This is a genomic window from Amycolatopsis eburnea (genome assembly GCF_003937945.1).
GTDB lineage: Bacteria > Actinomycetota > Actinomycetes > Mycobacteriales > Pseudonocardiaceae > Amycolatopsis > Amycolatopsis eburnea.
This window is the reverse complement of the sequence record NZ_RSEC01000061.1, coordinates 397,140-454,810: the sequence shown is the minus strand read 5'-3', so window position 1 is coordinate 454,810 and position 57,671 is coordinate 397,140. Positions and strand designations below refer to the sequence as shown.

The window sequence follows — 57,671 nt, the reverse complement described above, 5'->3', positions numbered from 1 at the left end:
CGTCGCGCACGGCCAGCGTCAGCCGACGGCCCAGCCCGTCCACGGTGACGTCGACCGACGACGACGTCGCCCCGGCGTGCCGCGCGACGTTCGCCAGCGCCTCGCGCAGCGACGCGATCAGGTCCGAGCGGACGGCGTCCGGCACCGCGGCGTCCAGCGGCCCGTCAAACCCGACGCGCGGCTCGAACCCCAGCGTGTCGCGGGCGTCCACCGCCACCCGCAGCAGCTCCGCGCGGAGGCTGCCGTGCGCCTGCGCGGGCGCCTGCAGCGAGAAGATGCTGTTGCGGATCTCGCGGATCGTGCCGTCGAGGTCCTGGGCGAACCCGGACACCCGCGCGGCGACCGCCGGGTCGGCGATCAGCCTGCTCACGCCCTCGAGGCCGAGCCCGGTCGCGAACAGCCGCTGGATCACCAGGTCGTGCAGGTCGCGGGCGATCCGGTCGCGGTCCTCGAACACCGCCAGCTGCTGGCGCGCCTCCTGCGCGCGGGAGAACTCGACGGCGAGCGCGGCGTGCCCGGCGAAGGTCTCGGCCAGCTGGACGTCGGAGTCGGTGAACGGCGACTTGTCGCGGAACTTCGCGACCACCAGCACCCCGAGCGTGTCCTCGCCGACGAGCAGCGGCACCGAGATGGCCGAGTCGAGGTCCTTGATCATCGCCGGCATCGGCCCGGCGCGGTCGCGCTGTTCTTCCTGGACGCGCTCGCCGTAGTCGCGCACGACGACGGGACGGCGGGTGGCGAACGCGACGCCGGTGGCGGTGCCCTCGGTGGGTACGGTCAGCCCGATCAGCCGGTCGGCGTCGTCCCCCGGCGGCTCGACGACGTCGAACACCAGCTGCCCCGGCCCGGCCGGGCGCGCGATCGCACCGGCTGTGCCGCCGGCGACGACGCGGGCGCGTTCGGCGATCAGCCTGAGCGTGGCGTGCAGGTCCTGCGAAGCGAGCAGGGCGCCGGTGACGTCGTAGGAGGCTTCGAGCCAGCGTTCGCGGCGGCGCATCTGGTCCACCAGCAGCGCCTTTTCGACCGCCATGCCGGTCGCCGCGGTGAGCGCGCCCAGCACTTCCCGTTCACGCCGGGTGAAGCCGCCGTCCCCGGGCTCGACCACGAGGGTCCCGAACACCCGCGACCCGGCGCGCACCGGCACCTCGACCGCGCCGGCGCCGGGCTCGCCGCCGTAGCGGGCGACGCCGTTCTCGGGCAGTTCCAGCCGCCCGCGCGGGGCCCCCATCAGCTCGCACGTGGCCGTGACCGCCCGCTCCAGCAGCGACGGCAGCTCCAGCTCGCGGGCGATGCCGCCCACCGCCGCGAGGATCGCCGGCATGCTGATCTCGTCCGTCACTTCCCGTCGACCCCGCTGGCTCCGCCCGATTCCCGGGCCACTCCCGGGCCGTCAAGGGTGCCACAGAAGACTGCCCGTGTCGGCCCAATCCGGTTCGTCCATCCGGTGGGTCGATCGGCGGAGCGGGTTCGTTACTGGGCGTGGCAGGCGAGCCGGTGGCCGCTGATCGATTCGGCCGGGATGCGCAGGAAGCGGTGCCCCGCCGGAACCGGGCAGGGGCACGAGCAGGTGAGGTCGACCGCCCCGGATTCGGTGGCCCGGCCGAGCAGGCTCACGTACCAGCCGGCACCGAGGTCGTCGGCGTATTCGTCGGCTTCGAACGCGACGACGGCGTCGCGCGCGCCCGCGTAGAGGGGACTGGTGGCGGGGACGGCGAACACCACGGCGTCGTCGACGACCGTGAAGCGGACGGGGCGGACCGCCGGCATGGCCCGGTGGGTGAAGATCACCCGGCCGAGGCTCGCCGTCCGCAGCAGCGCCAGGCATTGCTGCCGATCCAGCAGGAGCCCGAAGCCCACGTCGTCCACCATCGCGTCCCTGTGTTTCTCCTGTGAGATACCCGGCCACCAGCGTGATCGGTGCCGCGGGTAACCCGATAGGGCCGTTCGGCCCGGCCGCCGCGGCGCCGCCCCCGCGGCACACCGCGGCCGTGCGCACCAGGGCCGGAAGACCCGGGTCGCAGCGGACTCCCGGCCGGTGCGGCGGCGGCGAGCGGTGACTTAGCGTCGTGATCATCCGTGACGGCGAGCGTGGGGAAAGGGTGAGGCCGATGTCGCCGCAGTCCGCCGAGGGCGCGTCCGCTCCCCCGGCGACGTTCACCCTCGACCCGGCCCTCGTCCGGGCGGCGATCCAGGGCGACCGCGCCGCGGTGGCCGGCCTGCTGCGCGTCCTGCGCCCGCCGGTGTTCCGCTACTGCCTCGGCCGGCTCCGCACCTGGCAGGACGGCTCGTCGGACGCCGAGGACTGCGCGCAGGACGTGCTCCTGGCGATCGTCAACGCGCTGCCCGGCTACCGCTACGAGACCGACGGCTTCCTGGCGTTCGTCTTCGGCATCGCCTCGCACAAGGTCTCGGACTTCCACCGCCGCCGCGCGCGCGACCGCACGAGCCCGGTCGCCGAGCCGCCCGCCGACCGCGCGACCCCCGGCGACCCGACGAGCGAAGCGGCCGAACGCGCGGCCGCCCTCGACTGGTCGTCCGGCCTCCTCGACACGCTCCCGCCGCGCCAGCGCGAAATCCTGGTGCTGCGGATCATCCTCGGGCTGACGGCGGAGGAAACGGCCGCCGCGGTCGGCCTCGCCAGCGCGGGCGCGGTGCGCGTGGCCCAGCACCGGGCCCTGGCCACGCTGCGGCGCGGGCTGGTCGCGCAGAAGCGCGCCGCTTCTTGAGGAGCACGCGTGCGATCATGCGCGGGTGTCCCCGCTCCTGATCGTCGTCGGCGGCCTGCCCGCGACCGGCAAGACCACCATCGCCGCGGAACTGGCCCGCCACACCGGTTTCGCGTTCCTGCGTGTCGACACGATCGAGCAGGCGATCGTCCGCGCGTCGCCATTGGCGCAACCGCTCGGACCGGTCGGCTACGTGGTCGCCCAGGACGTCGCGGCCGACCTGCTCCGCACGGGCGTGAGCGTGATCGCCGAATGCGTGAACCCGCTCGCCGTCACCCGGGACGCCTGGCGGGCGGCCGGACTCGGCGCCGGCGCACGGGTGCTCGAAGCCGAGATCGTCTGCTCCGACCTCGCCGAACACCGGCGCCGCGCGGAAACCCGCGACGTCGGCATCCCCGGCCTGGTGCCGCCGACGTGGCAGGAGATCCTGGACCGCGAGTACGAGCCGTGGACGCGCGACCGCCTCGTCGTCGACACCGCGCGGCTGCCGGCCGGCGAGGCGGTCGCGGTCATCGAAGCGGCCGCACGGCCGTGTCACCGCTGACGTTCTCCAGCCGGCGGCCCGTGGTGCGCGGGCCGAGCACCGCGATGTCCACGGCGACCACGACGAGCGCGCCGGCGACGACGAGGAAGAGCGTGGTCGGGCCGTGCGCGGACAGCAGCGGGACCAGGACGAACGGCATCGCGCCGCTGGCCAGTCGCGACAGGGAGTAGGTGCCGCTGGACGCCGTCGAGCGCAACGCCGTCGGGAAGATTTCGGCCTGGTAGATGTGGAAGGCGTTCGAGAAGAGGTTGCTGGTCGCGGTGTAGAGGAAGCCGAACACCAGGATCAGCGCCATCGAGCCGGCGTAGCCGAACGCGATGCCGAACACCGCCATCGCCAGCACCGAACCGACCACGAGGTACTTGCGCTCGACGCGTTCGACGATCGGCAGCGACAACGCCGAGCCGACCGGGTAGCCGAGGTAGGTCAGGGCGGCGAACAGCAGCGATTGCGAGACGGCGTACCCCTTGGCGGCGAGGACGAGCGGCACCAGCGTGCCGAAGCCGTAGTAGCCGAGGGTCTGCAGGACGTGGAAGACGACCATCATCCAGGTCCGCCGCCGCAGGGCGGGCGCGAAGAGGTCGCGCACCGGCGCGGCGGCGCGCTTGCGGGTCTCGCCGCGGCGCGGGGCGGGCGTGTCGACGGTGGTGCCGCGGGCTTCGGCCTCCATGCCGGCCACGAGGTGCGCGGCCTCCTCCGTGCGGCCGACGGACTCCAGCCAGCGCGGTGACTCGGGCAGGCCGCGCCGCAGCAGGAAGACCGCGCCGGCGCCGAGCGCGCCGATCACGAACAGCCAGCGCCAGCCTTCGATGCCGAAGACCTCGTGGTCGGTCAGGCCACGGGCGAGGAAGCCGACGACCGGGAAGCCGCAGAAGGCGAGCGTGTAGGCCCAGGCGATGAAGCGGCCGCGCTTGCGGGCGGGCAGCAGGTCGGTCAGGTAGGTGTCGGCCAGCGGCGGCTCGGCGCCGAGGCCGATGCCCGCGAAGAACCGCGTCGCCAGCAGCATCAGCGCGCTGCCGCTGAACGCGCCCAGCAGCGAGAAGACCGAGTAGAGCCCGAGGTTCACCAGGAACGCGCCGCGCCGGCCGAACCGGTCGGCGAGCCGGCCGAGGAGCAGGGCGCCGACGAACATGCCGACGAACGTCGAGGCGAGCAGCGGCGGCAGGTCGGCCTTGGTCAGCTCGAACTCTTCGACGAGCACCGAGCTGAGCACGCCGGTGAGGAAGACCTCGTAGAAGTCGAAGAACAGCCCCAGCCCGACGGCGACGGTCGCCCGCCGGTGGGTCCGGGTGATGGGCAGCCGGTCGAGCCGGCCCGCGATCGTGCCGGTGTCCGGCGCGGCGTCGGGGAGGTGGGCCATCCGTCGTCTCCTTTGACTTCGCCACTATGTGGTTGGCGAACTCATAATGTGACGCAGGGCGGGCGGAGTCAAGGACTCACGGGACGGGGACAGGATGGGTCAGCCGGCGCCGGATCGCAGGCTGACGTGCGGATTCGGACAGGACGGGAGGTATCGCCGCCGGGCCCGGAGCTCGCTCGGCGGCGGCTCCGCTGACGTCTTGAATGAGTCATTCAGGTCTTCGGAGGTCCTGAATGACTCATTCAAGACACCGCCGCGAACCCGCCCGGCATGCCGCGGGGCCCGGAGGTCATGAACGACCCTTTCACCTCGTCCGGCGAGATGAACGACCCTTTCATGACATCGCGAGCGCGCGAGACCACCCGCCGCGGAGCCCTCAGAGAGCGGCGACCTGCTCCACCCCCGGCCGGTACCCCAGCCGTTCCGAGGCGCGCCGGGCCGCTTCCACCACCACCGGGGCCAGCCGCGGGACGTCGGCCGCCGTCATGCGCTGGGTCGGGGCGCCGATGCCGATGGCCGCGCTCACCTCGCCGTTCAAGCCGAACACCGGGGCGCTCAACGACGCCGCACCCAGGTCGCGTTCCTCGAAGCTCACCGCGTACCCCGCCGAGCGGATCTGGCCGAGCTGCTCGGTCAGCAGGTCGATGTCCACGACCGTGCGCGGGGTGAACCGCGCCAGGCCGTGGCCGATCGCGTCCTTGATCGCGAGCTTGTCCCAGGCCAGGAAGACCTTGCCCGCCGAGCCCGCGTGCAGCGGCATCACCATGCCGACCACGAACAGCCGGACCACCGGGTGCCGGGACTCCGCCAGGGAGATCACCGTGCGGTAGGCGCCGTCGCGGACGTACAGGCACGCCGTCTCGCCCGTTTCGTCGCGCAGCTGCTGCAGCACCGGCCGGGTCAGGCGGACCAGGTCGAGGCCGAACGTGCCCGGCGCCGCCCAGCGGACCAGGCCGAGGCCGACGCGGTAGGTGTCGTCGTAGCGGTCGAGGAACCCCTCGCGCACGAGGTTGTGCACCAGCCGCTGGCACGTGCTCGCCGGCAACCCGGTCGAACGGGTGATCTGCTGCAGCGTCAGCTCCGGGTCGTCGATCGTGAACGACTCGAGGATCTGCTTGAACTTGCGCAGCACCAGCACCGGCGTCGTCCCGCCGCCGCTGCGCTCTTCCTCTGCCATCGCCCCGCCCCGTGCCCGTGGTGTGCCGCACAGTCTAGCGACGCTCGGCCCCGTTGACTCCGCGACACACACCCGTATTCTGAGTTGGCAACTCATATCGTGGTTTGGAGTCGGGCATGAGTGAACAATCCGGGCCCCTGGCGGGCCTGCGGGTGGTCGAACTGGGCAACTTCATCGCCGCGCCCACCGCCGGGCGCCTGCTGGCCGACTTCGGGGCCGACGTCGTCAAGGTCGAGCGCCCCGGCACCGGCGACGAACTCCGGCGCTGGCGGCTGCACGGCGGCGACACCTCACTGCTCTTCCGCACGCTCGGCCGCAACAAGCGGTCGGTGACCGTGGACCTGCGCCGCCCCGAAGGCCAGGACATCGTCCGCGCGCTGGCCGCCCGCAGCGACGTCCTGCTCGAGAACTTCCGGCCCGGCACCCTGGAGCGCTGGGGCCTGGGTCCGGACAAGCTGCGCGCGCGCAACCCGCGGCTGGTCGTCGTCCGCGTCTCCGGCTACGGCCAGACCGGCCCGTACCGCGACCGCCCCGGCTTCGGCGGCGTCGCCGAGGCGATCGGCGGCCTGCGCGCGCTCACCGGCTACCCCGGCCAGGCCCCCACGCGCGCCGGGGTCAGCCTCGCCGACTCCGTCGCCGGGCTCTACGCGGTGATCGGCGCGCTCATGGGCCTGCTCCGCCGCGAACGCGAGCCGGGCGCCCGCCCCGGCGAGGTCGTCGACGTCGCCCTGTACGAAGCCGTCTACTCCCTGATGGAGTCCCTGCTCCCGGACTTCGACGCGCACGGCGTCGTGCGCGGGCCGGCGGGCTCCGCGCTCCCCGGCGTGGCGCCGTCCAACACCTACCGCTGCGCCGACGGCAAGTACATCGTCGTCAGCGGCAACGGCGACGCGATCTTCCGCCGCCTCATGCACGCCATCGGGCGCGCGGATCTCGCGGCCGACCCACGGCTGGCGGACAACGCCGGGCGCGTCCGCCACGCCGGGCTCCTCGACGACGCGATCGGCGCGTGGGCGGCGACGCTCACCCAGGAAGCCGCGGAGGCCGCACTGCTCGCCGCGTCCGTGCCGTGCGGGCCGATCCTCACCGCCGCGGACATCGCGAAGGATCCGCACTTCGAGGCCCGCGGCATGCACGAACGGCACCGCGTGCGCCTCGGCGAAGACCGCGAAGCCGAGGTCACCTTCCCGGGCATCGTGCCCAGCCTGACCGAACGGCCCGGCCGCACCCGCGCGCTCGGGCCGGATCTCGGCGCGCACACCGAAGCGGTGCTCGCCGAACTCGGCATCACCGGCGACGCCGTCGCCGGGCTTCGCGAGAACGGAGTGATCTGACGTGACCGAAGTCCTCATCACCGAGGTCGTGCTGCGCGACGGGCTGCAGGACGAGCCACTCACCGTGCCGTCGCACGAAAAGATCCGGCTCGCCCGCGGCCTGGTCGACGCCGGCGTGCGCGCGCTCGAAGTCGGCTCGTTCGTCTCCGCGCGCCGGGTACCGCAGATGGCGGACACCGGCGACGTGCTGCGCGCGCTCCTACCGGACACCCCCGCGCGCCTGCACACCCTCGTGTTCACCGAACGCGGGGCGCGGCAGGCGATCGACGCCGGCGCGCAGTCGGTGCGGCTGGTCGTCTCCGCGAGCGACGGGCACAGCACCGCGAACGCCGGGGTCCCCACGGCCGCGGCGCTCGACCGCCTCGCCGGCTGCGCCGAGGTGCTCACCGAAGCGGGGGTCGCGATCGAGGCGTCGGTCGCGACCGCGTTCGGCTGCCCGTTCGACGGCGACACCGCTCCGGACCGGACCGCCGACATCGCCGCGCGGCTCGGCCGGCTCGGCGCGCGCGTCGTCCACCTCGCGGACACCATCGGCGCCGCCCGGCCCGGCCAGGTGCGTTCGGTGGTCTCGGCGGTGCGCGACGAACTGCCGGACGTCCCGCTCGGCCTGCACCTGCACAACACGTACGGCCGCGCGGCGGCGAACGCGTGGGAAGGGCTCTCGCTCGGGATCCGGCGGTTCGACGCCGCGCTGGGCGGGATCGGCGGCTGCCCGTTCGCCCCGGGCGCGTCCGGCAACATCGCGACGGACGACCTCGTCGACTTCTTCCACGGCGAAGGAATCGCGACCGGAATCGACGTCGCCAAGCTCGCCGAGGTGCGCGATCAGGTCGCGCTCGCGGTCGGCCACCGGCTCGGTTCGGCATTGGCCGCCATTCCCGCGGTGCCCGCCACGCTGCGCTGATCCCGGGGTCGCGCAACGCTTTCCGGCCGGGCGCAGGCCTCGGGTCTCACCGGGGGATACGGCCGCCGGTTCAGTTCGGTTCAAACTTTTTTCGATGCTTGCCCGGTGTCAAAGGCGCGTGTAACTTCCATAACGGAACGATAACCAGCCGGGTGACGGCGCGGCCACGGGCAGGTGAGCGCGCACCCACTGATGTCGGGTCAGTGGACCAGCCGGAAGACCGTTCCTTGCCGACGCATTCCTGACGGGCACGAGCCTGGGCTCGTACCCGTTCAGTGTCGCGCGTTCCCGCCAGCCCGACACCCCGGAGGATTTCCCATGTCCCGCACCCAAGGACGGCACCGCCTGTCCCGCCGGACCAAGATCGCGACCGGCGGCCTCGCCCTCGCGATCGCGGTCGGCGGCATCGTCGTCGCGACGACCACCGGCAACACCGGTGAGGCCAGCGCCGACGAGGCCGATCCCGCCTTCTACATCGACATCCTGAAGGTGCAGCCGAACCAGTTCGACCCGCGACCGGTCTACGGCGCCGCGACGGGCACGTTCACCGTCGACTGCGGCCGCAACGAAAACCAGCACTTCAACCCCGACAACTTCATCGCCCAGCCCGGCGTCCGCAACGGCGCCCAGCACCTGCACGACTACGTCGGCAACCTCTCCACCAACGCCGACTCCACCAACAAGAGCCTCGTGAAGGCCGGCACCACCTGCCGCAACGGGGACAAGTCCGCGTACTTCTGGCCCGTCGTCCGGATCGACACCGGTGAAGAGGAGAAGAACGAACCCGCCAAGGCGCCCGACGGCGACCGGGCGCAGGCCGCCCAGGAGGCGAAGACCGTCCAGGTGGCCTGCCCGGACGTGGCGAGCAAGCTGCCGGACATCCCCGACCAGGCGATGGCCGAAGTGGACAGCAACCTCGAGCAGCTCGACGCCCAGGCCGACGAGGCGAACCAGCGCGTCGCGGCGGCACAGGGCCAGGGCGGCCAGAACCTGGTCCAGAACAGCATCGTCGGCCCGCTCAACGACCGGCGGAAGGCGATCATCGACCGGATCCTCACCGCGATCGGCCGGTTCGCGCCCAAGCCGGGCGGCCTCGGCAACCTGCCGTGCTCGACCAAGCCCGGCAAGGACACCGGAGCGCCGACGCCGCCGCCGAGCAGCACCGCGGGCGGTGCGCTGCCCGGGCAGGACGGCAACAACGAGCTCCCCGGCAACGACGGCAAGATCCTGCGCCCGCAGAAGGTCCAGATCACGTTCCGCGGCAGCCCGGTGGGCAAGGTCGTGGCGATGCCGAAGTTCCTGCGCGTGCTCTACGGTGACGCGAAGGTCTCGACCAACGGCCCCGCGAACGCGCGCGCCAGCTGGACGTGCACCGGGTTCGAGAACCGCGTCACCGAGAAGTACCCGATCTGCCCGCAGAACAGCAAGGTCAAGCGGGTGCACACGTTCCCGAGCTGCTGGGACGGGCAGAACACCGACAGCGCCAACCACCGCACGCACATCGTCTACCCGGACCGGAACGGCCGGTGCGCCAAGGGGTTCAAGGCGGTCCCGCAGCTGCAGATCTCGCTGACCTACGACATCCCGCACGACGTCCAGGTCAAGAAGCAGTACAAAGTGGACGCTTTCCCGCAGGAGAAGCACAACCCGTTCTCCGACCACGACGACTTCGCGAACGTGATGTCGCAGCGGATCATGAACGGGCTGGTCAACTGTGTGAACCGCGGGCGGGCCTGCCGGGCGTGACCTGATCCCGATCCGCGGGAGGCCCCCACCGGCACCGGCCGGCAGGCAGTCTTCCGTGGCTGCTCGTGGGTTCTCACCGACTGCCGTCAAGGCCACCTTACGGGCGTCTGACGCCCGTAAGGTGGCCTTGACGGCTCGTTCATGAAACTGCGGGCCGCTCTTCGTGTGCGGCCGGCACGCGCCGGCCGTGACGAACGCACGGCCGCGCCCGTGCGGATCGCAGTCCAGAAGACGTCAGAACGCACGCCCCGGCCCGAAACTGGTTCCCGTCACCCCGCCCCGGTGAACCCCACCGGGGGACAACTCCGCAGGAGGAACCATGATCTCGAGCTTCGAGCGCCCCTCGGCCGTCGTCGTGCACAACCGCGCGGTCGTGCACAACCGGGCCGTCGTCCACAACCGCGCCGTGGTCCACAACCGCGCCGTCGTGCACAACCGCGCGTCCGCCAAGTAGTCCCGGCCCAGCCGTGGCCGTGCCGCGGTCCGGATCACGGGCCGCGGCACGGCCCCGCCGACGAGGGGATCGCCCATGCCTTCCGCCGACCCGCGCCTGCAGCTGACCGGTGTCGAGCTCCACGACCTCGAACCGGAGCTGTGCCTGCTCATCACCCCGAACGGCGGCCAGTACTCGATCACCGCGCCGGTGGGCGAGTTCCGTGACTGGCTCGGCCGCTGCGACGGCACCCGGACGCGCGCCGAGCTGCTCGCCGGGATGAGCCCGGACCACGCGGAAGTGCTCGACGTCCTCGAAGCGGACGGCTGCCTGCACCCGGCGACCGGCGACGACGGCGTGCGGCGCCTCGCCGCGACGACGGTGCTGGTCACCGGCGCGCCCGAGCTGACCGGCCCGCTGGTGGCGGCCCTCGAAACGACCGGCTACGGCGCGGTCCACCTGCTCGCCGGCACCGACGTCCCGGTGGCACCGGCGGACACCGTCCTCGTCGCCGCCTACTCGCACCCCGCCTACCGCGAGCTCACCGCGCTGGACGCGTTGTGCGCCGGGCACGGCGTGCGGTTCTTCCCCTTCCGCGTCGAACGCGGCCACGGGATCGCCGGGCCCGCGGTCGAACCGGGCTCCGGCCCCGACTTCGCCGACGTGCTGGCGCGGCGCCGGTCCGCCGCCCTCGACCCCCGCGTGCTCGACGCCTTCGCCGCGGCCGAAGCCCCTTCCCAGCCGCGGTTCCGGCCCGGCGACACGCGCTGGCTGGTCACCGCGGTCGCCGTGCAGCTGGAGCGCTGGATCGCCGGCGAACCCGCCGAGACGACGACCGGGGAGCTGGAGCTCGATCCCGTTCGGCTGACCGCGCTCCCCCGGCCGGTGCTTCCCGTCCCCGACCGGCCCCGGCCGGTGCGGGAGCAGGGCCTGCGGCCGGACCTGCTCGTCGACGACCGGACCGGCGTCGTGACCGCCGTGCACGAACTGCCCGCCGCGCCCGGCATGCCCGCCCGGCTCAAGGTGTGCGCGGTGGACGTCGCGGACATGCGGCGGGTCGCCGGCTGGCCCAACGACCGCCAGGCGTTCGGCACGTCGTGGCACGACTTCGAGCTGGCCCGCGAGTCCGCGATCGGCGAGGCCGTCGAACGGTACTGCGGCAGCTGGCTGCCCCCGGAGCGCGAGGTCCGCCACGGCAGCTACGAGCGCCTGCGCCGCGACGGCGTCCCCGCCCTCGACCCGCGCCGGCTCAACCTCTATTCGGCCCGGCAGTACGCCACGCCCGGCTTCCCGTTCACGCCGCTGACCACCGACGCCGAATGCGCGTGGGTGGAAGCCTTTTCGCACACGACGAAGGAGCCGGTCTGGGTCCCGGCGAGCCTGGTCTCCCAGGCACCCGAACCCACCGGGGCGCGGTTCACCGACCCGCTGATCGCCGGGCTGGCCGGCGGCACCAGCGCCGAGCACGCCGTCACCTCCGGTCTCGAAGAGGTCCTGGAACGGGACACTACGATGGTGTGGTGGGCCAACACACCGCGGCTGGGCGCCCTGCCGGTGCCGCCCGAGGTGCGCGCGCTCGTCGCCGACACCACCGAGACCTACGACGTCACGCTGATCCCGCTGGACAACGAGTTCGCGGTGCCGGTCGTCGCGGCGGCGGTGTTCGACCGGGCGCGGCGCTGGCTGTCGATCGGGTTCGCCACCCGCCCCGACGCGCTGGAAGCGGCGAAGAAGGCGCTCGCCGAAGGGTTCACGCTGCAGCACACCTGCCTCGCCCTCGACGACGAGCGCGAGCTGGCCGCGATGCGCGACGACCTGCCGCACCTGGGCAACCTCAAGCCGTACCGGGCCGACCGGCGCTACCTCGACTCCTACCGCCCGGACTTCGGCGACGTCGTGGACCTGCTGTGCCAGCAGCAGGTCCACCTCGACCCGCGCGCCGCGGCGCACGTCGCGCCCTGGGTCCGCGACCTGCCGGAGCGGAGCTGGGACGGCCTGCCCGCGCTCGGCGAACGGACGCTCAAGACCTACCAGGAGCGCGTCGAGGCACGCGGGTTCGAGGTGCTGAGTGTCGACCTCACCACCCGCGACGTCGCGGCCGCCGGGTTCCATGCCGCGCACACGCTGGTGCCGGGGCTGGTGGCGAACTTCCCGGCCGGGCTGCCGTACTGGGGCGACGGCCGGGTCCGCCGCGCGGCGGTCGACCTCGGCTGGCGTGCGCACCCCCTGCCCGAGGAGCGGCTGAACACCTTCCCGCTCCCCCACGCCTGAGGACGCACCGATGGCCGTCACCGCTTTGCTCGGGCTGCCCCGCACCCGGGGCCGCCTGCCGCTGGTCGCCGCCCAGGGCGTGGACGCGCTCGGCACCGGCCTGTTCCTGCCCTTCGCCGTCGTCTACTTCCACGCGGCCAAGGGACTTCCGCTGACCGCGGTCGGCGCGGCGCTGTCGCTCGCCGCGCTGCTCGCTCTGCCCGCCGGGCTGTGCGCGGGCCCGCTCGTGGACCGCTTCGGGCCGCGGCGGGTGGTCGTCGCGGCGAACCTGCTGCGGGTGCTCACCTTCACCGGGTACGTCTTCGCCGGGTCGCCGGCGGCGCTCGTGGTGCTGGCGGCGCTGACGTTCTGGGGCGAGGGCCTGTTCTGGCCGGCGTCCGGCGCGCTGGTGGCGCAGGTGGCCGACGACGGGCAGCGCGCCCGCTGGTACGCGATGGAGCGCACGCTGCGCAACGTCGGGATCGGCCTCGGCGGGCTGGCGGGCAGCGTGCTGGTCATCGTCGGCGGTTACACGGCGATCGTCGTGCTCAACGCCGCGAGCTTCCTGGTCGCGGCCGCGCTCGTCGGGTGCTGGCGCGGCCGGGCGGCCGAAGCACCGCCTCGGGCCGCCGCGGCTCGCGGGGGCTACCGGGCCGTGCTCGCCGACGGCGCGTTCCGCCGGGTGCTGGTGACCGTCTTCGTCTTCGCGCTGTGCGACCTCGCACTGACGGTGCTGCTCAGCGCCTACGTGCTCGACACGCTGCGGTTGCCCGCCTGGCAGCCCGGCGTGCTGTTCGCGCTCAACACGGTGCTGGTGGTGCTGGCGCAGACGGTCGTGGCCGCGCGGGTGGACCGGTTCCGGCGGGCGCGCACGCTGCAGGTCGCGGCCGTGGTGTGGGCCGGGGCGTTCCTGCTCTACGCGGCCGTGCCGCTGGTCACCGCGCTGCCCGCGTTCGCCGTGCTGAGCGTGGCGACCGCCGTCTTCACCGCGGCGGAGCTGCTGCAGGCGCCGACCAGCAGCGCGCTGATCGTCGCGCTGGCGCCCGCCCACCTGCGCGGGCGCTACCTCGGGCTGGAGGAACTGCTGTGGGGCGCGGCGCGGGTGCTGGCCCCGGTGACCTTCACCGCGCTGCTGGCGGGCGGCCCGCAGCTGCCGTGGCTCGTGCTCGCCGGGTGCTGCACACTGGCGGTGGTCGTCCTCGCGGGACTGAAAGCGGTACCGGAGGCGGCCCCGGCACGGGAGAACGTGGATGCCTGACTGGACCGGGTTCGCGGAACTGTACCACGAGGTCTACCGGGAACCGCCCTACCGGGAAAGCGCCGCGGACGCGGCCCGGTTCCGCGAAGCCCTGGCGGGCCACGCGGAACTGCCCGGCTTCGCGCTGGAGACCGTCCACAGTGGAGGCGAACTGGCCGGGTTCGCCTACGGGGTCGCCCGCGAAGCGGGCTGGTGGCCGTCCCTGGCGGCGGGCGACCCGCCGTCGTGGCTCGCCGGGAGCCCGCTGTTCTACGTCTACGAATTCGCCGTCCGGCCGGGGCTGCGCGGCCGGGGGCACGGCCGCGCGATGCTCGATCGCCTGCTGGGCGCCCGGACCGAGCCGGCCGCGGTGCTGGCCGCGACGACCGCGGCGCCGGCACACGCGCTGTACCGCCGCTGGGGCTGGACGGTGGTGGCGCCGGTCAAGACCGGTGCGTCGGAGCTGCTGGCCCGGCCGCTCTGAGCGCGCTCGGCCACAATGGAGCCCATGGTCACCGGTGACGAGGTACGGGCCTTCGCGGCCACGCTCCCCCGCGCGTACGAAGCGATCGTGCGCGACCGGGTCAAGTTCCGCATCGGGCAGATCGTTTTCCTCGCGCTGTCACGGGACGAGACCCTGATGGGCTTCGCCTTCCCGCGCGAGCAACGCGACGCGCTGATCGCGGGCGAGCCGGAGAAGTTCCTGCTGCCCGAGCCGTCCGACCTGCGGTTCCGCTGGGTGCGCTGCCGCCTGGCCGCGATCGACGCCGACGAGATGCGCGAACTCGTCGTCGAGGCCTGGCGGATGTGCGTGCCGAAGAAGGTGTCGAGCGCCTACCTGGACACCCACCCGCTCTGAGCCCGGGCTTCGGCCTCGGCGAGCGCCGTTCCGGTCACCCCGGCCAGGCCGCCCACCACCGAGAACGCCAGCACGGTCATCACGACGAACACGACGTGCAGCCCGAACGCCTGCGCGAGCGCGCCGCCGGCCAGCGCGCCGAGCGACTTCGTGCCCCACGCGACCAGGCGGTGGCTGCTGGTAAGGCGGCCGAGCAGCCGGTCCGGCGTGAGCCGCTGGCGCAGCGACACCATCACCACGTTCGAGACGAGGATCGCCGCGCCACCGGCGAAGAACCCCGCGCCCACGACGTACGGGTTCGCGGTGACCGCGAGCACGCCGACCGGCAGCCCGCCGGCGAGCCACGACACCCAGAGCGCGCGGACGCGGCCGAGCCGGCGTTCCACCGCTTCGGCGAGCAGTGAGCCGGCCAGGCCGCCGGCCGCGGTCATCGCCGTCAGCAGCCCGAACGCCGGGCCGGACAGCCCCATCGCCGAGCCGGGGCCGACCGCGTGGAGGACGAGGACCGCGAACGTCGCCCCGGTGGCGAAGTTGAACCCGGCGACCATCAGGGAGAACGTCCGCAGGATCCGGTGGTGCAGCAGGAAGCGCAGGCCTTCGGCGATGTCCGCGCGGAGCGTGGCGGGGTGGTCCCCGCGCGGGATCCGGTACGAGCCGCGCACGAGCAGCAGCGCCCCGACGGCCACCGCCCACAGCGCCACCGGCGTGGCGAGCGCGGCCACCGCCCCGGCGGCGACCAGGACCCCGGCCAGCGGCGGCCCGGCGAACTCGTTGGCGGTCTGCTCGACCGCGTACACCCGGCCGTTGGCGCGCGCGAGCTCGTCGCGCCCGACGACCTGCGGGACGATCGACTGCGCGGCGGTGTCGTAGAGCGTCTCGGCGGTGCCGACCCCGAGCGCGACGACGTAGAGCGCCCACACCGAGCCCCCGCCGAGCGCGGTGAGCAGGCGACGACGGCGACCAGCCCACCGCGCAGCTCGTTCGCCGCGAGCATCGCGCGGCGGCGGTCGAGCCGGTCGACGAGCGCGCCGGCGGGCAGCGCGCACAGCAGCCACGGGACGCTGAAGGCGAACGCGAGCCCCGCGATCAGCGCCGGAGAGCGCGTGTAGCCGACCGCGACCAGCGGCAGCGCGACCTTGAGGACGCCGTCGGCGAGGCTCGACAGCCCCGCGGCGGTCCACAGCCGCCAGAAGGTCCGGTGCATGAATGGAGGATCGCACATCGATGGGGTTTTCTCCATCGATCTGACGTTTCCCCATCGGCTCGACTACGCTGCGTCCATGAACGAGCCACGCCGCCGCCGTCCGGCGACGCCGGAGGAAGCCAAGGCCCTCGGCCACCCGCTGCGGCTGCGCATCATGCGGCTGTGCCTGGTCGACGAGCTGACGAACAAGCAGCTGGCCGACCGCCTCGACCGCGACCCCGGCACGGTCCTGCACCACGTCCGGCAGCTGGTGTCCGCGGGCCTCCTGCACCCGGCCCCGGTCCGCACCGGCCCGAGCGGCGCGCTGGAGAAGCCCTACCGCGCCGACAACGAGACGTGGTGGCTGGACGGCCCCCTCTCGACCGCCGACCCCGAGACGCGGTTCGCCCCGATCGAGATCTTCCAGGAGGAACTCGCGGCGGCGGGCCCGGATTCGGTGGCGGTGCACGAGAAGTTCCTGCTGCACTTGTCCGCGGATGAGGTCGAGGAGCTCGATCGGCGGATCCTGGCGGTGCTGGACGAGTACGTGGCGACCGATCACGAGCGGCGGGATCGGCCGGCGGTGGGCGGGATCTTCGTGCTGCACCACTTGAAGCCCTGACCCGCGGCGGGGTTGGTGGGCCGCCGCAGCGCACGGCGCCGAGCGGCCGGGCGCCAGCGCGATCCGCGCAGCCGCCCCACCGCCGCAAACGCCGCTCCCGAGGCAGGTCGGCAGTGCCGGGTTCCCGGCTCACCGATGGCGGCCTCGGCCCACCGGCCGGGGCGGAACCACCGAGTGCGGCCGCCCCCGGGGCAAGGCTCCGCTCCCGGGCACGGCGGCGGCGCCGGGATTCCGGCTCACCGATGGCGGCTCCCGCGCGGCCCACCAGCCGGGGCGGAACCACCGAGCGCGGCCGCCCCGGGGCAAGGCTCCGCTCCCCGGGCACGGCGGCGGCGCCAGGATTCCGGAGAGCAGCGGGCGACCGGGGCGCGACCGCCTCACCAACGCGAACGCCCCCTGCCCGGGGGAGGTGGGCAGGGGGCGGTGAGCCCGGCCGGGGATGGGAGCCGGGCCTTGCGTCACGTCAGTGGTTCACCTTGAACCACGGCTGGGCCCAGCCGAGGTACGTCTGGCCCCACCTGCTCTTGATCTCCGAGATCGTCGTTTGGGTGTAGGTGCCCGCGCCGTGGATGTCGTTCGACAGGAAGTAGCCGCCGCCGATGGAGATCATCGTGTGGCCCGCGCCGCCGTTGGAGAAGAACGCCAGGCCGCCGGCCGGGACGTCCGTGCTGTTCGCGTGCTTGTACGTGCTGGGGATCTGGGTCCAGTGCACGTACGCCGTGGTCGAGCCGCTTGCCGAGAAGCCGTAGTTCTGGGCGTTGATGCGATCGCACCAGCCGTCGTAGGAGGCGTCGTAGTTCGTGTGGATCCGCGACTTCGCCTTCGTGACCGCCTGGGCGCAGGTGTTCGGGTCGTTCAGGCCCGACGTCGAGCACGCGGTCGCCGGCGGGGTCGGCACGTCGGTGCAGTCCGGCGCGATCCGGCCGTCGGAGCCGGTGTAGACGTAGGTGTCGGTGATGTAGCCGCCGGGGACGTGGTCCCAGATGTTGCTCGTGCCGTACTTGCCGGTGACCGTCTCGCCCGTCGTCTGGCAGTCGATCGTGACGGCGGTGCCGTCGGCGATCGTGCCGGTCGAGGTCGCGCCGGTGCTCGGGGCCGAGCGCACGGTCAGCGGCGCGCCGGAGTCGGTGTGCACCGTGCCCGTCGCCGCCAGCGCCGGCGTGGCGCCGGCCAGCACGATCGCCGCGGCGGTGCCGACCACGGCCGCCGTCCGCTTCCCGATCCGAATTCTCATTTGTCCGTCCTCCAGGTTCCGGTGTGCCCCCACGATGGCGGCCGCCGGTACAAGGCCCGTACAAACGCGCACACCGGGTCCTGGAGATACGGCAAACAGGACGAATTCAGGCCAGGTACTCGGCCGCCGCCCGCAGGCTCACGTAGGAGCCGCTGAACGTGTCGATGCGCGGGCCGCCCCCGTCCGACGGCCCCGGTGCCCCGGTTTCGACGCGGATGTAGTCCACAGTGGACAACGCGGCCAGCAGCTCGCGCACCCGCGGGTGCCGGTGCGCCTCCCGGGTCACCACGACGACGCTGCGGAAATCGCGGGCCGCCGCCAGCACCGCCTCGGCGTCCTCGGGTGTCGCCGTCATCGCCCGCGTGCCCGGCACCAGCTCGGCCAGGTGCGCGCCGAGGCCCCACGGCATCGGGCCGGCCGCGATGGTCGGCTCGGTCTGGACGTCGACCACCAGCGGCGGCCCCGCCAACCGCGGCGAGCCCTGGACGCGCAGCGCCTTGCGCGCCGCCTCCAGGCCGAGCCGCCGGTCGACCGGGCCGACCGTCGCCGGTGCCGGGTCGGTACCCAGCGCCGCCGTCCGCGAGGCCGCCTCCGCCAGCCGGTCCAGGGCCAGCTCCCCTGCCGCGACCGCCGCCACGATCGCCGTGACGCACGCGTCGAGGTGCTCGGCTTCGAAGGCCGCGCCGCCCAGGCACAGCGCGTCGGCGCCCGCGGCCAGTGCCCGCACGGCCGAGCGGCCGAGACCGTCGTGCTTGCCGTACGCGCCCGAGACCGCGCCCATCTCCAGCGCGTCGGTGATGACCGCGCCGGTGAAGCCCAGCTCGCCGCGCAGGACGTCGGTGAGCGCGACGCGGTTGAGCGTCGCGGGCTCCTCGCCCCAGGCCCGCACGACCAGGTGGCCCGACATCACCGAGCGCACCCCGGCCCGGATCGCCGCGGCGAACGGGACCAGCTCGATCTCCCGCAGCTCCTCCGGCGTCCGCGGCAGCACCGGCAGCGCCACGTGCGAGTCCTCGGTCGCGGCGCCGTGGCCGGGGAAGTGCTTGGCGCACGCCGCCACGCCGTACTTCTGCAGCCCTGTCACGTACGCCGCGACGTGCGGCGACGCCTTCGCCGGGTCGGACCCGAACGCCCGGACGCCGATGATCGGGTCCTCGGCCGCCAGGGTCAGGTCCGCGCACGGCGCCAGGTTGAGCGTCACACCGCAGGCCGCGAGCCGTTCACCGAGCGCGGCGGCGACCGCCGTGGTCAGCTCCGGGTCGTCGGCCGCGCCCAGCGCCAGCGGGCCCGGCACGAACGACCCGGTGTTCACGTCGAGGCGGGTGACGTCGCCGCCCTCCTCGTCGATCCCGACGACGACGCCGTCGCGCTCGCCCCGCAGCTGCGCGGTGAGGGCGGCGACCTGCTCGTCGTCGACGACGTTGCGGCCGAACAGGACCACCCCGCCGAGGCCGTCGGAGATCCGGCGGCGGAGCCAGTCCGGCGCGGTCGTCCCGGCGAACCCGGGCAGGAGGACGGCCTCAGCGAGCTTCTCCGGTGAAGACACCAGCTACCCCTTCACGGCGCCGGCGGTCGCGCCGGACACCAGCTTGCGCTGCACGAGCAGGAAGAAGATCAGCGCCGGGACCGCGTAGATCACCGACGCGGCCATGACGCCACCCCAGTCGGTGGCGAACGCCGTGCGGAACGACGCGAGCCACACCGGCAGGGTCTCCTTCGGCTTGTCCTGGATGAAGACCAGCGCGAACAGGTACTCGTTCCACGCGGTGATGAAGCTGAACACCGACGTGGTCACCAGTCCCGGCCCGAGCAGCGGCAGCGTCACCCGGCGGAAGGCGCCGGTCTGGCTGCAGCCGTCGATCATCGCGGCCTCTTCCAGCTCGTACGGGATCCCGTTGACGAAGCCGTAGAGCATCCACACCGTGAACGGCAGCGTGGTGGCGAAGTAGATCAGCAGCAGCGACGGCAGCGTGTTGAGCAGCCCGGCGTCCCGCATCAGCAGGAACAGCGGGATGAACAGCGCCGACACCGGCGCCAGCTGCGCCACCATGACCAGCACGAGGAAGCCCTTGCGGCCGGTGAACCGCAGCCGCGAGAGCGGGATCGCCGCCAGCGTGCCGGCGACCAGCGCGCACAGCACCGACCCGACGGTGACGATCAGGCTGTTCATCAGGTACGTCGGGAAGTTGTCCTTGCCCAGCGCGGTGGCGAAGTTGCCGAACGAGAACGACGTCGGGACGAGGTCGTACTTCGGCGACAGGATCTCGCCGGGCGTCCGGAGCGAGGTGACGAACATCCAGTACGTCGGGAAGACGATCGCCAGCGCGACCAGCACGCCGACCACCGAGAGCACGATCCGCTGCGAGAGCGACTTCTTCACGACAGATCCCCTTCCCGGGTCCGGGTGAGCAGCTGGATGTACCGGCCCGTGATGAGCGCGAGCACGATCAGCATCAGGGTCGCGATCGCGCCCGCCGCGCCGAAGTGGTTGCCCGCGATGCCCTTGAGGTACAGCACGACGGCCAGTGTGGTGCTCCCGCCGTCGGGGCCGCCCTCGCGGATCGCCCAGATCTGGGCGAAGGCGTTGAAGTCCCACAGCACCGACAGGAAGGTCACCATGGTGGTGATCGGCCGGATGGCGGGCCAGGTGACCGCGCGGAACGTCTGCCACGCGCTGGCGCCGTCGATGCCGGCGGCCTCGTACTGCTCCCGCGAGACGCCGATGATGCCCGCGTACAGCGAGAACGTCACGAACGGCACGGCCTGCCACACGATCAGCAGCCCGATCACGGCCAGCGTGCTGGGCCCGCTGGAGAACCACGAGAAGCCGATGAAGCCGTGGAAGCCCAGCCGGTCGAGGGTCTTGTTGAGGATGCCGTACTGCTGGTCGAAGATCCACTGGAACACGGTGGTCGTGGCGATCACCGGGGTGGCCCAGGCCAGCACCAGCGTCACCTGGACCATGATCCGCACGACCGGGCCGAGGTGGCGCATGAGCACCGCCAGCAGCAGCCCGCCCAGGATGGTGGCGGCCACGATGGCGGCGGTGAAGACCAGGGTCCGGAAGGTGACGGTCCAGAACTCCGGGTCCGAGAGCGTGTTCGTGTAGTTGTCGAAGCCGATCCAGATCGTCTTGCCGGAGACGAGCTGGCCGATGTCGAGCTTGCGGAAGCTGATCGCGAGCACCTGGACCAGCGGCCAGGCGAGCAGCACGAGGATCGCGGCGAGCGCGGGGAGGAGCAGCAGGTACGGGAGGACCCGGTCGCCGAACCGGCCCCGCTTGCGCTTCTTGGCCCCCGCGTCGCGCGGCGATGCCGGCGGGGTGGCCCCCGCCGGCATCGTCACGTTCGCGGTCGCTGTCATCCGCCGATGAGCTTGTTCAGCGCTGCGTTGGCGTCGGCGGTCGCCTGGTCGAGCGTCTTCTTGCCGGTCAGGTACGCGGTCAGCATGTCCTTGACCGGGTTCTGGCCGGACTCCACGTCACCCCACTTCGGGCTGGCCGGCACGGCCTTGCCGTTGGTGGAGGCCTTGGCCATGACGCTGCCCAGCGGGTCCTTGTCCAGGCCGGTCAGGTCGGTCGAGGTACCCGGCACGACGCCGGCGGCGGCGAGCTGGCCCTGGTACTTCGCGCTGGAGAGCAGCTTGATGTACTCCTTGGCCGCGGCCACGTTCTTGCTGTTGGCCGGGATGGCCAGGTTCGAGCCGCCCAGGAAGACCGGGGCGCTCTGGCCGGCGGTCTTGCTCGGGATCGCGAACGCGCCGGTCTTGGCGGTCAGGCTCGCGTCGGTCTTCGCGGCCGTCGCCAGCTCCCACGGGAGGCCGATCATCATGGCCACCTTGCCGGCGCCGTAGACGGTCGCCTGCTGCGGCTTGGCCTCGTCCGCGTCCTTCGGCGCCTTGGTGCCGGAGGTGTCGACGAGCTTCTTGTAGAACTCGAGGCCCGCCTTCGCGCCGGCGCTGTCCAGCGTCGCCTTGAAGTTCTTGCCGTCGGCCTGGGCGATGTCCCCGCCGTTGTCCCAGATGAAGGACAGCAGCGCGTACCAGTTCTGGCCCGGCATGTAGAGGGCCTGGAAGTCGGGGTCGGAGCCGAACTTCGTCTTCAGCTTCGTGATCGCGTCGATCCACTCGTCGTTCGAGGTCGGCGGCTTGGCGATGCCGGCCTGCTCGAACATGTCCTTGCGGTAGATGACCTCACGGTTGGCCGCGTAGAACGGGACGCCGTAGGTCTTGCCGTCGTAGGTGCCCGAGTCGGCGAGGCCCTTGAGCCACTGCGCGCCGTTGAAGCTGTCCTTGTCCGCGGACAGGTCGGTCAGCACGCCGTCCTGCGAGGCGAACGCCGCGGTCTGCGTGTTGCCGATCTCGATCACGTCCGGCGGGGTGCCGCCGGCGAGCGCGGTGGTCAGCTTCTGCTGGATGCCGTCCCACTGCTGGATTTCGTACTTGACCTTGACCCCGGGGTGCGCGGCCTCGAACTCCTTGTTGAGCGCGTCGGTCAGGGTGGTCGGCGCGGACCCGGTCATCAGCCAGACCGTGACGTCGCCGCTGATCGCGGCGTTCCCGCTCGACGAGGCCGCGGTGTCCGATCCGCTGGAGCCCGCGCAGCCTGCGGTCGCGAGCGTGAATGCGGCGGCGCCCGCCGCCAGCTTGAGCCAGCGTTTCACTCGATGCCGTCCTTTCGATACCCGGCCGCCACGGCCAGGCTCCCCAAATGGTGTAGACCAATGTTGGGGTTAGAGTGGTACGTACCACAGGCCCTGTCAAGGCGGTTGCCGGAACGTTGTAAACGCACCAGGCGCTCTGACGCGGAGTAGCCGGACGGTCACCCGGCCGGCCCCGCGGCCGGGAGAAGTCGTCCGAATAGGAAGGTGTCCGGGCCGTTTTTCACCGCGAGGGAGCCGGAAAACCGTGCCGACGGGTTTCGGGCGCACGACGAAAGCCGCCCCGGGAAAGAACTCCCGGGGCGGCGACGGCGATCAGGCCGGCGTTTTCGCCGGTGGGGCCGCATTCAGACCTTCGGAGCCGAGCTGTCCGGCGTCTTCACCCGCTCCAGCAGCAGCTGCGCCACATCGCGGACGTCGACGTTCTCCGCCTTCTGCTCGCTCTGGCGCTGGACCAGGCCGTCGGTCAGCATCACGCGGCAGAACGGGCAGCCGGTCACGATCGTTTCCGCGTCGGTCGCGATCGCTTCGTCCACGCGCTCGAGGTTGATGCGCTTGCCGATCTGCTCCTCCATCCACATGCGCGCGCCGCCGGCGCCGCAGCACAGGGCCCGGTCCGCGTGGCGGGGCATTTCCGTCAGCTGGGCGCCGGCCGCGCCGACCAGGTCGCGGGGCGGGGTGTAGACCTTGTTGTGGCGGCCGAGGTAGCAGGGGTCGTGGTAGGTGACCTTCGGGCCGTCCTCGGCGGCCTTCACCGGGGTCAGCTGCCCGCCGCGGACGAGGCGGTTGAGCAGCTGCGTGTGGTGGACGACCTCGTAGTGGCCGTAGAGCTGCGGGTATTCGCGGCTGAGCGTGTTGAGGCAGTGCGGGCAGGTCGTGACGATCTTGCGCAGGCGCGGCTCGCGGCCCTCGAACACGGCGTTGAGCGTCTCGGCCGTCTGCTGGGCCATCATCTGGAACAGGAACTCGTTGCCCGCGCGCCGCGCCGGGTCGCCGGTGCAGGACTCCTCGGTGCCGAGCACGACGTAGTTCACGCCGGCGATGTGCAGCAGCTCGGCCGTGGCGCGGACGGTCTTGCGGGCCTGGTCGTCGAACGCGCCGGCGCAGCCGACCCAAAAAACGTACTCGACGTCCTCCCCCAGCTCGCCGTCGAACACCGGGACGTCGAAGCCGAGGTCCTTCGTCCAGGCGAGCCGCTCGGAGTTGTTCTGGCCCCAGGGGTTGCCCTTGGTCTCCAGGTTCTTGAACAGCCCGCCCAGCTCGGTCGGGAAGGCCGACTCGATCATCACCTGGTAGCGGCGCATGTCGACGATGTGGTCGACGTGCTCGATGTCCACCGGGCACTGCTCGACGCACGCACCGCAGGTGGTGCACGACCACAGCACGTCCGGGTCGATGACGCCGCCGTCGGTCTCCGGGCCGACCAGCGGGCGCGCCTCTTCGTGCTCGGTGCCCGCGAGGATGTAGGGCGCCTCCTCGAAGAGGTTGTCGCGCAGGTTCATGATGACGAGCTTGGGCGACAGCGGCTTGCCGGTGTTCCACGCCGGGCACTGCGACTGGCAGCGGCCGCACTCGGTGCACGTGGCGAAGTCGAGCATGCCCTTCCACGTGAAGTCACCGATCTTGCCGCGGCCGAACGTGTCATCCTCGCCCGGGTCCTCGAAGTCGATCGCGACGCCGCCGGACTCCATCGGCAGCAGCGGGCCGAGCGCGTCCGGCAGCCGCTTCGCCGAGACGTTGATCGGCGCCACGAAGATGTGCAGGTGCTTGGAGTAGAGCACGATGCTGAGGAAGACGAGCATGACGCCGATGTGCAGCAGCAGGCCGACGGTCTCGAGCACTTCGGTCGTCGAGTGGCCCAGCGGCTCCAGCAGGTTCCCGACGCCGAGGGAGACGTACGCGCCGTTGTCGTACGGGAAGTTGCCGGACGCCGAGGAGGCGCCGCGGAAGAAGAACATCGTCCAGACGACGTTGAAGATCATGAAGAGGATCAGCCACGCGCCGCCGGTGTGCGAGCCGTAGAAGCGCGACGCGCGGTCCTTGCGCTCCGGGGCGTTCCGGATCCGGATGACCGTGAAGACGCCCAGCGAGACCGCCACCGCGACGGCGATGAAGTCCTGCAGGAAGCCGAGCACCGCCCAGTGGCCGATCCACGGGATCGCGAACTTCTCGTCGAACAGGGCGCCGTAGGCCTCGAGGTACACCGAGGCCAGGATGACGAAGCCCCAGAACGTGAAGAAGTGCGCGGCGCCGGGAACCGACCACTTGAGCAGCTTGCGCTGGCCGAAGACTTCGCGGACCTGCGCGAAGAGGCGGGCGCCGAGTTCGTTCGACCGCTTCGTGTCGGGCTGGCCCGCCTTGATCAGCTGGTACAGGAAGGCCACGCGCTTGCCGGCGACGGCGAGGCCGACGACGGTCATGAGCAGGCCGAGGATGAGACGAACGAGCACGAGTCCTCCGCGTCGTGATGGAAGGACCGGCTCAGTGCGAGCCGGTGTAGTACCGGCACGCCTTGCACGCGTACCGCATCTTCGCGATCCGCCAGTGCCTCCGGTACAGATCGAGGTCGGCCGACCGGCGGACACCCAGGCGCTGGTAACGCCCCGGCCGCCGCCGCCCGGTTTCGTACTGCTCGGTCGCGCGGCCGAGGTGGGCGCGCCGCAGCACGCACCCCCGCGTCCGGCAGCGGCCGAGCGCGCCGCGGCAGAAGCGGTGCAGCAGCACGAGGTCGCCGGTCACTTCTTCGACCACGCCGTAGCCGGGGTGGTCGCCCGGCCCGGTGAGCCGCACCGGGAGCCCGCAGTACGCGCATTTGAGCGTGCACGGGAGGCAGCCGGTGAGGTGCCGGATCCGCAGTTCGCGCAGGTCTTCGGAGCCGGGTCCACGGACGCGCGACGCCATAGAGCCTCCCGGAGCGACTGTGATCGGCACCACTGTCTGCTACTGGAGGGTAATGAGGAGATCACTTCGCGCGACAGGTCCATTTGGCCCAGCTTCATTGCGCCGTTCAGTGTAAAAATCGTGGCAAGGCTGACCTTACTGTCCGTATACCGGACGTCCAACACCGCGAATCGTACGTTTGGCCCTGCTGCGACCCGCGTGTTCCCCGCCACACTCCGGAAGATTGGCCAGCGGCGCGAAGCGCCTCCGTTGAGGGCGGTGGTGGGGAGGACGGTGGAGCTACCACCCGGTCCCCTACCGGCCCGCCCGGCTGCCCGACGACGAAGCCCTCGCGCGGGCCGCCGCGCTGCGGCAGCGGATGGAAGCGCGGCGCTCGGTCCGGATGTTCTCCGCCGACCCGGTCCCCGAACGCGCGGTGCTCGACGCGATCGCGGTGGCGTCCACCGCGCCCAGCGGGGCGCACCAGCAGCCGTGGACGTTCGTCCTCGTCACCGATCCCGAAGTGCGCCGCCGGCTGCGGGAAGCCGCCGAAGAGGAGGAGCGGATCTCCTACGGCGGCCGCCTCGGCGAGGCGTGGCTCGACGCGCTGCGGCCGCTCGGCACCGACGCGGTGAAGCCGCACCTGACCGACGCGCCGTACCTGATCGTCGTGTTCCAGCAACGCTTCGCCCTCGACGACGACGGCGGCGTCCGCAAGCACTACTACGTCGACGAGTCGGTGGGCATCGCGGTCGGCATGCTGCTGACGGCGTTGCAGGTGGCCGGGCTGGCGGCGCTGACGCACACGCCGTCGCCGATGCGCTTCCTCGGCGAGCTGCTCGGCCGTCCCCGCAACGAAAAGGCGTTCGCGGTGATCCCGGTCGGCTACCCGGCCGACGACTGCGTCGTCCCGGACCTGCACCGCAAGTCCCTCGACGAAGTGCTCGTCCGGATCTAGCGCCGCGCGTCCGAGGTGCGCAGACGGCAGCCCGGCAATGCGCCCCCATGAGGTTTTCTCAGTAGCGGCTGCGCTCGCGGGCCTCACCCGACCCCAATGTGGCGTTGGGTGCGTCAGACGCACCGAACGCCACATTGGGTGCGCTGGACGCAACCAACGCCACATTGGGGCGCTCCGGCACCTCGGGCGCGCGGCGTCAGAGACCGGCCGGCTCGGGGAACGCCGGGCCGGACAGCCGGTCGATGCCGCGCTCCCGCCACCACCGCACCTGGTCGGCGTCCGCCACCCCGGTGACGCCGACTTCCGCGCCCGCCTGGTGGGCCGCTTCGATCAGCGCCGTCAGCGAGGGCTCGACGAGCGGGTGGGTGCGCCGCTCCACCAGGCTCGGCGCGAGGCGGATCGTGCGCGCCGGGAACTCGGTGAGGCAGGTGACGTCGCCGACGCCGTGCAGCTCCGCCTGGACGCCGATTTCGGCCAGCACCTTGAGGTTGTCGGCCGCGTCGCCGGACTCCGCGAGCAGCGCCGCGACCGGGAAGCCGGGCCGCACGGCGGCGGGCGCCAGCCCGGTCGACTCCAGCACCCCGCGGATCTCGCCGACCAGCTCGGGGTCGGCGGCTTGCTGCGGCGTGAGTTCGACGGTGAGCGGCAGCTCGCTCCCGGACGCGAGCAGCCGCTCGGCCGCCGTGCGCAGGAGCCACGTGCCCAGCGGCAGGGCCAGCCCGGTTTCGGCCGCCAGCCGCAGGCACGTTTCGTGCGCCAGCATCCCTTCGGCCGAGTGGTTCCACCGCAGCCGGGCCTCGACGCCCTGGACGGCTTCGTCGCCCGCGGACACCAGCGCCCGGAAGCAGACTTCGATTTCGCCGTTCTCCCAAGCGCCCGCCATCCCGGCGGCCAGGCCGAAGTCGTGCCGGTCGCGGCGGTCCAGCTCCCGGTCGAACAGGCCCCACTGGCTGCCCGTGCGCTGCACCCGCCGCAGCGTCAGGTCCGACGCGCGCAGCAGCTCCGCCGGTGTGACGTCGCGCGGCGGCCGGTGCACGACGCCGATGGCGGCCGACACCGCCACCCCGCGCCGCCCGTCGACGTACTCCGGCTCCGCGAGCTCGTGGGTGATGCGGCGGACCAGCGTCAGCACGCCCGGCGTGTCCGCGCCGTTCTGCACCAGCACACCGAACTCGTCGCCGCCGAGCCGCGCGACGAGCGCCTTCTCGTCGTCGAAGATCGTCTTGAGCTTCGCGGCGACCCCGCGCAGCACGCGGTCGCCGAGCTCCTGGCCGAGCCCGCCGTTGATCCGGGAGAAGCCGTCGAGGTCGAGGTGGAAGAGCGTGACGCCGCGGGCCGGGTCGGCGTCGCGGAGCAGGGTTTCCAGGCGGGTGCTGAAGAACTGGCGGTTCGGCAGCCCGGTGAGGACGTCGTGCAGGGCCTGGTGCGACAGCCGCCGCTGCAGCAGCGAGACCTCGGTGTCGTCGTCGACGATCGTGAGCAGCTGCCGGGGCGCGCCGACGGCGTCGCGGATGACCGACGCCGCGAACGTGGCCCACATCGGTTCGCCGTCCTTGCCGACCAGCCGCCGTCCGGTGCGCAGCCGGTGCAGCTTGCCCGCCACGAGCTCGCGGTAGCCGTCCCGCAGTTGCTCGACGTCCTCCGGGTGCACCAGGTCGAACAGGCTCAGCGCGCCGATCTCGGCCGGCGTGCGGTTGAGCGTCTTGGCGAGCGCCGCGTTGGCCCGCAGCACGCGGCCGTCGAGTTCGGTGAGCGCGACGCCGCTGGCCGAGCCCGCGAAGACCTCTTCGAACTGCGCGCGCGTGATCACCTGCTTCTGCCGCGTCTCCTGCTCCACCTTCAGCAACGCGCGGCTCAAGCCCTCCTGGCGCTTCTGGATGTCCTCGCGCAGCATCTCGCCGTAGCCCGAGCTCAGCGCGCCGAGCACGAGGACGACCCGCTCGGCGAGCCCGTCGACGCGGTGCAGCTCCGGCTCGCGCACCAGCGCCTTGCCGAGCACCTCCAGGCTGCGCCGCAAGCTGTCGGTGCCGACGCAGCGCAGCTCGACGAGCCTGCCGCCCGCGGTCGCGGCCGCGTCGAGGTCCGGCGGGTCGGCGGCGACGGCGGCGAAGAGCGTGGTGACGAGGTCACCCAGTTCGCGCTCGATCTCCTCGGGCGTGTGCGGCAGGTACGCCGTGGTGCTGATCAGGTAGCTCCACTTGCGCGCGAGCGTGCCGAGCCGCCGCGCCGCCCGTTCGGCGGACGGCTTCTGCCGCGGGTGGTCACCACGGGGTTGGGGAGCAGTCACCTCAGCCTGTCCTGGGTTCGACGGACGCACTCCGGTCGGTGGGCCGATTTATCTTGGCGCGAAAAGGCGTCCGGCGCACGAAACAGCATTCATCCAATCGAGTGATAACCCTGCGGAGCGATCCCCAGGTCATTCTGCAACCACGATCGGGTGGCAGTGCGGTAATCAGCGGCGTTTTCGTGCAACGCAACGGAATGACCCGCACCCGGGAGGACGTACATCGACAACTTCGACGGATCGGCGTAATACGGCGCCTCCTGCGCGCGCAGCACATCGGGGTGCGCGCAGTCACGCAGGGCGAGCAAGCCGCAGAAAAGGACGTCCTTTTCCCCCACCACCTGCAAAACCGGTGCGGTAATTCCCTTCGTCGCCGGAAGCACGATCCCGAAGAGCGCGACCGTGCCCATCCCGGGCACCGAAACCTGGTCCTTGGTGGCTTCGTCCGCCGCGACCACCGCCGGGTCGGCGTCCCCGCCGGCGTAGAACAGCCCGGCACGCGCGCCCGGCTTCGTCGTGAAGTACAGCGGATCGCTGCCGAGCTGCCCGAGCTGCCCGTCGAGCAGGGCAGGCTGCAGGCCGAGGGCCGCGCCGAGCGCGAGCACCGGCAGCGCCGGGAGGTGCGTGATGCCGGTGAGGACCACGCCGTCGACGTCGTGGTAGGTCGACGCCTCCACCGCGACGACCCCGGACCCGACCGAGTGCCCGACGATGACCACCTTCGCGAACGGCGTCCCGCCCACGCGCCCGGCGCGCAGGTGCCCGACCACCTCGTGCATCGACTCGGCCGCGGCCCAGACCGACAGCGGCAGGCTCAGCGGGTGGCTGCTGCGCCCGGCGCCGAGCTGGTCCGCGGCGAACGTCGCGTAGCCGTGGGCGGCCATGTCGCGCTGGTAGGAGTACCGCTGCGGGTCGTAGGGCAGGTCCCAGTACGCGCTGTTGTACGTGCCGCCGTGCACGAGCAGCTGGACGGTGTCCGGTGCCTCGCCGGCGGGCAGGCACAGCCGGCCGTGCACGGTCGCGGGCGCGCCCGGCACCAGCGGCGGCAGGCCCGGACCGGTGACCGGCAGATCCGTGTCGGTGCAGGAGATCGAGGCGGCTTCGGCGGGCACCGCCGCGGTCAGCGAGGCGAGCAGGACCCCGCAGGCGAACAACGCGGACGTCAGCTTGACCGGCAGTCTCACGCCGTACTCCTCCGGATGGGGTCAGGCTGTTCGGACCCGAGAACACTACACCCGGTAGTGGAACCGGCACCGTCAGGTCCGGGGCACCACCGTCATCGGCAGGCGGTTCGGCTGCATCGTCGCCTTGAGCTGCGCGTACACCTTCTTGCCCGGCACCGGGACCAGGCGCCAGCGCGCCCCGATGGTGGCGGCGACGATGCCGATCTCCGTCGGCGCGAACACGTGCCCCGGGCACAGCCGGGCCCCCGCGCCGAACGGGATGTACGCGCCCTTCGGCAGTTCCGCGGTGTGGCCGGGCGTCCAGCGGTCCGGGTCGAACCGGTCCGGGTCCGGGAACCAGCGCGGGTCGCGGTGCAGCGTGTGCTGGCTGACCGCGACCTCGGTGCCGGCCGGGATCCGGACCCCGCCCAGCTCGACGTCCTCGCGGGCGCGGCGCATCAGGATCAGCGGCGGGGTGCGGCGGACGATCTCGTTGACGATCTGGTGCGTGTACACCAGGTCCGGCAGGTCTTCGAACCGCGCGGCCCGGCCCCCGAGGACGTCGTCGACCTCCGCGTGGAAGCGCCGTTCGACGTCCGGGTGCTGCCCCAGCTCGTGGAAGAACCAGGCCAGCGCCACGGCGGTGGTTTCCGCGCCGGTGGTGAGGATCGTGATGACCTCGTCGTGCACCTGGCGGTCGGACATGCCTTCGCCGGTGTCCTCGTCGCGGGCCAGCAGCAGCATCGAGAGCAGGTCGCCGTGGTCCGCGCCCTGCTCGCGGGCGGCGACGACGGTTTCGCCGATGACGTCCCGCAGGCGCGCGGCGGCGGCGTCGAACTTGCGGTTCGGCGGGATCGGCAGGCGCTCCACGAACTTCGGCGAGAACGCCCGGACCAGCACGTACTTGAGCATGACCGGGATCGAGCGCTGGATCTCCGACAGCGCTTCGTCGCCGAGCGCGGTGGAGAACAGCGTCTGCCCGGCGATGGTCAGCACGAGGTCCTGCATGCGCTGGTCGAACTCGACGACTTCGCCCGGCTGCCAGGAACTCGTCAGCTCGTCGGCCAGCTTCGTCATGGTGTTTTCGGCGTAGCCCGCGATCCGGGTACGGCCGAACGCGGGCATGACCAGGCGGCGCTGGCGGCGGTTCAGCTCGCCGTTGGACGTGGCCAGCCCGTCGCCGAACAGCGGGCGCATCTTGTCGAAGACCAGGCCCTTGTCGAACTTGTCGGCGTCGGTGGCGAGGACCTGCCACGCCAGTTCCGGCGTGGTGACCACGTGGACCGGCAGCGGGCCGAGGTGGAGTTTGACGACTTTTCCGTGCGCGGGCAGGGAAGTGAAGAGTTTCAGCGGGTCGCGCAGCAGCGGGACGGTGTGCCCGAGCACGGGCCAGCGACCGGGCACGTTCGTCATGGCCTCGTCTCCCTCGTGACCGCGCCAGCTTAACGCTAGACTCCGCGGCTCCGGAGTCCGCGAGGGTGGGAGGTCCTGTGACCGGGGAACTGAGCTGGGTACCGCCGGAGATCGACACCTCGGTGCCGAACCCGGCGCGGGTGTACGACTTCTGGCTCGACGGCGACCACAACTTCGCCGCGGACCGCGCCCTCGGCGAGCAGATCCTCAAGATCATGCCGGGCGTCCGCGACGCGGCCCGCCTCAACCGCGCGTTCCTGCGCCGCGCGGCGCGCTACCTGGTCGGCCAGGGCGTGCGGCAGTTCCTCGACATCGGCTCCGGCATCCCGACGGTGGGCAACCTGCACGAGATCGTCCAGCAGGCCGACCCGTCGTGCCGGGTGGTGTACGTCGACCGCGAGCCCGTCGCGGTCGCGCACAGCGAGCTGCTGCTGCAGGACAACGACAACTGCCTGGTGCTGCAGGCGGACCTGCGCGACGTCAACGACGTCTTCGACGGCGCGGGCAAGCTCCTCGACCTCGACGAGCCGGTCGCGGTGTTCATGTTGCTGCTGCTGCACTTCGTCCCGGACTCGTGGGACCCGGTGGGCATCCTCGCCCGCTACCGCGACCGCCTCGCCCCGGGCAGCTTCCTGGCCGTCACGCACGTCGCGGCGGACTCGGAGTCCCAGCGCCTCGACGAGGCGGTCGAGGTGTACAAGAGCAACCAGGACCAGCAGAACCAGCCGGTCCCCCGCACGCACTACGAGGTCCTCGCCTTCTTCGACGGCTTCGAGGTGGTGGACCCCGGCGTGGTCGGCTGCGCGATGTGGAAGCCGGAGGGCGCGGGCGACATGTCCGACGACCCGGCGATCAACGCCCTGCCGTACGCCGGGGTGGGCCGGAAACCCTGATCACCGCGGTCCGCCCGGCGTCGCGGAGATGCCATGAAAGGGTCGTTCATGTCATCTGACGAGGTGAACGACCCTTTCATGACATCCGGTCACCGCAGGGAGAAGGTCGCCAGGTTGACCGGTCCGTCGAACGTCAGGTACACGTCGTGGCGGCCGGTCGCCTTGGCCAGCGCGGTGGTCACCGTCGTGTACGCGTAACGATCACCCGTGGACGGCACCTGCGCCGTGCCCAGGACCGGACCGGTCGGGGAATCCAGGCGGACCGTGACGCGAGCAGGCTCCACTGTGGACGCCGAAGCCGAGAACCGCGCCGGGCCGCTCAACGCGACGTTGCGGTAGGCCACCCAGTTGCCGGTCGCCGCCGCCACCGATGTGCCCGACGTCTTGGCCGTGTCCGTCAGGGAAACACCAGAGTAGTCGTCGAAGTTCTCCGCCGGGGTCGTACGGCTCAGGTCGCGGGGCAGCGCCCGCTCCCCCGGCACGTACACCCGGTGCGCCGCCGAAAGGTCAACGGCGTTGCGCCCCACCGAGAACTCGCGCACCCCGGCCGCGACCACCGAACGTCCCCGCGCGGCGTCCCACGCCGCCAGGTCCGCCACCGGAACCGAGAACTGGACAGTGCGTGTCTGGTGCGGGGAAAGCGTGATCCGCTCGAAGTCCCGCAACCGCTGCACGCCCGAGTCCTTCGAGTACAGCTGCACGACGTCGGTACCCGCACGCGAGCCCGTGTTCGTCACGTCCACGCTCACCCGCACCGAAGAACCCACGAGCGAAGCACGCGGGACGCCGTACCGGAAGCTCGTGTAGCTCAGCCCGTATCCGAAGGGGTACAACGGCTTCCCGCGGTAGTACTGGTAGGTCATCCCGGTCTTCGAGATGTCGTAGTCGAGGATGCTCGGCAGCCCGTCGTCCGACGCGTACCACGTCTGCGTCAGCCGTCCGCCGGGGTCGACGTCGCCGAACAGCACGTCCGCCACCGCGTGCCCGGTCTCCTGGCCGGCGTGGCTGGTCCACACGATCCCCGGCACGGACAGCGTGTCCCAGCCGGTCGTCGGGTAGCTGTTCTCGACCACGACCACGGTGTGCGGGTTGGCCTTCGCGACCGCCTCGATCAGCGCGCGCTGCGCGGGGGCCAGCGAAGTGCTCGTCCGGTCGTTCGCCTCGCGGCCGTTGATGAACGGCATGCTGCCCACCACGACGACGGCCGTGTCCGCGCCGCGAGCCGCGTCGACCGCCTCCGCGATGCCGCTGCGCAGCACCTCGCGGCCGAACTTGGTGGCGTGCGCGGCGTCCGGGGCGGAGATCGTCAGCGCGCCGTCGGCCCCGACGACCGCGAACCGGTTCGGGCCGAACCACGGCTCGGTCACCTCGTTGCCCGCGTACTCCAGGACGTAGCTGCCGTCCGGCTGCGGGTCGAGCTTCAGCTGCTGCTGCACGAACCACCCCGACGGCTGGTCGGCGTCGTTCACCAGGGCGCCGCCCGAGTAGCTCAGGAACTTGCCGTTCGCGGCGGCGCGCAGGGTGTTCTTGCCCGCGCCCCAGTCGTAGACGTCGAACGACTCCGCCGTGCCCGCGCTGGTCGCGCCCGCCGTCACCTTGCCCGCCGTCGCCGGCGCCGTCAGGTAGCGGCCCGTCGCGAGGTCCTTGAGCGCGACGCGGTCGACGCCTTCGGACGACGTCACCGCGGCCCGCTCGGCGATGGCCTGCTTCGGCGTCACGCGGTACGGCATCGCGCCGCTGTACCAGTCCTCGTACAGCGTGTCCGAAAGCGGGCCGACGACCGCGACCTTCTTCGCCGCGGCCAGCGGCAGCGCGTTCCCGTTGTTGCGCAGCAGGACGACCTGCTCGTCGGCGGCCTTGCGGGCGAGCGCCTGGTGCGCCGGGGAGTTGATCACTGCCGGGGTGATCTTCGCGTAGGGGTTGCGGCCGGGCGGGTCGAACTCGCCGAGCCGGAACCGCAGCGAAAGCAGGTGGCGGTCGGCCTTCTCGACGTCGGCCATGGTCAGCAGGCCGCGGTCGAGCGCCTCCTTGACCGCGGCGACAGTGATCGAGCCGTTGGTGTCGTTGTCGGTGAAGCTGTCGAGCCCCGCCTTGATCGCCGCCGCGTCCGCTTCGGCCTTGGTGGCGTAGTACTTCTCGGAGTTGACCAGGTTGGACGGTGCCCCGGCGTCGCTGACGACGGCGATATCCTGCGGCGCCCACTTCCGCAGCGCGCCGCCGAGGTCCGGGCTCACGGTGTTCGGGCGCCCGTTGACCAGGTTGTACGACGGCATGACGGCGTTGGCCGCGCCGGCTTCCAGCGGGATCTTGAACGCCTGCTCGTCGTAGTCGTGCAGGATCTTCGGCGGCACCGAGGAGTTGCTGGTGTCGCGGCTGACCTCGTTGTTGTAGGCGAGGTAGTGCTTCAACGTCGGGGCGGCCTGGAGGTAGCGCGGGTCGTCGCCCTGGATGCCGCGGCCGTACGCGGTCGCGAGCGCGCCGGTCAGGTGCGGGTCCTCGGAATAGCCCTCTTCGTTGCGGCCCCAGCGCGGGTCGCGCAGCAGGTTGACGACCGGCGCCCACAGGTTGAGGCCCCACAGCGTCGGGTTCCGCGCGTTGAAGCCGCGTGCTTCCTGCCCGACCGCCGAGCCGACCTGCTTGACCAGCGCCGGGTCCCACGTCGAGGCCAGGCCGATCGCCTGCGGGAACACGGTGCCGTCCGCCTTCACGACCGCGCCGTTGTTGTCGTAGTCCGTCGACCACGCGACGCCGTGCAGGGCTTCGGTGCCGGTCTTGAACACGCCGATGCCGAGCCGCGGGATGGCGGGCTGGTACTGGTGCAGCAGCGAGATCTTCTCGTCCGCGGTCAGCCGGGACAGCAGGTCGTCGATGCGCGCGGCCACCGGCAGGTCCGGGTCGCGGAACGGCGGTGGCGGCGCCGCGAGCGCCGGCGAGGGGGCCAGCAGCAGGGTCGCGGTGACCACCGGGACGAGGGCGCGGCGGAACGGGGACTGGCGCACGGACGGCCTCCGGATTCGTCGAATCGTTTCGACGGCGCGGCGCGGAACATTCGCGTCGAAGGTGGGATGCGGACGACTATTACAGCCGCGTCGACGGCAGGTCAAGAGTTGCTGGGCGCGCTCCCAGCAACTCCCGCGAGACGGCCGAATCTACGCCCTGAGCTGCGCGAAGAACCGCCATCAGCGGCGTTCGACAATTTCGACGAACAGCGCCGTCGTCGAATGGGAATCGAATTGCGGGCAATCGCGAATGACGCTTGTGTTTCCGCCGGGTGTCGCTTACCTTCGTGCCATCGTCGATGCGCTTCGACACCGATCTCCCGCCCCGTCCCCAGGAGGCCGCCCGTGGTCACGATCAACGACGTCGCGAGCGCGGCGGGAGTCGCCCCCAGCACGGTGTCGTACGTGATCAGCGGCAAGCGCTCGATCTCGCCGAAGACCCGGCGGCTGGTCGAGGACAGCATCCGCAAGCTCGGCTACCACCCGCACGCCGGGGCGCGGGCACTGGCCAGCAGCAAGACGAACGTACTCGCGCTCGTCGTCCCGCTGCGCACCGACCTCAACGTCGCCGTGGTGATGGAGTTCGTCGCCTCGGCGGTCACCGCGGCCCGCGCGCACGACCACGATCTCCTGCTGCTGACCAAGGACGAGGGACCCGCCGCGCTGCAGCGGGTGGCGTCCTCGGCGATCGCCGACGCGCTGATGGTGATGGACGTCGAAACCGCCGACCCGCGGGTGCCGATGCTGCTCGCGCTCGACCTGCCGGTGGTGCTCATCGGCGTGCCCGACCACCCGGCCGGGCTGAGCTGCGTCGACCTCGACTTCACCGCCGCCGCCTCGGCGTGCGTCGCGCACCTGGCCGACCTCGGGCACCGCTCGATCGGGCTGATCGGCCCCTCCCCCGCGGTCTACCGGCGCGGGACGAGCTACGCGACCCGGTTCCTGCGCGGCTTCGACGAGGCGGCGAAGACGCGTGAGGTGCGGGCGGCCAACCGGCCGTGCGCCCATTCCTACGAAGCGGTGAGCGCCTGCCTGGACGACCTGCTCGCCGCCGACCCGGACCTGACCGGCCTGGTCGTGCACAACGAGGCCGTCCTGCCCGGCCTGCTGGCGGACCTGCGCCACCGCGGCCTGCGCGTGCCCGAGGACATCTCGGTCATCGCGGTCTGCCCGGACAGCATGGCCGAGCAGCACGCCGTCTCGCTGACCAACGTGGCCATCCCGGCCGAGGAGGTCGGCACGCAGGCCGTCGAGATGACGATGCGCCGGCTCGCCGGCCACACCACCCCGGAGGTCCGGCTGCTCGGGCCCCGCCTCACCCGGCGCGAGAGCACCGCCGCGCCGCGCTGACCCGGTTCTGCTCCACTGCCGAAGGAGAATCGCCATGTCCGTAGCCCGTCGCGCCCTCATGCTGACCGCGGGTGCCGTGCTCCTGGCCGCGTGCAGCCCCAGCCCCGCGCCCACGGCCCCGGCCGGCGCCCAGCCCGCCGGCTCGATCACCGAACTCGACTACTACGCCGACGAGCAGGGTTCCGCCGCGTGGCAGAAGATCCTCGACACGTGCGCGGGCCAGACCGGCATCAAGATCGAGCGGCAGAAGGTGCCGACGAACCAGATGCTGCCGAAGGTCCTGCAGGGCGCGAGCTCGAAGACGCTGCCGGACCTGCTGTTCACCGACAACCCGACGCTGCAGCAGGTCGCCGCCACCGGCGCGCTGACCCCGCTGGACGGCTACGGCATCACCACCGACGGCTACTACGAGAGCATCGTCAAGGCGGGCACCTACCAGGACAAGGTGTACGGCGTCGCGCCGGGCGTCAACGGGCTCGCGCTGATCTACAACAAGGACCTCCTCGCCGCGGCCGGTGTCCAGCCGCCGAAGACCTGGGACGAGCTGAAGGCCGCCGCGGCCGAGCTGACCAAGGACGGCAAGTACGGGCTCGCCTTCTCCGCCATCCCCTCCGAGGAGGGCACCTGGCAGTTCCTGCCGTTCTTCTGGAGCAACGGCGCCGAACTGTCCCAATTGGACTCCGCGCAATCCGTGAAAGCGCTTCAGTTCGTGACGGACCTGGTGAACTCCGGCTCGGCGTCGAAGTCCGTGGTGACGTGGAACCAGAACGACGTCGCCGACCAGTTCGTCGCGGGCAACGCGGCGATGATGGTCAACGGGTCGTGGAACCTGGCCCGGCTCGACGAGCAGAAGTCGCTGCACTACGGCGTCGTCCCGATCCCGGTGCCGCAGGCGGGCGCCAAGCCGGTGGTCGCCCTCGGCGGCGAGGTCGGCGCCGTGCCGGTCACGAGCGGTCCCACCCAACAGGCCGCCGGCAAGGTGCTCTCCTGCATCCTGTCGGAGCCGACGATGCTCGAGTGGAGCAAGGCGCACGCGTACATCCCGTCGAAGACGGCCACCGCGGCGAAGTTCGGTGCCGAGCAACCCGCGATGCAGGCGTTCGTCGACGAGGTCGGCACCGCCCGTTCCCGCACCGCGGAACTGGGCGAGAAGTACCCGAAGGTCTCGCAGGCGCTGGCCGACGCCGTCCAGGCGGCGCTGACCGGGAAGCTGCCCGCCGACCAGGCCCTCAAGGCCGCGCAGCAGGCGAGCGGGTCGTGACCCTGGTCGCCCCGGCCGTCGCCGCACCGCCCCGCGCCGGCCGCAGGTCCCGGCGGGACAACCGGTTCGCGGCGTGGCTGTTCCTGCTGCCCGCGCTCGGCTATGTCGTCGTGTTCTTCGGCTACCCGCTGGCCGCGAACGTCGTGATGAGCACGCAGGACTACACGGTGAAGTCGTTCTACACCGGCGAAGCACCCTTCGTCGGCCTGGCCAATTACGCGGCCGTGTTCGGCAACCCGCTGTTCTCGACGGCGGTGCTGAACACGGTCCTGTTCACCGCCGGGTCGCTCGTCTTCCAGTTCGGCATCGGGCTGGCGCTGGCGGTGTTCTTCAACGGGCGCTTCCTCGGCAGCGCGCTGCTGCGGTCCCTGCTGCTGCTCCCCTGGCTGCTGCCGCTGGTGGTCAGCGGCGCGGTCTGGCGCTGGATGTTCGACCAGGACCACGGCGTGCTCAACGCGGCGCTGCGGTTCTTCGGCCTCGACGCGGTGCCGTGGCTGAGCAGCACCGGCTGGGCGCTGCCCGCGGTCGTCCTCACCAACATCTGGATCGGCATCCCGTTCAACCTGGTGATCCTGCACGGCGGGCTGCGCGCGATCCCGGCGTCGCTCTACGAAGCCGCGTCGCTGGACGGCGCCGGTGCCTGGCAGCGGTTCCGGTACGTCACCTGGCCGCTGCTGCGGCCGGTCACCGGGATCGTGCTCATGCTCGGGCTGGTCTACACGATCAAGGTGTTCGACGTGATCATGGTGGTCACCGGCGGCGGGCCGGCCAACGCGACCCAGACGCTCACGACGTGGTCCTACCGGCTGTCGTTCCAGGACTTCGCGTTCGGGCAGGGCGCCGCGGTCGGCAACGTCCTCATCCTGGTGGCGACGGTGTTCGGGCTGCTCTACCTGCGCTCGGCGAAGGCCACCCTGGCCGAGGCGGCGGCGTGAAGGCCCGGACGGTGCTCGGCGTGCTGATCGTCGCGGTGCTGCTGTTCCCGCTGTACTGGATGGTCAACGCGTCCCTGCAGCCCAGCGGCGCGCTGCTGCGCCCGGACCCGGCGTTCTTCCCGGTCGGCGGCACCCTGGACGGCTATCGCAAGGCGCTGTCCACCCAGGGGCCGAACCTGCTGTCCAGCGTCGTCGTCGCGCTCGGCACGGTGTTCGTGTCGCTGGTGATCGCCGCGCCGGCGTCGTACGCCCTGGCGCAGCTGAAGGTACGCGGCGGGCCGGTGCTGCTGTTCGTGCTGCTCATCGTGCAGATGATCCCGGGCATCGTGATGGCCAACGCGCTCTACACCGTGTTCAGCAACCTGGGCCTGATCGACAACTACCTCGGGCTCGTGCTGGCCGACTCCACCGCGACCATCCCGTTCGCCGTGCTCCTGCTGCGGGCCTTCATGATCTCGGTGCCGAAGGAGCTGACCGAAGCGTCCCGAGTGGACGGCGCGGGCTACTGGCGCACGTTCTTCTCGATCATCGTCCCGGTCAGCCGCAACGCGCTGGTCACCGCCGGCCTGTTCTCGTTCCTGTTCGCCTGGGCGGACTTCCTGTTCGCCGTCACCCTCACCACCGGCCAGTCGTTCGAACCGATCACGGTGGGCATCTACCGGTTCGTCGGCAACCAGTCCGCCGACTGGAACGGGATCATGGCCACCGCCGTCCTCGCCGCGATCCCCGCGGCCGTCCTGCTCGTCGTCGCCCAGCGGTACGTCGTCGCCGGGCTGACCAGCGGCGCCGTCAAAGACTAAGGAGAGCGCTTGATCGCCACGACCGAAGACGGCCGCTCGCTGGAAGTGCGCGTGCGGCACGAGGTGCTGCGCGTCGAGCCGTGGGGCGACGGCAGCCTGCGCGTGCGCGCCGGGCGCCACAAGATCCTCGACGACGTGCCGGGCGCGCTGCTGCCCGCGAAGCCGTCCGCCGCGACCGCCATGGCCGACGGGCGCACCGGCCGGGTCGTCAACGGCGCGCTCACCGCGATCGTGGCGATCGCCGACACCGACACCGGCGTCGACGCGCAGCTGACGTTCGTCCGCACGGACACCGGCGAGGAACTGCTGTCCGAACAGCGGGCGCACTTCTGGTGGCCCGGCGCGCGGCTGTTCATGCCCTCGCGCAACGGCTACGGCCGGCTCGAACAGCGGTTCGCCGCCTACGACGGCGAGCGCTTCTACGGGCTCGGGCAGCACACGCACGGGCGGCTCGACCAGAAGGGCCTGGTGCTCGACCTGGTGCAGCGCAACGCCGAGGTGTCGGTGCCGTTCCTGCTCTCCAGCCGCGGCTACGGGTTCCTCTGGAACAGCCCGGCCGTCGGGCGGGTCGAGCTGGCCGCCAACGGCACCCGGTGGGTCGCCGACGACGCCCGCCAGCTCGACTACTGGATCACCACCGGCGACGGCCCGCGCCGGATCCTGAGCCACTACGCCGACGCGACCGGCCACGCGCCGATGCTGCCGGAGTGGGCGAGCGGGTTCTGGCAGTCGAAGCTGCGCTACCGGACGCAGGAGGAGCTGCTGTCAGTCGCGCGTGAGTACCACTCGCGCGGGTTGCCGCTGTCGGTGATCGTGGCGGACTTCTTCCACTGGACGCACCTCGGCGACTGGCGGTTCGACCCCGCCGAGTGGCCGGATCCGGCCGGGATGGTCCGGGAGCTGGACGGCCTGGGCGTCAAGCTGATGGTGTCGGTCTGGCCGTCGGTCAGCCCGCTGTCGGAGAACTACCGGGAACTGCACGAGAAGGGCCTGCTGGTCGCCGCGGAGAGCGGGGTCCCGGCGCACGCGCCGTGGAAGGACAAGGGGTTCGGCGTCGAGATGCCGGTGGCGTTCTACGACGCGACCAACCCGGCGGCGCGGCGGTTCGTCTGGAGCAAGGTCAAGGAGAACTACTACGACCTCGGCGTGCGCGCGTGGTGGCTGGACGGCGACGAGCCGGAGATCCAGCCCGGCCACCCGCACAACCTCGGCTTCCACGCCGGGCCGGGCGCGGAGGTGTTCAACCTCTACCCACAGGCGAACGCGCAGGCGTTCCACGACGGCATCCGCGCCGAGGGCGACGACGAGGTGGTGCTGCTGTCCCGCTCGGCCTGGGCGGGCAGCCAGCGGTACGGGGCCGCGCTCTGGTCGGGCGACGTCGCGGCGACGTGGGCGTCGCTGCGGGCGCAGGTGCGGGCCGGGCTGAACGTCGCGGTGGCCGGGATCCCGTGGTGGACCACGGACATCGGCGGCTTCCACGGCGGCGACCCGGCGTCGCCGGAGTACCGCGAGCTGATGGTGCGGTGGTTCCAGTACGGCGTGTGCTGCCCGCTGTTCCGCCTGCACGGCTTCCGCGACCCGCGCCCGCCGTTCGGGCCGGACATGACCGGCGGCCCCAACGAGGCCTGGTCGTACGGGGATTCGGCGTACGACGCCATCACGGCGTCGCTGCGGCTGCGGGAACGGCTGCGGCCGTACCTGATGGCGCAGATGCGGGTGGCGCACGAGCAGGGCATCCCGCCGATGCGGCCGCTGTTCGTCGACTTCCCGGCCGATCCGGCGTGCTGGACGGTCGAGGACGCCTTCCTGCTCGGCCCGGACCTCCTGGTCGCGCCGGTGCTCGAGGCGGGCGTCACGAGCCGCGAGGTGTACCTGCCCTCCGGTGCCATGTGGACGGACGCGGTGACCGGGACCCGTTACGAGGGTGGGTCTTCCGTCGAGGCGCCCGCTCCGGCGGACCGGATCCCGCTGTTCCTGCGCGACGACGCGGAGCTGCCGATCCGCCCGGAGTGAGTCACGGCCGCACGGCGTCGGCCACGAGGTCCAGCAGCCGCCCGATCCGCTCGGGCTCGTGCCCGGCCGAGAGGAACACGCCCAGCAGCACGAAGGTCACGTCCTCGGGGTCGGCGTCGGCGCGCAGCGTGCCGGCCGCGGCGCCGGCTTCGAGGATGGCGCCGATCGCCGCGACGATGCGCCGCCGGGTCTCCGCCGTGACGATGCGCCCGGACCCGAGGCTGACGCGCAGGGTGTCGGCCATGCCCAGCTTGGTCGCGAAGAAGGCGGCGTAGCGGTCCATCCACGCACGCAGCGCGACCGCGGGCGGGTGCTGTTCGAGCAGGGCCGGGGCGCTGGCGGTGACGTCGTCGAGCTCGGCCGCGTAGACGGCCTCGACGAGCGCTTCCCGGGTCGGGAAGTGCCGGTAGAGCGTCCCGATGCCGACGCCGGCCTCGCGGGCGATGGTCTCGAGCGCGACGGCGCCGTCGGTGGCGAAGGCGGCGCGGGCGACCTCGACGAGCTTCTCGCGGTTGCGGCGCGCGTCGGCGCGCACCGGGCGCCCGGGTTCGGACGAAGGCAAAACGGAGGTCCCTCCGGTTGTGCTACGGTCGGTTTAGCGGAGGCTCCTCCGCTTCACCATCATCGCACGAAAGCGGGACAACCATGTCTTCCAGCCAGCTAGCCGGCCGCACCGTCGCCCGCGTCGGGTTCGGCGCGATGCAGCTCGAACGCCTCCGCGACGACCGGCCCGCGGCCGTCGCCCTGCTCCGCCGGGCCCTGGACCTGGGCGTCGAGCACGTCGACACGGCCGAGTTCTACGGCAACGGCTTCGTCAACGACGTCATCCGCGAGGCGGTGGGCGACGACGTCCTGATCGCCACCAAGGTCGGCGCCAACCCCGACCCGGGCGGCCCGGTCCCGCTCCGCCTCGCCCAGCGGCCCGAGGAGCTGCGGGCGAGCGTCGAGGACAACCTCCGGACGCTCGGCACCGAGCGGATCGCGCTGGTCAACCTGCGCCGCGCGGAGCTGCGGCCGGGCCTGCTGGCCGAGGGCGACCAGCTGGTCGACGTCGACGACCAGCTCGCGGTGCTGACGGCACTGCGCGACGAGGGCAAGATCGGCGCGATCGGCCTCAGCAGCGTCGGCCTCGACACGCTCCGGCGTGCCCTGCCGGCGGGGATCGCCTGCGTGCAGAACGCCTACAGCCTGGTCGCCCGCGACGACGAGGAGATGCTCCGGCTGTGCCTGGCGGAGGACATCGCGTGGGTCCCGTTCTTCCCGCTGGGCGGCGCGTTCCCAGGCCTGCCGAAGGTGACGGACGAGCCGGCGGTCCAGGCCGCGGCGGCGGCGCTGGGCGTGACGCCGGCGCAGATCGGGCTGGCGTGGCTGCTGCACCACGCGCCGAACGTCCACCTCATCCCGGGCACGGCGAGCGTGGCGCACCTGGAGGCGAACATCGCGGCGGGTTCGGTGGTCCTGGACGCGGAGACGCTGGCGGCGCTGGACGCGGTGCCGTCGCGGTCGCTGGACGCCGCGCTGGGCTGAAGACCGCTCACGGCGCGTGCGCCCCGATGTGGCGTTCGGTGCGTTGGACGCACCGAACGCCACATTGGGTGCATCCGCGGCCGGAACACCAGACACAGCAGCCACATCAGTCATGCCACCCGTCCCGGGACAGCCGGTCGGACACGGCTCGCCGGTCCCCGGCCGCACGTCATGAACGGGTCGTTCACCTCGCTAGACGATTCTGCGGGGAGCCGCACCGCTCGGCCGCGATCACCGCACCAGGGCGTCGTGGCCGAGGAGGTCGCCGAAGACGGAGACCGCGCGGTCCACCGCGTCGTCGTCGACTCCCGCATGGGTCACCGCGCGGATGCGGTCGTGGCCCAGCTCCTCCACCCGGATGCCGCGCCGGCGGGCGGCTTCGATCAGGGTGCGGGTGGTGTAGCGGTCGTCGCGGACCTTGAAGAACACCATGTTCGTCAGCGGCGGGCCCGGGTCGAGGCGGACGCCCGGGATGCGGGACAGGCCGCGGGCCAGGCGCGCCGCGCGGGCGTGGTCGTCGGCCAGGCGCTCGGTCATCTCCGTCAGCGCGACGATGCCGCAGGCCGCGATCATGCCGGCCTGGCGCATGCCGCCGCCGAGCATCTTGCGCATGCGACGGGCCGCCGCGATCGTCACGCGGTCGCCGACCAGTACCGAGCCGATCGGCGCGCACAGGCCCTTCGACAGGCAGATCTGCACGGTGTCCGCGTGCTTCGCGACCTCCGCCGCGCTGACGCCGAGCGCGACCGCCGCGTTGAAGAGGCGGGCGCCGTCGAGGTGCAGGGCGACGCCGTGGGAGCGGATCAGCCGGGACACCTCGCTGAGGTAGTCCAGCTGCAGCGGCAGCCCGCCGCAGCGGTTCTGCGGGGTTTCCAGGCTGAGCACCGCGGGCGGCGCGATCTGCGGGTCGCTACGGTCGACCGCGCACGCCTCGGCGATCGCCGCCGGGTCGATCGTGCCGTCGGGCAGGTTGGGCAGCGGGTCGTAGACGATGCCGCCGCACAGGGACGCGCCGCCGGCTTCGTAGACGTACACGTCGGACTCGTGCCCGACGATCGCCTTGCCGCCGCGCGGGCAGTGCGCCAGCAGCGCGGTCAGGTTGGCCATCGTGCCGCTCGGCATCAGGCAGCCTGCCTGCTTGCCGAGCAGCTCGGCGGACAGCTGCTCCAGCCGGTCCACGGTCGGGTCCTCGCCGTAGACGTCGTCGCCGAGCGGGGCGCGCGCGGCCGCCTCCAGCATCGTGGGCGTCGGCAGGGTGAAGGTGTCGCTGCGGAGTTCGACGTGCGCGCCCTGGGCGGTCTCCGGGCGGAAGGTCGCGAGGTCGTCGGCGAAAGTGGTCACAACAGGCTCCTTGGCGGTCAGCGGATGAGGGTTCGGACGGCGTCGTCGAGGCCGATTTCGGCCTGGCTCCAGCGCCAGCGGCGTTCTTCGGCGGCCGCGCGGACGCGGCCGAACGCGGTTTCGGCTTCGGTCACGGCGGCGAGCACGGACTCCCGCGCCGGGCCGCCGCCGTACGCCGCGTGCTGCGCGACTTCGGCCGGGTCGAGCGCGGCCAGGACGTGCGGTGGCTGCCCGGCCAGCCGGACGCGGGCGACCTCGTGCAGCGGCAGGTTCCCGGCCAGCGCCTCCTTGGCGATCGCGCCGACGTCGTGGTGGGCCTGGCGGAACGGGACACCGGCGTCGACGAGCCGTTCGGCGAGGTGGGTGGCCGCGGTCTGGCCGTCGACCGCGCGTGCGTACATCCGCTCCGGAACCGGCTCGGCGCCCTCGACGACCAGCCGCAGCAGCACGACGGCGTCGGTCGCCGCTTCCAGCGCCGCCCACGCCGGGGCCACGGCTTCGGTGCCGACCGCGATGGCGTTGGTGAAGCGGGCGGTGGCCATCGCGCCCGCCGCCGCGGTGAACGCGCCGAGCGGGGCGAGCGCCCGGCCCTGGACGTGCTCCAGCAGGAAGGGGTTGCGCTTCTGCGGCATCATCGAGCTGGACCCGACGACGTCGTCGGCCAGCCGCAGCAGCCCGGCCTCGGCGCTGGTCCACGCCTGCAGGTCGTGCGAGACGCGGCAGAGCAGCACGCCGAGCACGGTGGCCGCGGACAGCAGGCGCAGCACCAGATCCCGCGACGCGACCGCGTGCAGCGAGTTCGCCAGCGGCGCGGCGAACCCGAGCAGCGCGGTGGTGCGGTGCTGGTCGACCGGCAGCGACGTGCCGCCGACCGCGCCCGCGCCGAGCGGGTTCTGGTCGAGCTCCGCCCCGGCCTGCCACACCCCTTCGACGTCCCGGACGAGCGCGCCCGCCACCCCGGCCAGGTAGTGGCCGTAGGTGATCGGCACGGCGGGCTGGTGGTGGGTGTAAGCGGGCATGGTGACCTCGGCCCAGCGCCGGGCCCGTTCCAGCAGCGCGCGGCCGAGGGCGTCGGACTCGGCGAGCAGCCGTTCGTGCGGTTCGCGCAGCCGGAGCCGGACCACGGTGGCGTTGAGGTCGTTGCGCGACCGTCCACTGTGGAGGACACCGCCGACGTCCGCGCCGAGGGTCTCGATCAGGTGGGATTCGTAGGCGAGGTACCGGCCGCGCGGCGCGGGGACGTCGTGCAGCGGCGCGAACCGCTGGGCCCGCAGGGTTTCGATGCCGTTGAGCAGTTCGCCGGCCCTCTCGCGGTCGACGATGCCGCGTTCGGCGAGCATGACGACGTGGGCGCGGTCGACCTGGCTGATCAGCCCGAGTTCGGCGGCGACGGGGTCGGGCGCGGGGGCGGTGTCGCGGTCGAAGAGGATTTCCCGGGCCGCGGCGGAGATGGGGCTGGTGAGCCTGCCGGTCCCGCCTGGGGCGATGGTCATCGAGGTGCTCCTTCCGGGGTGTCCGGGTGGGGTTCGGTGGCCCGCCCGGAGGTCTTGAATGACTCATTCAGGACCTCCGGTGACCTGAATGAGTCATTCGAGGCACTCGGCGGGCGGGCGGCGGCGGTCTGGGCCACCGTGGTGATGAGGAACCGCAGGGTCATCGGTGGGGGCCTTCCGGGGTCAGGGCGGCGCGCAGGCGGTCGAGGCCGGCGGCCGCCACCGCGCGGGCGCCGCGGGGGCGGTCGGACACCGCGAGCACGTACCCGGCCCGGTCGCGGTAGTCGCGGGCGGGCCGGACGAGAGTCCCGTCGGGCCGGGACAGCCGGGCTTCGGCAACGCCCGGCACCGCCGACGCCTTCGCCACCGCGTCCCCCGCCGCCACCACCGAGGTGGAACTCGCGGTGAGGAAGCGCAGCGACGCGCACGCGCGCCGGGTGGGGCGCAACGAAGGCGGCAGGCCCAGCACCGCGGAAACCTGCGCCGCCACCAGGTCGACGCCGGTCGCCGCGCGGATCAGCTCCGGGATCATGCCGCCCGCCGGTCGCGGGTTGACCTCCATCAGCCGCGGGCCCGACGGCGTCAGGCGGATCTCGACGTGCGCCGCGCCGAAGCCCAGTCCGAGCGCGGTCACCGCCGCCCGGGCCGTGTCGATCAGCGCCGTCTCGTCGGCCGGGGGCAGCGCCGCCGGGACGTCGTGGCCGACCTCGACGAAGAACGGCGCCGGCCCGAGGTGCTTGCGGACCACCGCCACCACGACGTCGCCGAACAGCTCCACCGAGTACTCCGGCCCGCTCGCGTACGGCTCCACCAGCACCTGCGCCGGCACCGGCAGGCCGCGTTCGTTGTGCGTCACCGCGAGCAGCGCCGCCGCCTGGGACGCGACCGCCTCCGGTGTCTCGCACCGCAGCACGCCGACGCTGCCCGAGCCCTCGGCGGGCTTGAGCACCACGGGAAACTCGGTCGCGGCCGCGACCGCCTCGGAAACCGAAGTCGCCACCGTGCACGGCGCCCCGAGCACCGCCCGCTGGTGCGCCTTGCTCCGGCAGTCCGCCACGGCGACCGGGTCCGGCCCCGGCAAGCCGAGCTTCGCCGCGACCCGCGCGGCGACCGGGATGAAGTACTCGGAGCTGGTGGTCACGCCCGCGGGCTCGCCGACGTCCGAAGCCAGCACCGCGCACGCGTCCGCCGTGTCGCACTCGACGACCCGGACGCCGTCCTCGGCCGCGTACGGGTACCGGGCCGGGTCGGCCGCGGCCAGCACCGGCTCGAACCCCAGCGAACGCGCCTGGCGCGCGAACAGCCGCCCGGTGCCGGTCGTGTTGCTCTCGACGAGCAGCAGCGTGCGCATCACGACACGGCGCCGAGCGACCGCCGGCCCCAGTTCAGCCACGTCCACGAGCCACCGGGCTCGGTCGGCGTGACGACTTCGTACGGCTCGGCCGCCCCCGCGTGCGCCAGCCCCTGCGCGCGCAGCCACTCGTCGGAGTAGACGGTGTCCTGGTAGCGGTAACCCTCGTCCGGCAGCAGCGCGACGACCGTGGCGTCCGGGTTCCGGCGCGCGAACCAGTCCGCCACCTTGAACGACGCGCCGCTGGTCGGGCCCATGAACAGGCAGTGGCGCGCGTACAGCTCCCGCGTCGCGGCGAACGCCTCGGCCGCGCCGATCCAGTGCACCTGGTCGTAGCCGGAGTGGTCGACGTTGGGGGGCACCAGGCTGTTGCCGAGCCCGCGCAGGACCCGCGGCCCGTCCGGCTGGCCGAAGATGGCGCTGCGCTGGGTGTCGACGCCGATCAGCGTCAGCTCGGGGACGAGCATCCGCAGGAACGAACTCGTGCCGGACGTCGAACCGCCGGAGCCGACCGCGCCGACCAGGCAGTCCGGGACGCCGATCGTCTCGGCGAGCTGCTCGGCCACCAGCGCGTACGACCGCGGGTTGTCGGGATTGCTGTACTGGCCCGGTACCCAGTGGTTCGGGTACTCCGCGCGCAGTTCCTCGAGCCGGTCCAGCCGCGCGCGCTGGTAGCCGCCGACCGGACTGGGCTTCGGGCAGATCTCCACGCGGGCGCCGAGGTGCTCGAGCCGGCGCTTGAGCGGCGCGTCGATCGCCGGGTCGCCGACGATCGTGAGCGGGTAGCCGCGCAGCCGGCAGACCATGGCGAGGCCGAGGCCGAAGGTGCCCGACGACGTCTCGAGCACGGTCGTGCCCGGGCCGACTTCGCCGCGTTCCTCCGCGCGGTCCAGCATGAACCGGGCGGGCAGCAGCTTCATCAGGCCGAAGGCGGCGACGTGGAAGTTGGGCCGGACGCGGATGATCCGGGGCAGCTCGGTCGCCTCGACGACGGACCGGCTGACAGCGGGTGCGGCTAGGGTCATCGGACTCACCTCTCGGTTGCGAACTGCCAGGTTTCGGTCACGTCGAGCCGGGCCGCGGCGAACTCCAGCCGCGCCGGGGTTTCGGCGTCGGCCGCGTCGAAGATCAGGCCCGCGACGTCGCCGCTGTGGGCGACCTGCACGCCGGTGGCCCCGGCGGCGCGGGCGACGGCGAGGATGTCGTCCAGGCCGGGGACGGGCAGGTGGCGCTGGTTGAGCAGGGTGCTGGCGGTGGCGACGCGCCCGAGCAGGCCCGCGTCGCCGTCGGCCACGGCCCGGCGCAGCAGGCCGCGCAGCGGGCGGAACGCCTCGATCTCCCACGACGTGTAGCGCGCCGGCGTGAGTTCGAGGGTGTCGACGCCGCGCCCGCCCGGGCTGGTGCCGAACCCCAGGACGGCCAGCGGCATCAGCTCGCCGAGGTCCTCGATCGGCTCGCCTTCGCGGTGGGCGAAGACTACGGCCCGCCCGCCGTACATGAGCGAGTCCGACGCGGTTTCGGCTTCGACGGCCAGCGCGCCCACCTCGGCCGGAGACAGCCGGCGGCCGGTCGCGGCGAGGACCGCGCCGATCGCCGACGTCACGTCCGCGGTCGAGGAGCCGAAGCCGCGGCACAGCGGGATGTCGCTGGTGATGTCGAGCAGGCCGCCGGGCACGGGGTGGCCGAGCCGGGCCAGGGTGAGGTCGGCGGCGCGGCGGGCCTTGCTGCGCCACGCGGGCCGCACGGTCGTGCCGCTGTCCTCCGTGGGCAGGAAGGTAGCGCGGGTGCTGTAGAGCGGGCACGGCAGGGTGACCAGGCCACGGCGCAGCCGGCCACCGTCGGCGAACACCCCTTGCAGGATCTCGCCGTGGTGGGCGTCGACGCGGAAGCTGCCCGCGCGCGGGTCGGTGACGGTGGCGGGGGCCGGTGCGGCGACCGCGAGGTCTTCGGTCATGGCGTTCTCCTTCACTCGTCGGCGGTCACGGCGAGCCCGGCCAGCACGGCGCGGGCCAGCTCCGCCACGTGCGGCGGTTCGACCATGTCCCAGTGGTGGCCCGAAACCGGCGTCACCGTGAGCTCGCCGCGCGTGCGGGCGCGCCAGCTCTCCGGCCGCACCTCCGGGCGGCCCTTCACCGGGTGGGTGCCGGTGGAGGTGATGAGGTGGATCCCGGTGTCGACGACCGCGCGGCAGCGGTAGGCCTCGACGGCGTCCTTGCCCGCCAGGTAGACCCGCGCCATCTGCTCGACGACGGCGTTGCCCGCGACTTCGCTCACCATGCCGCGGTCACGGGCTTCGGCGAGCATCTCGTCGAGCGTGTCGACAGCGCCCGGGGCCAGCTTCAGCACGGCTTCGCCGAACCAGGCCAGCGGATCGCTGGTGTCCACTTCGGGCAGCGGGTTGCCGTAGTCGTCCACGCCGAGGACGGTCGCGTCGATGACGCACAGGTGCTCGACGGGCCGGCCCGCTCTTTCCAGCTGGGCGGCCATTTCGAACGCCACCGAACCGCCCTGCGACCAGCCCGCGAGCCGGATCGGCCGGTCCCCCACCACGGGCAGCAGGTCCGCCACGAACGCGGCGGCCAGCTCCTCGATGGTGTGGACCGGGTCCTCGCCGGGCGCGAAACCGGGTGCCTGCAGGCCGAACACCGGCAGCGCGGGGTCCAGTTCGGCCACGAGCTGCAGGTACGGGAACGGGCTCCCGGCGGTCGGCGGCAGCAGGAACAGCGGCGCGACCCCGGCGCGGCCGGGTGAGAGGGGCACGACCAGTCCCCCGCCGTGGTCCCCGGCCCGGATCGAATCGGCCAGCGCCCGGACCGTCGGCGCGCGGAACACCTCGGCCAGGCCGACGGTCGCGCCCAGCTCGGCCTTGATCCGGTCGACCAGCACGACGGCCAGCAGCGAGTGGCCGCCGACGTCGAAGAAGCCGTCGGTGACGCCGACGCGGCGGCCGAGCAGGTCCTCCCACAGCTTGGCCAGCGCCATTTCCAGCTCGTCGCGCGGGAGCACCCCGGACGTCGACACCGGTGCGGCTTCCGGAGCGGGCAGGGCGACGCGGTCGATCTTGCCGTTGGACGTCAGCGGCAGCGTGTCCAAAGTGGTCAGCGTGGCCGGGACCATGTACTCCGGCAGCCGCTCGGCCAGGTGCGCTCGCAGCGCGTCGGCGTCCACAGTGGACGGCGCGACGTACCCGGCGAGGGCGCCGTCGCGGACCACCGCGACCGCCTCGGTGACGCCGGGGCCGCCGACCAGCGCGGCCTCGATCTCGCCCAGCTCGATGCGGTAGCCGCGGACCTTGACCTGGTGGTCGGTGCGGCCGACGAACTCGAGGCGCCCGTCCGGCAGGTACCGGGCCAGGTCGCCGCTGCGGTAGAGGCGGCCGGGGCCGAACGGGTTGGCCACGTACTTGGCCGCCGTGAGGCCCGGGTTGCCGGCGAACCCGCGGGCCACTCCGGCGCCGCCGGCGTACAGCTCGCCGGTGACGCCGACCGGGACCGGCCGCAGGTGCTCGTCGAGGAGGTAGACCTCGGTGTTCCAGATCGGCCGTCCGACCGAGATCGGCGTGGTCACGCACTCGGCGGCGGGCAGCAGGTTGATCACGTTGGCCACGGACGTCTCGGTGTGGCCGTATTCGTTGGCCACGCCGACTTCGGGGGCGTTCTCGCGCCAGAACTCCAGCGCTTCCGCGGTGAGCTGCTCGCCGCCGACGACCAGGTGCGCGGCGGCTCCGGCCGCTTCCGGCGCGAGGCACCGGCGCAGCGGTTCGAGGTGAGCCGGGGTCAGTTTGACGAAGCTGAACTTCCGGCCACTGGACAGGACGTCGGCGAGCCCGGCCACCGGGTGCTCGTCCTCCGGCACCAGGGTCACCGTCGTGCCGCACAGCAGCGGCAGGAACAGCCCGGTGACGGTGAGGTCGAAGGCCAGCGACGAGTGCACCGGGGCGCCGTCGCCCTCGTCGGCGCGGTAGGCCTGGCGACACCAGTCGAGGTAGTGCAGCACGCCGCGGTGGCTGATCATCACGCCCTTGGGGCGGCCGGTGGAGCCGGAGGTGTAGATGACGTACGCGAGGTTTTCCGGGTCGACGACCGGGTCCTGCCACGGCACGGGGTCGTCGGCGACCGGCTCGTCGGCCAGGAGCTTGACCTCCCCCAGGTCTTCCCCGGCGAAGCGGCGGGTGGTGACGAGAACGCGGGCGCCGGCCTGGCGGAGCATGTACTCCTTGCGGTCCTGCGGGTACGCCGGATCCAGGGGGATGTAATGGCCGCCGGTCTTGAGGATGGCCAGCAGCACCGGGAGCAGCAGCGGGCCGCGTTCGCAGAGCACGCCGACCGGGGTTTCGACGCCGACGCCGTGGGCGCGCAGCCGCTGGGCCAGCCGGGTGGCGCGGTCCTCCAGCTCGGCGTAGGTCAGCTCGGTCTGTCCACAGCGGACCGCGACAGCGTCCGGTGTGGACGCGGCCTGCGCGGCGATCCGGCCGTGCACGGTCCCGCGCAGGTAGGGCTCGGCGGTGTCGTTCCACGTCCGGAGCAGCAGCTCGCGCTCGCCCGCGCCGAGGATGTCCACTTCGGACAGCCGGACGCCGGGCTTCTCGGCGAGTTCGGTGAACAGCCGGACGAAGTGCTCGCCCATCCGCGTCATCCGGACCTCGTCGAACAACGCGGTCGCGTACTCCAGCACGCCTGCCACGGAACCGTCGGCCTGGCGGACGAAGGAGATCATCAGGTCGAACTTCGCCGTCGTCGACGGGAGGTCCACCGGCGACACCTTCAGCTCGCCCAGGTCCGGCGAGCCGGTCGAGGAGTCGTAGACGGCGAACATGACCTGCACGACCGGCGTGTGCGCGAGGTCGCGCTCCGGCGCCAGCTCCTTGACCAGCCGCTCGAACGGCAGGTCCTCGTGCGCCTGGTCGGCCAGCCGCGCCACGCGGACGCGGTCGGCCAGTTCGGCGAAGTCCGGGTCGCCGGAGAGGTCGCCGCGGGCGACGACGGTGTTCACGAAGAACCCGACCATGTGCTCCAGCTCGGCCCGCCCGCGCCCGGCGACCGGGGTGCCGACGGCGATGTCCGTACGCCCGGTGTGCCGCCCCAGCACGACGTACGCGGCGGCCAGCAGGGTCATGAACGGTGTCGCGCCCGTGCTCTTCCCCTGGTCGATCACGGCGGAGGCGGCGGCCGCGGGAATGGTGAACCGGACCGACGCGCCGTGGTGGTCGCGCTGGGCCGGGCGCGGCCGGTCGGCGGGCAGCTCCAGGGTTTCCAGCCCGGCGAGCCGCTCCTTCCAGTACGCGAGGTCGGCCGCGTGGGCGTCCACTCGCGACTGTTCCCAGGCCGCGAAGTCCGCATAGGACAGTTCGACCGGCGGCAGCTCCGCGCCGGTGTAGAGCTTGCGGAGGTCGTCCATCAGGATCGGCAGCGACCAGCCGTCGCAGGCGATGTGGTGGACGTTCAACGCGAGCACGTGCCGGTCCGGTGCCTCGCGGACGAGCAGCGCCCGGAACACCGGCCCGGTGGCGAGGTCGAACGGACGGCCGACGTAGTCGGCGAGGATCGCGTCCAGGTCGCCCTCGACGACCGGCAGCTCGACCGGGGCCGGAGCCCCGATCACCTGGCGCAGCCGGTTGTCCTCCGCGGTGTACGTCGTGCGCAGGATCTCGTGCCGCGCCACCAGGGCGTCGAGCGACCGCCGGAGCGCGTCGACGTCGAGCGCGCCCTCCAGCCGGAGCAGGAGCGGCACGGCGTACTCGGCGCTGTCCGGGTCGAGCCGGTCGAGGAACCACAGGCGCTGCTGCCCGGCCGAGAGCGGCAGCGGGGCGCCGCGGTCGGCCCGGCCGAACGCCCTCGCCGGCGTGGCGGCCCGGCCGCGCAGCCGTTTCGCGAGCACCGCGGCCCGCAGCCGGGCGGCGCGGTCGGCGTCCGCCTCCGGGCGGATGTCGAACGTGGTCATGCGCTGGCCTCCTCGGTGAGGGAGTCGAGGAGCTCCTGCTCGGACATGCCGGCGAGCTCGGCCTCGATCTCGGTGTGGACCACGGCGGCGAGCGCGGCGACCGTGGTGGTCTGGAACAGCACGGGCAGGGAGAGGTCCACCCCGAACGCGGCCTGCAGCCGCATCCGGACCTTGGCGGCGAGCACGGAATGCCCGCCGAGGGCGAAGAAGTCGTCGCCGAGCCCGACGCGGGGCACGCCGAGCACCTCGCTCCAGATGTCGGCGATCAGCTGCTCCTCGGGGCTGCCCGGGGCGACGTAGTCCGCCGTCTCCTCGGCCGGTTCGGGCAGCGCGGCCCGGTCGAGCTTGCCGCTGGCGTTGACCGGCAGCTCGTCGAGCACGACGAACGCGCTCGGCACCAGGTGCTCCGGCAGCCGATGCCCGAGGAACTTCCGCAACTCGGCGGCCGTGACGTCGCCGGTCACGTAGGCGACCAGCCGTTTCTGGCCGGCCGGGTCCGGCTTGGCCAGCACGACCGCCGCCGTGAGCGCCGGGTGGGCCCGCAGCGCGGACTCGACTTCGCCGAGTTCGATGCGGAAGCCGCGGATCTTGACCTGGTCGTCGGTCCGGCCGAGGAACTCCAGGTCCCCGGCGCGGGTGCGGCGGACGAGGTCGCCGGTGCGGTACATCCGCCCGCCCGCCGGGTTCGCCACGAACCGGCTCGCCGTCAGCCCCGGCCGGCCGAGGTAGCCGCGGGCGAGGCCCGGGCTCGCGACGTACAGCTCCCCCGCCACACCGGGCGGCACCGGCTGGAGCCGGTCGTCCAGGACGTACGCCCGCGTGTGCCGCAGGGCCTGGCCGATGGTCACCGGGGCGCCCACCACGAGTGGTTCGGACACCGTCGAGACGACCGTGGCTTCGGTCGGGCCGTACATGTTGAGCATCCGGCGGCCCGGCGCCCACTTCGCGACCAGGTCGGGCGGGCAGACGTCGCCGCCGACCACGACCGTCCGGAAGTCCGGCAGGTCCGCGTCCTCGACGGTGGCCAGCGCCGCGGGCGGGATCAGCGCGTGCGTCACGCGGCCCTCGGCGAGGACGTCCCGCAGCTGGTCACCCAGCAGCGGGCCGGGCGGGGTGACGACCAGGGCGGCGCCGGTCATCAGGGACGCGCACAGCTCGAGGATCGACGCGTCGAAGCTCGGGGACACGTACTGCAGCACCCGGTCGCCCGGGCCGACCCGGTAGGCGTCGATGGTGTTGGCCACCAGGGTGCCGAGGCCGGCGTGGCTGACGACGACCCCCTTCGGCCGTCCCGTCGAACCCGACGTGTAGATCACGTACGCCGCGTTCTCCGGTTTCACTTCGACGCCGAGCGGTCCATCGTCCTCTGTGGACTCCGGCAGCTCCCGCAGCGTGAGCACCGGATCGGCGTCGTCGATCATGTACTGGACGCGCTCTGCCGGGTAGCCCGGGTCGATCGGCAGGAACGCCGCCCCGGTCTTGACCACCGCGAGCTGTGCCACGACCAGGTCGGCCGAGCGCGGCAGCAGCAGCGCGACCACCGTTTCCGGCGCGGCCCCGCGCTCCCGCAGGACCCGCGCCACGCGGTTGGCCGCCGCGTCCAGCTCGGCGTAGGTGAGCGAATCCGGCCCGGCCACGACGGCCGGGGCGTCCGGTGTCCGCCGTGCCTGCGCTTCGACGAGCCCGGCGAACGTGCCGCCCGGGGCGCCGCCGGGCAAGGGCGCGACCTCGGCCGCGTCGAGCATCGGGACGCGGTCGACCGGCCGCGCCGGGTCGGCGGCGAACCCGGCCAGCAGGCGCAGGTACCGCTGCGCGAACGCGGCGACCGTGTCCTCGTCGAACAGCGCCACCGGGTATTCGAGGACGCCGCCCACTTCGCCGGAGACCTGCTCGCGCAGCACCATGGCGAGGTCGAACTTGGCCGCGCCGGTCTCGACGCCGAGGGGCTCGCAGTCGAGCCCGGCGAACTCCCAGCCACCCACGGACACCGTCTGCAGCGCGAACATCAGCTGCACCAGGGGGTTCCGGCTCGGGTCGCGGTCGGGCCGCAGCTCGGCCACGACCCGGTCGATCGGGACTTCCTGGTGGCTGAAGGAGTTCAGCGCCGTCTCGCGGACCCGTCCGAGGAGTTCGGTGAAGCCGGGCGAGCCGGTCAGGTCGGCCCGCAACGCCAGGGTGTTGACGAACTGGCCGATCAGCCGCTCGGTGTCCGGGTGGTCCCGGCCGGCGACCGGGCTGCCGATCGCGAACTCGCGCAGCCCGGTGTGCCGGGACACGAGCACCTGGAACCCGGCCAGCAACGTCATGAACAGGCTGGCGCGGGCTTCCGCGCCGACTTCGCCGAGCCGGGCGGCCAGCTCCGCGGGCACGGTGAACTCGTACCGCGCGCCCCGCGGGTCGCGCACCGGCGGCCGCGGGCGGTCCGTCGGCAGCTGCACCACCTGCGGCACGCCGGCCAGCTGCGTCCGCCAGAACTCGACGTCCGCGTCGCTCGGCTGGGACCAGGCCGCGACGTCGGCGTACTGCACCGGCAGCGGCGGCAGGTCTGCGCCCGCGTAGAGGTCACGCAGCTCGTCGGCGAGGATGCCTTCGGACCAGCCGTCGAGCACGATGTGGTGCGCCGAGAGGACCAGCACGTGGTCGTCGTCGGCGAGCCGCCCGAGGGCCGCGGCGAACACCGGCCCGGTGGCGAGGTCGATGCCCCGCACCGCCAGGAACGGCTCGATCTCGTCGATCTCGCTGACCGGCAGCGGCACCGGCCCGACGGGGTCGACGACCTGCTTCGGCTCGCCGTCGATCTCGACGAACCGGGTCCGCAGGATCTCGTGCCGCTCGACCAGCTTCGTCAGCGCGGCGGCGAGCGCGTCGACGTCCAGCGGACCGCGCAGGCGGACCGCGTTCGGCACCAGGTACTCCGCGCTCGACGGCGCCATCCGGTCGGCCAGCCACATGCCGACCTGGACCCCGGCCAGCGGCGCCGGGCCGTCGGGCCGCTTCGGGATGGCCTCGAACTCGCGCTTGGTGGCGCGGGCGACGGCGTCGGCGAGTTCCGCGACCGTGGGCGAGTCGAAGATCAGCCGGATCGGGATGTCCGCCGAGAGCCGCTTGCGCAGCTCGGCGACCACCCGGACGCCCAGCAGGGAGTGCCCACCCAGGTCGAAGAAGTTGTCGTCGGCACCCACGCGCTCGACGCCGAGGACGTGCTGCAGCACTTCGGCGACCAGTTCCGCGACCGGGCCTTCCGGAGCGCGGTACTCGGCACCGGCGGCGGCCGGTGCGGGCAGCGCCTTGCGGTCGATCTTGCCGCTGGTCGTCGTCGGGAACTCGGGCAGCACGCTCAGCGCCGTCGGGACGAGGTACACCGGCAGCCGCTCGCGCAGCTGCTCGCGGATCCCGGCCTCGGTGAGCGTGACGCCGGCCTGCGGGGTGACGTACCCGGCGAGCCGCTTGTCGCCCGGCACCGGCTGCCAGACCGTGACCGCGGCTTCGCGGACGCCGGGCAGCTCCAGGAGGACCTGCTCGACCTCGCCGGGCTCGACGCGGATGCCGCGGATCTTGACCTGCGAGTCCTGGCGGCCGAGGAAGGTCAGCGCGCCGTCGGGGGTGCGCAGGCCGCGGTCGCCGGTGCGGTAGAGCCGCTCGCCGGGCACGAACGGGCTGGCGAGGAACGCCGACGCCGTCTTGACCGGGTCGCCGAGGTAGCCGCGGGCCAGGCCGACGCCGCCGATGAACAGGTCGCCGGGGACGCCGACCGGGACCGGCCGCAGGTGCTCGTCGAGAACGTGGATCCGGTTGTTGGCGATCGGCGAGCCGACGCTCACCGAGCCCGCACCGTCCACATCGGACCGGAGGCAGGCGCGCATGGTCGAGTCGATCGAGACCTCGGTGGCACCCCACTGGTTGTGCAGGGTCGCGTGCTCGCCCAAGCGGTCGAAGAACAGCTTGAGCAGTTCCGGCTGGAGCGCCTCGCCACTGGTGATGACGTTGCGCAGCGGCTTGAGCGCGGCGCGGTCGGCCGGGGTCAGCTGCTCCAGGAACAGCGTCAGCATGCTCGGCACGAACTGCAGGTTGACCACGCGGTGCTTGACGGCGCCCTCGAGGATCGCGGCCGGGTCGCGGTGCAGGCCCGGCGGGATCAGCGCGACCCGGCCGCCGACGATGAGCGGCCACAGGCATTCGACCGCGGCGTCGTCGAAGACGAGGGTCGTCTTCTGCAGGACGGCCTCGCCCGGCCGGAGCCGGTAGGTGTCCTGGTGCCAGCGCAGCCGGTTGACCCAGCCGCGGTGGGTGCTGGCGACGCCCTTCGGTTTCCCGGTGGAGCCCGAGGTGTAGTAGATCGACACCAGGTTGTCCGGGTGCGTGGTGTCCGGCAGCTCCGGTGCCGCACCGTCCAAACCGGACACTTCGAGGAACGTGACGTCGGTGCTCCGCGGGGCGGGTGCGCCTTCGTTGATCAGGCAGACCGGCGAGTGCGCGTCGCCGAGGATGCCGAGCACCCGCGGTTCGGGCGCGTCGGTCTCGATCGGGACGAACGCGCCGCCCGCCTTGAGGATCGCGACCAGGCCGACGATCAGGTCGATCGAGCGGTCCATCCGCAAGCCCACCGGGACGTCCGGGCCCACGCCGTGCGCGGCCAGCCGTGCGGCGAGGACTCCCGCCCGGCGTTCCAGCTCGGCGTAGCCGATGCTCTCGTCGAGGTATTCGACGGCGACCGCGTCCGGGGTCCGGCGGGCCTGCTCGGTGATCAGGTGGTGCAGGCAGACGGTCTCGTCGTAGGCGACGTCCGTGTCGTTGACGCCGTGG

At 72.6% G+C, this 57,671-nt stretch carries 42 protein-coding genes and 2 pseudogenes (2 of these 44 cut by a window edge); 19 read left to right on the top strand and 25 right to left on the bottom strand.

Annotation, left to right across the window (positions count from 1 at the left end):
- Positions 1 to 1,321 carry the 5' portion of a sensor histidine kinase gene (locus EIY87_RS41370; RefSeq protein WP_125315587.1) on the bottom strand. Its footprint begins 176 nt before the window's first position, so the window shows 1,321 of its 1,497 coding nt (coding positions 1-1,321); its start codon is at positions 1,319 to 1,321; its stop codon lies beyond the left edge, outside the window.
- A gap of 149 nt (positions 1,322 to 1,470) precedes the next feature.
- A complete protein-coding gene (locus EIY87_RS41365) occupies positions 1,471 to 1,869 on the bottom strand; it encodes a pyridoxamine 5'-phosphate oxidase family protein (RefSeq protein WP_125315418.1) in 399 nt (132 codons plus the stop codon).
- Between the two features lie 239 nt (positions 1,870 to 2,108).
- On the opposite strand from EIY87_RS41365, the gene EIY87_RS41360 reads away from it, so the two are divergent.
- Positions 2,109 to 2,726: a sigma-70 family RNA polymerase sigma factor gene (locus EIY87_RS41360; RefSeq protein WP_191984453.1), complete on the top strand. Its 618-nt coding sequence runs from the start codon at positions 2,109 to 2,111 to the stop codon at positions 2,724 to 2,726.
- Between the two features lie 25 nt (positions 2,727 to 2,751).
- Positions 2,752 to 3,270 carry an AAA family ATPase gene (locus EIY87_RS41355; protein WP_125315416.1) on the top strand — a complete coding sequence of 173 codons (519 nt, stop codon included), beginning with the start codon at positions 2,752 to 2,754 and terminating at the stop codon, positions 3,268 to 3,270.
- Here EIY87_RS41355 and EIY87_RS41350 read toward each other — a convergent pair.
- Positions 3,236 to 4,630, bottom strand: coding sequence for an MFS transporter (locus EIY87_RS41350; protein WP_125315415.1), 1,395 nt, complete (start codon positions 4,628 to 4,630; stop codon positions 3,236 to 3,238). The genes EIY87_RS41355 and EIY87_RS41350 overlap by 35 nt on opposite strands.
- Before the next feature lie 376 nt (positions 4,631 to 5,006).
- The gene (locus tag EIY87_RS41345) at positions 5,007 to 5,807 is read right to left on the bottom strand and encodes an IclR family transcriptional regulator (protein ID WP_125315414.1); all 801 of its coding nucleotides are present in this window, start codon (positions 5,805 to 5,807) and stop codon (positions 5,007 to 5,009) included.
- Positions 5,808 to 5,923: 116 nt separating this feature from the next.
- Between EIY87_RS41345 and EIY87_RS41340 the strand changes: the two genes are divergently transcribed.
- The 8 genes from EIY87_RS41340 to EIY87_RS41310 all read left to right on the top strand — a co-directional run bounded on the left by EIY87_RS41340 (position 5,924) and on the right by EIY87_RS41310 (position 14,570).
- The gene (locus EIY87_RS41340; RefSeq protein WP_125315413.1) at positions 5,924 to 7,141 is read left to right on the top strand and encodes a CaiB/BaiF CoA transferase family protein; all 1,218 of its coding nucleotides are present in this window, start codon (positions 5,924 to 5,926) and stop codon (positions 7,139 to 7,141) included.
- 1 nt (position 7,142) lies between these two features.
- Positions 7,143 to 8,045 carry a hydroxymethylglutaryl-CoA lyase gene (locus EIY87_RS41335; protein WP_125315412.1) on the top strand — a complete coding sequence of 301 codons (903 nt, stop codon included), beginning with the start codon at positions 7,143 to 7,145 and terminating at the stop codon, positions 8,043 to 8,045.
- Positions 8,046 to 8,363: 318 nt separating this feature from the next.
- A complete protein-coding gene (locus EIY87_RS41330; RefSeq protein ID WP_125315411.1) occupies positions 8,364 to 9,791 on the top strand; it encodes a DUF1996 domain-containing protein in 1,428 nt (475 codons plus the stop codon).
- 319 nt (positions 9,792 to 10,110) lie between these two features.
- Positions 10,111 to 10,245 (top strand): hypothetical protein, encoded by a 135-nt coding sequence (locus tag EIY87_RS49075; RefSeq protein ID WP_255482016.1) that lies wholly within the window; start codon positions 10,111 to 10,113, stop codon positions 10,243 to 10,245.
- Between the two features lie 75 nt (positions 10,246 to 10,320).
- Positions 10,321 to 12,495, top strand: coding sequence for a YcaO-like family protein (locus EIY87_RS41325; protein ID WP_125315410.1), 2,175 nt, complete (start codon positions 10,321 to 10,323; stop codon positions 12,493 to 12,495).
- Between the two features lie 10 nt (positions 12,496 to 12,505).
- Positions 12,506 to 13,732, top strand: coding sequence for an MDR family MFS transporter (locus EIY87_RS41320; protein ID WP_125315409.1), 1,227 nt, complete (start codon positions 12,506 to 12,508; stop codon positions 13,730 to 13,732).
- Entirely contained in the window at positions 13,725 to 14,195 is a 471-nt protein-coding gene (locus EIY87_RS41315) for a GNAT family N-acetyltransferase (RefSeq protein ID WP_125315408.1), read from the top strand. Before EIY87_RS41320 ends, EIY87_RS41315 begins: the two co-directional genes overlap by 8 nt.
- Positions 14,196 to 14,219: 24 nt before the next feature.
- On the top strand, positions 14,220 to 14,570 hold the full coding sequence (locus EIY87_RS41310; protein WP_125315407.1) for an MmcQ/YjbR family DNA-binding protein: 351 nt from the start codon (positions 14,220 to 14,222) through the stop codon (positions 14,568 to 14,570).
- Here the strand turns inward: EIY87_RS41310 and EIY87_RS41305 are convergent.
- The gene (locus EIY87_RS41305; RefSeq protein WP_318531921.1) at positions 14,546 to 15,490 is read right to left on the bottom strand and encodes an MFS transporter; all 945 of its coding nucleotides are present in this window, start codon (positions 15,488 to 15,490) and stop codon (positions 14,546 to 14,548) included. The genes EIY87_RS41310 and EIY87_RS41305 overlap by 25 nt on opposite strands.
- 110 nt (positions 15,491 to 15,600) lie before the next feature.
- A pseudogene (locus tag EIY87_RS49210) lies at positions 15,601 to 15,774 on the bottom strand (MFS transporter); the annotation flags it as partial.
- 76 nt (positions 15,775 to 15,850) lie between these two features.
- Between EIY87_RS49210 and EIY87_RS41300 the strand changes: the two are divergent.
- Positions 15,851 to 16,375, top strand: a complete 525-nt coding sequence (locus EIY87_RS41300) for an ArsR/SmtB family transcription factor (protein WP_125315406.1) — start codon at positions 15,851 to 15,853, stop codon at positions 16,373 to 16,375.
- A 463-nt stretch (positions 16,376 to 16,838) separates the two neighbouring features.
- On the opposite strand, the gene EIY87_RS41295 is transcribed toward EIY87_RS41300, so the two are convergent.
- From EIY87_RS41295 to EIY87_RS41265, 7 genes are all read right to left on the bottom strand, one after another.
- Positions 16,839 to 17,609, bottom strand: a complete 771-nt coding sequence (locus EIY87_RS41295) for an SH3 domain-containing protein (RefSeq protein WP_125315405.1) — start codon at positions 17,607 to 17,609, stop codon at positions 16,839 to 16,841.
- 106 nt (positions 17,610 to 17,715) lie between these two features.
- Positions 17,716 to 19,155: a glycoside hydrolase family 3 protein gene (locus EIY87_RS41290; RefSeq protein WP_125315404.1), complete on the bottom strand. Its 1,440-nt coding sequence runs from the start codon at positions 19,153 to 19,155 to the stop codon at positions 17,716 to 17,718.
- A gap of 3 nt (positions 19,156 to 19,158) precedes the next feature.
- Positions 19,159 to 19,989 (bottom strand): carbohydrate ABC transporter permease, encoded by an 831-nt coding sequence (locus tag EIY87_RS41285; RefSeq protein WP_125315403.1) that lies wholly within the window; start codon positions 19,987 to 19,989, stop codon positions 19,159 to 19,161.
- Entirely contained in the window at positions 19,986 to 20,972 is a 987-nt protein-coding gene (locus tag EIY87_RS41280) for a carbohydrate ABC transporter permease (protein WP_125315402.1), read from the bottom strand. The genes EIY87_RS41285 and EIY87_RS41280 overlap by 4 nt, the downstream gene beginning before the upstream one ends.
- Positions 20,969 to 22,270: a sugar ABC transporter substrate-binding protein gene (locus tag EIY87_RS41275; RefSeq protein ID WP_125315401.1), complete on the bottom strand. Its 1,302-nt coding sequence runs from the start codon at positions 22,268 to 22,270 to the stop codon at positions 20,969 to 20,971. The genes EIY87_RS41280 and EIY87_RS41275 overlap by 4 nt, the downstream gene beginning before the upstream one ends.
- Before the next feature lie 344 nt (positions 22,271 to 22,614).
- Positions 22,615 to 24,717: a (Fe-S)-binding protein gene (locus EIY87_RS41270; RefSeq protein ID WP_125315400.1), complete on the bottom strand. Its 2,103-nt coding sequence runs from the start codon at positions 24,715 to 24,717 to the stop codon at positions 22,615 to 22,617.
- A gap of 31 nt (positions 24,718 to 24,748) precedes the next feature.
- Positions 24,749 to 25,168 carry a hypothetical protein gene (locus tag EIY87_RS41265; RefSeq protein ID WP_125315399.1) on the bottom strand — a complete coding sequence of 140 codons (420 nt, stop codon included), beginning with the start codon at positions 25,166 to 25,168 and terminating at the stop codon, positions 24,749 to 24,751.
- Positions 25,169 to 25,526: 358 nt separating this feature from the next.
- Between EIY87_RS41265 and EIY87_RS41260 the strand changes: the two genes are divergently transcribed.
- A complete protein-coding gene (locus EIY87_RS41260) occupies positions 25,527 to 26,105 on the top strand; it encodes a nitroreductase family protein (protein WP_225440364.1) in 579 nt (192 codons plus the stop codon).
- A gap of 196 nt (positions 26,106 to 26,301) precedes the next feature.
- On the opposite strand, the gene EIY87_RS41255 is transcribed toward EIY87_RS41260, so the two are convergent.
- The 3 genes from EIY87_RS41255 to EIY87_RS41245 form a co-directional block, all read right to left on the bottom strand.
- Positions 26,302 to 28,392 (bottom strand): putative bifunctional diguanylate cyclase/phosphodiesterase, encoded by a 2,091-nt coding sequence (locus tag EIY87_RS41255; RefSeq protein WP_125315397.1) that lies wholly within the window; start codon positions 28,390 to 28,392, stop codon positions 26,302 to 26,304.
- 89 nt (positions 28,393 to 28,481) lie between these two features.
- Positions 28,482 to 29,573: an alpha/beta hydrolase gene (locus tag EIY87_RS41250; RefSeq protein WP_125315396.1), complete on the bottom strand. Its 1,092-nt coding sequence runs from the start codon at positions 29,571 to 29,573 to the stop codon at positions 28,482 to 28,484.
- 72 nt (positions 29,574 to 29,645) lie between these two features.
- Entirely contained in the window at positions 29,646 to 30,965 is a 1,320-nt protein-coding gene (locus EIY87_RS41245; protein ID WP_125315395.1) for a cytochrome P450, read from the bottom strand.
- A 77-nt stretch (positions 30,966 to 31,042) separates the two neighbouring features.
- Between EIY87_RS41245 and EIY87_RS41240 the strand changes: the two genes are divergently transcribed.
- The gene (locus EIY87_RS41240) at positions 31,043 to 31,858 is read left to right on the top strand and encodes an SAM-dependent methyltransferase (RefSeq protein WP_125315394.1); all 816 of its coding nucleotides are present in this window, start codon (positions 31,043 to 31,045) and stop codon (positions 31,856 to 31,858) included.
- A gap of 89 nt (positions 31,859 to 31,947) precedes the next feature.
- Here EIY87_RS41240 and EIY87_RS41235 read toward each other — a convergent pair whose 3' ends face one another.
- Positions 31,948 to 34,857, bottom strand: a complete 2,910-nt coding sequence (locus EIY87_RS41235; RefSeq protein WP_125315393.1) for a glycoside hydrolase family 3 protein — start codon at positions 34,855 to 34,857, stop codon at positions 31,948 to 31,950.
- 345 nt (positions 34,858 to 35,202) lie between these two features.
- On the opposite strand from EIY87_RS41235, the gene EIY87_RS41230 reads away from it, so the two are divergent.
- Genes EIY87_RS41230 through EIY87_RS41210 form a run of 5 tightly spaced genes read left to right on the top strand, consistent with a single transcriptional unit; the run spans position 35,203 to position 41,216 of the window.
- Complete coding sequence (locus EIY87_RS41230; protein ID WP_125315392.1) at positions 35,203 to 36,207, top strand: LacI family DNA-binding transcriptional regulator; 1,005 nt, start codon at positions 35,203 to 35,205, stop codon at positions 36,205 to 36,207.
- A gap of 34 nt (positions 36,208 to 36,241) precedes the next feature.
- Positions 36,242 to 37,468: a sugar ABC transporter substrate-binding protein gene (locus EIY87_RS41225; protein ID WP_125315391.1), complete on the top strand. Its 1,227-nt coding sequence runs from the start codon at positions 36,242 to 36,244 to the stop codon at positions 37,466 to 37,468.
- Positions 37,465 to 38,403 (top strand): carbohydrate ABC transporter permease, encoded by a 939-nt coding sequence (locus tag EIY87_RS41220; protein WP_125315390.1) that lies wholly within the window; start codon positions 37,465 to 37,467, stop codon positions 38,401 to 38,403. The genes EIY87_RS41225 and EIY87_RS41220 overlap by 4 nt, the downstream gene beginning before the upstream one ends.
- Positions 38,400 to 39,203: a carbohydrate ABC transporter permease gene (locus EIY87_RS41215; RefSeq protein ID WP_125315389.1), complete on the top strand. Its 804-nt coding sequence runs from the start codon at positions 38,400 to 38,402 to the stop codon at positions 39,201 to 39,203. The genes EIY87_RS41220 and EIY87_RS41215 overlap by 4 nt, the downstream gene beginning before the upstream one ends.
- A gap of 9 nt (positions 39,204 to 39,212) precedes the next feature.
- Positions 39,213 to 41,216: a glycoside hydrolase family 31 protein gene (locus EIY87_RS41210; protein ID WP_125315388.1), complete on the top strand. Its 2,004-nt coding sequence runs from the start codon at positions 39,213 to 39,215 to the stop codon at positions 41,214 to 41,216.
- Position 41,217: 1 nt separating this feature from the next.
- Here EIY87_RS41210 and EIY87_RS41205 read toward each other — a convergent pair whose 3' ends face one another.
- Positions 41,218 to 41,778, bottom strand: coding sequence for a TetR/AcrR family transcriptional regulator (locus EIY87_RS41205; protein WP_125315387.1), 561 nt, complete (start codon positions 41,776 to 41,778; stop codon positions 41,218 to 41,220).
- Positions 41,779 to 41,861: 83 nt separating this feature from the next.
- On the opposite strand from EIY87_RS41205, the gene EIY87_RS41200 reads away from it, so the two are divergent.
- On the top strand, positions 41,862 to 42,743 hold the full coding sequence (locus EIY87_RS41200; protein ID WP_125315386.1) for an aldo/keto reductase: 882 nt from the start codon (positions 41,862 to 41,864) through the stop codon (positions 42,741 to 42,743).
- A 231-nt stretch (positions 42,744 to 42,974) separates the two neighbouring features.
- Here the strand turns inward: EIY87_RS41200 and EIY87_RS41195 are convergent, their stop codons facing one another.
- The 7 genes and pseudogenes from EIY87_RS41195 to EIY87_RS41165 all read right to left on the bottom strand — a co-directional run.
- The gene (locus EIY87_RS41195; RefSeq protein ID WP_225440363.1) at positions 42,975 to 44,084 is read right to left on the bottom strand and encodes a GntG family PLP-dependent aldolase; all 1,110 of its coding nucleotides are present in this window, start codon (positions 44,082 to 44,084) and stop codon (positions 42,975 to 42,977) included.
- Positions 44,085 to 44,101: 17 nt separating this feature from the next.
- Entirely contained in the window at positions 44,102 to 45,577 is a 1,476-nt protein-coding gene (locus EIY87_RS41190) for an argininosuccinate lyase (protein WP_125315385.1), read from the bottom strand.
- A 160-nt stretch (positions 45,578 to 45,737) separates the two neighbouring features.
- Positions 45,738 to 46,928 (bottom strand): ATP-grasp domain-containing protein, encoded by a 1,191-nt coding sequence (locus tag EIY87_RS41185; protein ID WP_125315384.1) that lies wholly within the window; start codon positions 46,926 to 46,928, stop codon positions 45,738 to 45,740.
- On the bottom strand, positions 46,928 to 47,953 hold the full coding sequence (locus EIY87_RS41180) for a pyridoxal-phosphate dependent enzyme (protein WP_125315383.1): 1,026 nt from the start codon (positions 47,951 to 47,953) through the stop codon (positions 46,928 to 46,930). Before EIY87_RS41180 ends, EIY87_RS41185 begins: the two co-directional genes overlap by 1 nt.
- A gap of 5 nt (positions 47,954 to 47,958) precedes the next feature.
- Positions 47,959 to 48,882: a GHMP family kinase ATP-binding protein gene (locus tag EIY87_RS41175; RefSeq protein WP_125315382.1), complete on the bottom strand. Its 924-nt coding sequence runs from the start codon at positions 48,880 to 48,882 to the stop codon at positions 47,959 to 47,961.
- 11 nt (positions 48,883 to 48,893) lie between these two features.
- Positions 48,894 to 52,868 (bottom strand): non-ribosomal peptide synthetase, encoded by a 3,975-nt coding sequence (locus tag EIY87_RS41170; RefSeq protein WP_125315381.1) that lies wholly within the window; start codon positions 52,866 to 52,868, stop codon positions 48,894 to 48,896.
- A pseudogene (locus EIY87_RS41165) lies at positions 52,865 to 57,671 on the bottom strand (non-ribosomal peptide synthase/polyketide synthase); its annotated part runs 15,233 nt beyond the window's last position; the annotation flags it as partial. The pseudogene EIY87_RS41165 and the gene EIY87_RS41170, both read right to left, overlap by 4 nt.

Bases quoted from the DNA above. Each gene is read 5' to 3' on its own strand.
- EIY87_RS41365 (WP_125315418.1), bottom strand. From the start codon at position 1,869: ATGGTGGACGACGTGGGCTTCGGGCTCCTGCTGGATCGGCAGCAATGC.
- EIY87_RS41360 (WP_191984453.1), top strand. From the start codon at position 2,109: ATGTCGCCGCAGTCCGCCGAGGGCGCGTCCGCTCCCCCGGCGACGTTC.
- EIY87_RS41350 (WP_125315415.1), bottom strand. From the start codon at position 4,630: ATGGCCCACCTCCCCGACGCCGCGCCGGACACCGGCACGATCGCGGGC.
- EIY87_RS41345 (WP_125315414.1), bottom strand. From the start codon at position 5,807: ATGGCAGAGGAAGAGCGCAGCGGCGGCGGGACGACGCCGGTGCTGGTG.
- EIY87_RS41340 (WP_125315413.1), top strand. From the start codon at position 5,924: ATGAGTGAACAATCCGGGCCCCTGGCGGGCCTGCGGGTGGTCGAACTG.
- EIY87_RS41330 (WP_125315411.1), top strand. From the start codon at position 8,364: ATGTCCCGCACCCAAGGACGGCACCGCCTGTCCCGCCGGACCAAGATC.
- EIY87_RS49075 (WP_255482016.1), top strand. From the start codon at position 10,111: ATGATCTCGAGCTTCGAGCGCCCCTCGGCCGTCGTCGTGCACAACCGC.
- EIY87_RS41325 (WP_125315410.1), top strand. From the start codon at position 10,321: ATGCCTTCCGCCGACCCGCGCCTGCAGCTGACCGGTGTCGAGCTCCAC.
- EIY87_RS41320 (WP_125315409.1), top strand. From the start codon at position 12,506: ATGGCCGTCACCGCTTTGCTCGGGCTGCCCCGCACCCGGGGCCGCCTG.
- EIY87_RS41315 (WP_125315408.1), top strand. From the start codon at position 13,725: ATGCCTGACTGGACCGGGTTCGCGGAACTGTACCACGAGGTCTACCGG.
- EIY87_RS41310 (WP_125315407.1), top strand. From the start codon at position 14,220: ATGGTCACCGGTGACGAGGTACGGGCCTTCGCGGCCACGCTCCCCCGC.
- EIY87_RS41300 (WP_125315406.1), top strand. From the start codon at position 15,851: ATGAACGAGCCACGCCGCCGCCGTCCGGCGACGCCGGAGGAAGCCAAG.
- EIY87_RS41295 (WP_125315405.1), bottom strand. From the start codon at position 17,609: ATGAGAATTCGGATCGGGAAGCGGACGGCGGCCGTGGTCGGCACCGCC.
- EIY87_RS41280 (WP_125315402.1), bottom strand. From the start codon at position 20,972: ATGACAGCGACCGCGAACGTGACGATGCCGGCGGGGGCCACCCCGCCG.
- EIY87_RS41265 (WP_125315399.1), bottom strand. From the start codon at position 25,168: ATGGCGTCGCGCGTCCGTGGACCCGGCTCCGAAGACCTGCGCGAACTG.
- EIY87_RS41260 (WP_225440364.1), top strand. From the start codon at position 25,527: ATGGAAGCGCGGCGCTCGGTCCGGATGTTCTCCGCCGACCCGGTCCCC.
- EIY87_RS41245 (WP_125315395.1), bottom strand. From the start codon at position 30,965: ATGACGAACGTGCCCGGTCGCTGGCCCGTGCTCGGGCACACCGTCCCG.
- EIY87_RS41225 (WP_125315391.1), top strand. From the start codon at position 36,242: ATGTCCGTAGCCCGTCGCGCCCTCATGCTGACCGCGGGTGCCGTGCTC.
- EIY87_RS41200 (WP_125315386.1), top strand. From the start codon at position 41,862: ATGTCTTCCAGCCAGCTAGCCGGCCGCACCGTCGCCCGCGTCGGGTTC.
- EIY87_RS41190 (WP_125315385.1), bottom strand. From the start codon at position 45,577: ATGACCATCGCCCCAGGCGGGACCGGCAGGCTCACCAGCCCCATCTCC.
- EIY87_RS41185 (WP_125315384.1), bottom strand. From the start codon at position 46,928: ATGCGCACGCTGCTGCTCGTCGAGAGCAACACGACCGGCACCGGGCGG.
- EIY87_RS41180 (WP_125315383.1), bottom strand. From the start codon at position 47,953: ATGACCCTAGCCGCACCCGCTGTCAGCCGGTCCGTCGTCGAGGCGACC.
- EIY87_RS41175 (WP_125315382.1), bottom strand. From the start codon at position 48,882: ATGACCGAAGACCTCGCGGTCGCCGCACCGGCCCCCGCCACCGTCACC.
- EIY87_RS41170 (WP_125315381.1), bottom strand. From the start codon at position 52,868: ATGACCACGTTCGACATCCGCCCGGAGGCGGACGCCGACCGCGCCGCC.